This is a genomic window from Carnobacterium divergens DSM 20623 (assembly GCF_000744255.1).
GTDB classification, from domain to species: domain Bacteria; phylum Bacillota; class Bacilli; order Lactobacillales; family Carnobacteriaceae; genus Carnobacterium; species Carnobacterium divergens.
On sequence record NZ_JQLO01000001.1, the window covers coordinates 749491 to 807161 of the forward strand.

Here is a 57671-nt window from a genome sequence, read left to right on the forward strand (position 1 = left end):
ACATTTATGCCTAGCGCAATGCCCTGCATTTGAAGAAGTAGTAGACACACAAATGTATGGATTTTCTAGAGAAATCGCCTATGCTAGTAAAATTGGCATTGTTTCAGAAGATGAAGGTCATCGAATATTAAGTGATTTAGAAAAAACATTGAATGACGTTTACACTGAAATGTATGACGAAAAAAAAGAGCAAATTTAGTTCATAAGGGAGGTTATGGGCTACTAGAGATTTAGCCAACTATATGAAAAAATTAAAATATCTTGATTATTATATTTTTATACCGTATTTAATCCTATCCGTGCTTGGCATTTTAATGGTATATAGCGCCAGTAGTTTTGTAGCAACTATTCCACCAATTAATAGCACACCCGATCATTTTTTTAAGTTACAAAGTATATTTGTCTTAATGGGATTGGTCGTTTCTTTTGTGGTGATGTCCTTTAAATATGAGATGTTAAAAAACAAACGTTTAGTCATGTTTGCTCTATTAGTAATTGCGATTTCCTTACTGTACTTGTTTTTCTTCGGGGAGGCTTTAAATGGAGCAGCAGGTTGGTTAAGTATTTTTGGATTTAATTTACAACCAGCTGAATTTTGTAAAATTGTTATTATTTGGTATTTTGCATTTATTTTTTCTAAAAAACAACGAAGTATTGTACATGATTTTAGAAATACAGTCACCCCACCGCTAACGATTTTCTTGTTTTTCTTGTTATTGATTGCGATGCAGCCAGATATTGGAGGCGCAGGAATTATTTTAGTTATTGGAGTGGTGATGATTTTTGCAAGTGGTGTATCGGTTTATTTAGGGGTCGGTTCTGGTTTGCTGGGTATCGGTGTCATTTTTGGAGTTTTGGAAATGGTACAAAAACTTGGTGAGAATACTCCATTTTTAGATAAGTACCAGTATCAGCGTTTTGTGGCTTTTTGGGATCCTTTTGCCGTTTCTGAAACAGTAGGGAATCAACTTGTGAATTCTTACTATGCGTTAAGTCGCGGTGGTCTTTTTGGTGTTGGAATTGGCCAAAGCGTTCAAAAAACCGGTTATTTACCTGAACCATATACGGATTTTATTATGTCTATTTTAGGGGAAGAATTTGGTCTCTTTGGGATTTTTGTTGTTGTAACCTTATTTGTCTTTTTGATTTTAAGAATTTATTTAATTGGCATTCGTGCAAAAGATGCCTTTGGTTCGTTACTTTGTATTGGAATCGCAACGATGTTATTAGTGCAAGGATTTATTAATTTAGGAGGCGTTGTAGGACTTTTACCAATTACTGGGGTAACATTCCCTTTTATTAGTTATGGTGGTTCTAGTACCCTTGTTTTGACGATTTCAATTGGTTTAGTATTGAATGTAAGTGCAACTGAAAAAATGAAGCGTGAAAAACTACGTTTAGAAAAATTAGCGAGATAGAAATATCACCAATTTGAACAATTTTGATGTTAAGTTGTTCCATGATTGTGTATAATGAAAATATGATTAGAAAAGACTTCTGTTTTTGAAGTCTTTTTTTTAAGGAAACTAATAATGAATGGACAAGGAGTGAGGTCATGAAAAAAGTATTAGTGGCTAACCGTGGAGAAATCGCGATTCGAATTTTTAGAGCATGTACAGAGTTACATTTAGATACAGTAGCAGTTTATGCACAAGAAGATGCAAGTTCTGTTCACCGTTTTAAAGCAGATGAGGCATATTTGGTAGGGAAAGGGAAAAAACCTATTGAAGCATACTTAGATATTGAAGATATGATCCGAATTGCAAAATATGCAGGAGCAGATGCGATTCATCCAGGATATGGTTTTTTATCGGAAAACCTTTCTTTTGCAAAACGTTGTAAAGGAGAAGGAATTACTTTTATCGGACCTGATTTACATCATTTAGATATTTTTGGTGATAAAATAAAAGCAAAAGAAGCAGCTATTGCTGCAAATATTCAATCGATTCCAGGAACAGACGGTCCTGTTTCAAGCCTTGCAGAAGTAGAAGAATTTGCTAATGAACATGGCTATCCAATTATGATTAAAGCTGCTTTAGGTGGCGGTGGTCGAGGAATGCGTGTAGCTCATTCTCAAAGAGAAGTAAAAGATAGTTATGATCGTGCTAAAAGTGAAGCTAAAGCAGCTTTTGGAAGTGACGAAGTTTATGTAGAACGTTACATTTCCAATCCAAAACATATTGAAGTTCAAATTCTTGGAGATCAACATGGAAACATCATTCATTTGTATGAACGTGATTGTTCGGTTCAAAGACGTCATCAAAAGGTAGTAGAAGTAGCTCCTTGTGTGTCTATACCAGATACCTTGAGAGAAGCGATGTGCCAAGCGGCAGTTCAATTAATGGAACATGTTCATTATGTCAATGCGGGAACTGTTGAATTTTTATTAGAAGGTGAAAACTTTTATTTTATTGAAGTAAATCCTCGTGTTCAAGTAGAACACACGATTACAGAGATGATTACTGGTATTGATATCGTTCAATCCCAATTGCAAATAGCGATGGGCAAAGATCTTTTTAAAGAAATGTATTTGCCTCAACAAGCTGACATTAAAATCATAGGTGCAGCAATTCAATGTCGCGTTACAACGGAAGATCCGATGAATCATTTCTTACCAGATACTGGAAAAATTGACACGTATCGCTCACCAGGTGGTTTTGGTATTCGTTTAGATGCAGGAAACGGGTTCCAAGGGAGCGTAGTTTCACCATTTTTTGACTCATTATTAGTTAAAGTATGTGTGCAAGCGATGACGTTTGAGTTGGCAGTTCAAAAAATGGAACGTTCACTAAAAGAATTTAGAATTCGTGGAGTTAAAACGAATATTCCGTTTATGCAAAATGTTATTTCTCATCCGATATTCTTATCTGGAAATGCAAAAACAACGTTTATTGATACAACGCCTGAACTATTTAAATTTTCGAAAATTCGTGACCGTGGAAATAAAACGATGAAATACATTAGCAATATTACCGTAAATGGTTTTCCCGGAATTGAAAAAAATGAGAAGAAATTCTTAGCAGCAGCTCGTAAACCACAAAAATTGATTTTACCAAATGAACCCTATATCAGTGCTAAAAATATTCTAGATAAAGATGGGGCAGATGCTGTTGTTGATTGGGTTAGAGAACAAAATCAAGTGTTATTAACAGATACAACCTTTAGAGATGCCCATCAAAGTCTATTGGCAACTAGAGTGAGAACACAGGATTTTGTAACGATTGCGGAAGAAACCCAAGCTGGTATTCCACAATTATTTTCAGAAGAAATGTGGGGTGGGGCTACATTTGACGTTGCATACCGTTTCTTAACAGAAGATCCTTGGGAGCGATTAAGAAAATTACGTCGTAGAATGCCAGATACGTTATTCCAAATGTTATTTAGAGGTTCAAATGCAGTCGGTTATCAAAATTATCCAGATAATGTTATTGAAGCCTTTATCCAACAAGCTGCTCAAAATGGTGTGGATGTATTCCGTATTTTTGATAGCTTAAACTGGATTCCACAAATGGAAAAAAGCATTCAAGTTGTACGTGACACGGGTAAAATCGCAGAAGCGGCTATTTGTTATACGGGAGATATCAATGACCCAACGAGAGATAAATATACCGTGCAATATTACATTGATATGGCACAAGAATTAGAACGACAAGGAGCGCATATTATTGCGTTGAAAGATATGGCAGGGTTATTGATGCCGCAAGCTGCCTACCGATTAATCAGTGAACTAAAAGCATCGATTGATTTACCCATTCATTTGCATACCCACGATACAAGTGGTAACGGTATTTTCACCTACGCTTCAGCAGTTAAAGCAGGCGTGGATATTGTTGACGTTGCGATGAGTGCTGTGAGTGGTGCGACCAGCCAACCTAGTATGAGTAGTTTGTATTATGCTTTAGTGAATGGCGATCGAACACCAGATATTGCTATTGAAAATGTGCAACAACTAAATCATTATTGGGAAGACGTGCGAACCTACTATAGTGATTTTGAAAATGGGATCAGCGCACCGCAAACAGAAGTTTATCAGCATGAAATGCCAGGTGGTCAGTATTCAAACCTTCAACAGCAAGCTAAAGCAGTAGGTTTAGGAGAGCGTTGGGAAGAAGTTAAAGCAACGTATGCTACCGTTAACTTAATGTTTGGGGATATTGTTAAAGTAACACCTTCCTCAAAAGTTGTTGGAGATATGGCTTTGTTTATGGTTCAAAATGAACTAAATGAAGCAGATGTCTATGAAAAAGGTTCAACAATTGATTTCCCTGATTCTGTAATTGGCTTCTTTATGGGAGACTTAGGTCAACCAACAGGGGGCTTTCCAAAAGAGTTGCAAAAAATTATTGTTAAAGATCGGACACCAATTAATGTACGTCCAGGAACTTTGGCAGCGCCAGTTGATTTTGAAGCTGTGAAAAAAGAATTAGCTGAAAAAATGAGCAGTGAACCTACCCAAGAAGATGTTTTAAGTTATATTATGTACCCTCAAGTTTTCTTAGATTATTGCAAAATGCACGATCAGTTTGGAGATGTGACGTTATTAGATACGCCAACATTCTTCCACGGAATGCGGACAGGAGAATCTGTTGAAGTTCGAATTGAAAAAGGAAAAACACTGATTGTAAAACTGATTCAAATTGGTGAACCAGATTCTGAGGGAATGCGTATTATCTACTTTGAGTTAAATGGTCAAGGCCGAGAAGTCGTTGTTAAAGATATGAGTGTAACCGGTACGGCAATTCTTCGTAAAAAAGCTGAGCCAACTAACAAGGAACACGTGGGAGCAACAATGCCTGGTTCTGTTTTAGATGTATTAGTTAAAAAAGGGGATCGTGTTAAGAGTGGAGAACCTATTTTAATTACTGAAGCGATGAAGATGGAGACAACGATTCAAGCAAATTTTGAAGGCGTAATTGATCAAGTATATGTTCAAAATGGTGATTTGATTGAAACAGGTGATTTACTGATTGAAATGAAAGCCAGATAAGTGGATAATAAAAGAAACGGATTAAAGAAATGAGGGTTAAAAACACATGAAGACACTTTTAAGAGCAATTCCAATAGTTATTGTTGCGATGGTAATTGTCTATGCTTTACCTGTTTTTAACTCGGCTACACAAACAGAATCAAATAAAGATCAAGCGAAAATAAATGAACAAGTTATAAAAAAACCAAAAACAGGAATGGTCCAAAAAACGGTTCCTGTTGATGGTTTAGCAAATTATATTGGAATATCAGTCGACTTATTTACGCAACAATTTGGCGAACCCGTTCGAAAAGACGAGACGGCTTATGATTTTCAGTGGTGGATTTACAATCAAAAAGATAAAGATTACCTACAAGTAGGAGTTAAAGACGGAAAAATTGTGACTATTTTTGCTTTAGGGAATAATTTGGATGTCGCGCCTTTTAAAATAGGAATGGCAATAGACTCTATTTATAGTACGGCAACTCTCTATCCTAATTTTGAAGTTGAGTACAACGAGGACACCTATGAATTGGAATTATCTGAAAATGATATGAACAACCATCCGTTGATTGCTTTTGACAATGGTACTTTTGCTATTTTAATTTTAGATCAATTTGCAAATAAAGTCATGGGTATTCGTTATTTAGATGTTTCAACATTAATGTATATGAATCTTTATGAAGTCGTTTCAAAAACGCCAATCCCTTCAGTTAGTCAAGATAATTTAGATTGGAATGCGGTAAACCAAGGGAACCAGCAAGAAACTTTTGAAATAATCAATGTATTGAGACGGCGTAATAAAGTACCTAGTTTAGAAATGAATCCTAGTTTAAATGCGTTGTCTAGTCAGATTTTTGCAGAGTACAGAAAACCGTTGGAGGAATCAAAAATAAATAATGAGTTATCTAATAAAAAAATTGAGGCTTTTTTATCAACAAAACAAGATAACTTTAAAGAACTTGACTCACTTTATTCCAATCAAACAACAGATGCTACCTGGATTGTAGGCTCATTGTTTAGCTTAGAAAGCCAAAGAGAATTGATAATGAACAAACAATTTAAATCAATAGGAATTAATTATCAAAAGCACGAAGCTTTGCTTTTATTAACTAGCGACTTGTAACGAATTGTATTTCCGATTATACTATAAGTAATAATGTAGAAAGAAGGAGTCTAATGATTGTAACTCAAGAATATTTAGAAGTTGAAACAGAGGCATTGACTTTAGTGAAAAACATTATGGAAAGTAAAATTGGAATCGATTATTGTTTAGCAAAGGTTACTCTGAAAGAAGATGCGGTAGCTCAACAAAAAATACAGGCATTTAATAAAGCAAAATCAGCTTTTGAAGCGATTGAAGCATATGGAAAGTATGCTCCAGATTATAAAGAATTAAATCGTGAAGTAAGACGATTAAAACGAGAGATGGATACAGACGAATCCGTTTATCGCTATCGTTTACTAGAAACAGATTTACAAACAATATTAGATGAAATTAGTCTGACGCTTGCTAAAGCTGTTTCTGATACAATAAAAGTTCCTGCCGGAAATCCATTTTTTACAACTGGCAAAAGTGGTTGTGGTGGAAGTTGCGGTTGCGGATAGGAGGATTAAGAATGGAATTGACTCTAAATGAACGACAAGGAATGATTGTTTGGGTGTATAGCCTCCGCCATCTCAAAACCTTGAAACGCTTCGGTCTAATTCACTACGTGTCAAAAAAAATGAAGTATGTTGTGATTTACATTGATCGTGACGATGTGGAAGTTGCTGAGAAAAAGTTAAATGGGTTGCACTTTGTTCGTAAAGTGGAAGTGTCTTACCGCCCGTTGATTAATATGAATTTCAGTGAACGAATTGGTCACCGAAAAACACGTAAAGAAGTAGAAGAAATTGAAGAAATCAACATGATTGAAGGAAAAAATGAGTTGTTGTTAAAAGACCCATTGGAAGTCGTATTATAATTAAACTAAAAGTAGGGGACATTTCGGTGTCCTCTTTTTAGTTTAGCTGAAAACAATATTGACAAAAACAACTCCAGTCAACTAAACTGAACAAGTAAAGAAAAAAGTTGATAAATGAATGTTTAAATAAGAAGGGAAGTCACAATCAATGCGTGTAATTTCAGGAGAATATGGCGGGAGACGTTTAAAAGCAGTCCCTGGTACTAATACCAGACCGACAACCGATAAAATCAAAGAATCACTATTTAATATTATTGGTCCTTACTTTGAAGGTGGAAGTTGTTTAGATTTATTTGCAGGGAGCGGAGGACTATCTATTGAAGCTGTTTCAAGAGGCATGGATACGGCAGTTTTGATTGACAAAGATCCTTTAGCATTAAAAACAATTAAAGAAAATATTGAGATGACGAAAGAAAGTAAGAAATTCACAGTTTATCGTAACGATGCCAATCGGGCCATTGATTTACTCCGTTCTAAACAACAAACGTTTGATTTGGTTTTTTTAGATCCACCCTATCTAAAACAAGAAATTGTGAATCAAATCGAAAAATTAATTACAGGTAATTTGATTGTAGATAAGGGATTAATTGTCTGTGAAGTAGAAAAAAAAGTCGATTTGCCAGATAACATTCAAACTGCTACGTTAATTCGACAAGAAAGATACGGAATTACAAAGATTATGATTTATGAAATTGAAGCAGGTGAAAAGAATGACGAATAAGGCCTTATTTCCTGGGAGTTTTGATCCATTGACCAATGGACATGTCGACACGATTGAGCGTGCTGCTAAAATTTTTGATACAGTGATTATAGCTGTACTGACCAACACGTCAAAAGTGTCTCTCTTTGATTCAGATGAAAAAATTTCGTTGATTACAGAAGCAACAAAGCATATTCCTAACGTTGAAGTGATTGCTCATGTAGGTGGTTTAACAATTGATTTGGCTACGAAACTAGGGGTTAGCGCAATGGTGAGGGGAATGCGCAATGTGACAGATTTTGAGTATGAATTTAGCATTGCCTCAATGAATAAATTACAAAATAGTCAAATTGAAACAGTTTTTTTACTGGCAGATGAGCGCTACCGTTTTTTGAGTTCAAGTTTAATCAAAGAAGTTGCAAAATTTGGTGGGGACGTTTCAAAGCTTGTCCCAACGGCTATTAATCAAGCTATTAAATTGAAATATATGCCCTAAAAGACTTGATGGAGGAAATGACATGAAACAAAAGAAGCGACTTAATTGGCTTTTACCATTAATTTTAGTAGTTCTTGTTCTTGGTGTAGCAGTGCCGATTCCTTATTATATTGAATCGCCAGGAGATGCGGTCAGTTTATCGAAAATGGTGACGGTTGATCATCAAGAGGATAAAGAAAAAGGTCGTTTTATGTTGACAACCGTTGCTATTAGACGGGCTACGCCACTTTTATACTTTATGCGCTTCTTACCTTTTCATGAAGGCGTGACGAAGGCGGAACTATATGGAGAGGTCGAATCGAACCAAGAATTTAACAATTTGCAACAGTATTATATGACAAGTTCCGTTAATTCCGCGATAGAGTTAGCTTTTAAAACGGCTGGTGAAAACTACCAAACGGAATACAACGGTGTCTATGTGATGTCCATTACTAAAAATTCTAAATTTAAAAATCTATTGCAACCGGGAGATACCATTATTTCATTAAATAATCAAAGATTTAAAAGTTCCAAAGAATTCATTGATTATGTAAAAAAACAGAAAATTGGCGAAACGATTCAAGTTAAATTTAAGCGTCAAGGTGTTGAAAAAACAGTAAAAGCCCCGTTAATTGAAATGGAAGCTGATAAAAAGGCTGGACTTGGAATTAGTTTAGTCGATGACACGACCATTAAAACAGATATTCCAGTCGATGTGAACACGGATAAAATTGGAGGTCCTTCAGCAGGAATGATGTTTACTTTGGAAATTTATAGTCAATTGAAACAACAAGACTTGCGGAGAGGCAGAGAAATTGCAGGAACTGGAACCATTGCTCCCGATGGAACAGTGGGACGTATTGGAGGAATTGATAAAAAAGTTGTAGCAGCTAGTAAAGAGGGGGCGACAATCTTCTTTGCTCCAGACGATGAGATTGATCCAGCAATTAAAAAGAAATACCCGACAATTAAAACAAACTACGAAGAAGCTAAACTAGCAGCTGAAAAAATTAATACAAAAATGAAAATCGTACCAATTAAAACATTCCAAGATGCCATTACGTATTTAGAAAAATAGAAAACCTCGAAAAAATGAGTCTATCATTTTTTCGAGGTTTTTTTGTTAAAGTACTCGTTTTTCTTTTTTTGAAGACTCTTTAGGTCGTTTTTTTAGTGCTTCAATCATATAGCCGATAGTTACAACCGCTAAGAGAATCGTTAAAGCCAATGCAACAATAGCAATAAACCAATTGATTGCTAGGTTATGAATAAAAATCCCGTACAAGGCCCATAAATAAACACCAACGATTGCCCAATTTCGTAAATAATGAAGTGCACCAAAACCAATAACAACAGTTAAAGATAAAAAAATTAACGTCACAATTCCTTGGAAAAATGGATGAATGCCAACAATGGCTACTAACCAATAACTCATATTAGCTAAAGTAGCAACGCTCACCCAACCAAGATAAATTGAAATTGGAAGGAGATAAATCCACGAGCTTCCCGTTTCAAGTTGACTACGGTACAACCATAATAATGAAACTAGCAACAATATGATAACTAAAATTGACACGCCGGGAAAACGATACTGCCAGAATAAAATCCATAAACTATTGGCAAGAGAACTAATTAAAAATCCCCAGTAAAGATTTGTTGTGAGAACTTGTCGTTTTAGCGAAAAACTCAGGAGCCATAAAAACAAGGCTAAATAAATAATACCCCAAATGCTAAATACATACCCTGCTGGTGTGAAGTAAACTGTAAACTGATTTGAAATCTCACCAGTTGTTAATCCATTGATTGGAATAATGGTCGCTAAAGCATTGAGTAGCAACGTAACCCCAAATGCTAAATACATTTTTGTGATTCTTGTTAAACGCATCTTAATTCCTCCTATTTTTTTATAGTCACACAACTTAAATTTTATACTATCACTATACTTTATTTTAAAAAAAATGAATAAAGATAACCCTTGAAAAAAAGAAAAAAGAACTTTTTGACAAATAATAATGATAAGGGGGAAATTAAGAAGGGAGAAATGAGATGAATGACATGAAGAAATGGATTCAAAAAAACCGGCTATTTTTATCAGTTATTGCGCTCAGTTTAGTGCTAGTAGTTATGATTTCTACATTGATTATTTTATTATTTACTCAACAAAGTTCTGAAAATATAGTGGTAGAACCGCTTGAGGAATCAAGGAGTAAAGAAGAGCAACAACTTGAAAAAGAAGAATCATCAAAAAAGAAAGAACCTTCACCAGAAAAATTAGTAGTCGATATAAAAGGAGCCGTTAAAAATCCTGGGGTCTATGGAGTAACGAGTGATATGCGCTTGATTGATGCTATTAATTTAGCAGGAGGTTTTACTGGAGAAGCAGACCAATCACAGATGAATTTAGCCTTACGTTTAACGGATCAACTGATGATTTATGTTCCTAAAAATGGTGAAGAGCTAACGATGGAACAGAGTTTAAAACAACCAGTTAAATCAGGTGAGAAAGTGAACGAGGAAGTAGCTAGCAAAGGGTTAAAAGTTAATTTAAACACGGCAAGTGTTGCAGAATTGCAAACGCTCGCTGGAGTCGGATTGAAAAAAGCAGAAGATATTATTCGTTATCGCGAGGAAAATGGCTCGTTTCAACAAATTGAAGAACTAACAAAAGTTTCAGGAATTGGAGAGAAAACCTACGAGGCATTAAAAGAGCAACTGACAGTGGATGAATAAAAGCGTTGAAAGTTTATATAGGCTTTTGTATACTTAAAGAAATTAGCGTTAGGGGGAAAGAAAATGGTGGAAAGAATTCCATGGGATCAATATTTTATGGCACAAAGTTTATTATTATCTTTAAGAAGCACGTGTACCAGATTGACGGTAGGTGCAACGATTGTACGTGATAAAAGAATTATTGCAGGCGGGTACAATGGTTCGGTGACTGGAGACGCTCATTGTGTCGATGAAGGGTGTTATATTATTGATGGACATTGTGTCAGAACCATTCATGCAGAGATGAATGCTATTTTACAGTGTGCAAAGTTTGGAGTTGCAACTGAAAATGCAGAGATCTATGTGACTCATTTTCCTTGTCTACCGTGCACTAAAATGATTTTACAAGCAGGAATTAAAAAAATCCACTATTTAGAAGATTATCATAATGATCCTTACGCATTAAAATTAATCGAACAAGCTCAGGTTCAATGTCAAAAAGTGACATTAGACAAATCCTATTTTTCTCAACTCCATTTTGGTGAAACGAATTTAGATTCTTCAACAGAACAGCCTCATTAAGTTAGTTCTTGATGAGAGGATATCTGTGTTTTATCGCTATTTTCTCGTTGTTAATTGAAGTTGTCTTAGTGACAAAGTTTAATTGGCTCAGTTTAGTAATCTGTTCTTTTTTCTTAATCCGTCTGTACTGCTTAAAAAAAAATAGGCTTTTTTTAACATCTTGCGTGATAGGTATGTTAACAATCGCTTTTTTTTATTTATATGAAGGAGTAAATCAGACAAATTTTTCAGGAAAAGAACAGCATTTTCAAGTAACCGTGTTGCCCGATTCGATTCGTATCAATGGAGACCAAGTCCAATTCTACGGGAAAGCAACTTGTAATCAAACTAAGCAAACAGAAAAAGTAATCGCTTTTTATCGTTTGAAAAATGAAGCAGAACAACTTTATTGGCAGCGTATTGATTACCCATTAAAGCTAGTGGTTATTGGTGAACTGATTCTTCCTGAAAACAATCGGAATTATGGACAATTTAACTATCGTCAGTATCTATCTCAAGAAAACTGTCATTGGATTTTACAAATAAGCACTCAAAAAGAGACTCAGTTACAACTAAAGAGCTTAGGCTCATTTAGTTATCGAAAGAAGTTATTTCACATAATAGATCAGAAACTTCCTATAAAGGTAGCCAGTTATTTAAAAGCACTTCTATTTTCAGAAAGGAATGATTTGTCCGATGATTTAGTGAAAAATTTGAAGGCGCTAGGTATAGTTCATCTGTTAAGCATTTCAGGTGTTCATTTGCAATTTCTGTTGAATCGTGTGAAGTATTTTTTGTTGCGAATTGGTTTTACCGCAGAGACGACAGGCTATTTTTTGATTTTTATCTTTCCAATTTATGGCTATTTTGCGGGTTGGACGGTAAGTGTTTTTAGAGCTATTTTTATGTTATTAATTTCATTGATTGCTGAAAAATTGATGTTAAGATGGTCTTCATTAGATTCTTGGAGTGTGGTGTTAATTATTGCAATTTGGCTTAATCCTAGTCTAATAGTGACATTAGGCTTTCAATTAAGTTACTTGCTTAGTTTTGTAATGATTCTATTGAGCCAAAATTTGTTTAAAAAGAAACAGGATTCAATAATTGAGTCAGTCTGGATCTCTTTGGTCGCAATGCTTGTTTCTATTCCTATTTTAGTTTGTTATTTTCACGAATTTTCTTGGATAAGTATTGTGGCAAATATAATAGTTGTTCCACTTGTTGTTCATGGATTAATTCCTCTTTTAGTTATTTTGTTGATGGGATTACTCACGATAGGGAATACTTTACTCTATACGAATTTTATTAAAGTTGTCCAATTTATTTTAATGTTATTTGAATGGCTTATTGATGCAATTAGTTTTCGTTCTTTTTATTCAATTGTAACCGGGGTTCCTTTTTTTTATTTACTTTTCGTCCTTTTTATCAGTTTATTAGTCACATTCTTAGCTTGGGAGAGTCAAAAATGGAAGGGAACTACAAGTTTTATTTTATTATGTAGTTTTACTTTGCTAAGCTTTCAACCCATTCTTCAGCCATATGGAAAAGTGGTGGTGATTGATGTCGGGCAAGGAGATGCTTTATTAATTAAGCAACCATTTAATAAAGGAAACTATTTGATTGATACAGGTGGAGCCTTCCATTTTAAACAAGAAAAATGGAAACAAAAAATAGATCCAAATCACAGAATAGCTGAAAAAATTCTGATTCCAACTTTAAAAGCAGAAGGTATTTCAAACTTAGATAAAGTAGTTATTACACACAGCGATACAGACCATATGGGAGCGTTACTTGATTTATCTAAAGAAATTAAAATACAAGAACTGGTTTTTCCAAAAGGAGGAACGGCTAAAAAGTCTTTTAAAGAAATAGTCAATCAATTTGTACAAAAAGAAATTAAAGTGACAGAAGTTTTAAAAGGAGATGTTTTATTTCAAACAAATAATACTTATTTAAAAGTATTGTATCCATTTGAAAAAGGAAAAGGTGAAAATAATGATTCGATAGTGGCATATGGAAAAATTGGAGAATTCCATTGGTTATTTACAGGTGATTTGGAAAAAGAAGGTGAAGAACAATTAATTGCTATGTATCCTACATTAAAAGTGGATGTGTTGAAAGTGGGACATCATGGGAGTAATACGTCGAGTCACGAACCCTTTTTGAAACAGTTAGAACCCAAGTATGGTTTAATTTCTTGCGGAGAAAGAAATCGATTCAAGCATCCTAGACCAGAAGTCTTACAGCGACTAACTAAATATGGAGTCAACATTTATCGTACAGATAAAAGTGGTGCCATTTATTATCAGTTCGACTCTAAAGGTGAAACAGTTGGCACGCATCTATTCGAAACGATGTTAAAATAAATAAAATTTAACTTGCAATTGGCAAAGAGGATTTGTAACATAAGTGTAGGATAAGAAAGTGGTGAATAAGTGTGAACTATGCAAGTGAAATTGCAAAACTAAAACAAGGCAAATTAGCTTCAGTGTATCTGTTTTTAGGAACAGAATCTTATTTAACAGATTCTGCTAAACAAACACTTATTGATGCGGTATTAAAACCAGATGAGATGGATTTGAATTTTGGAAATTATGATATGGAAGAAGTTTTAGTCGGCGTAGCATTAGATGATGCTGAATCAGTGCCATTTTTTGGCGATAAACGATTGGTGATTATTGACAGACCCACTTTTTTAACAGCTGAAAAAACTAAGCAAAAATTAGAACACGATTTGGTCTGGTTGGAAAACTATTTGAAAAATCCACCTGAATTTACAGTTCTTGCTTTTTTTGCTCCATATGAAAAGTTAGATGAACGAAAAAAAATAACAAAACTTGTAAAAAAAGTTGCAACAACAATTGATGTTAAAGCACTTTCCGAAAAAGAAACCCGTTCTTTTTTAAAAGAGACGATTGACAATGAAGGTTTTCAAATTAGCCCAGAAGCCTTTGAATTATTTATTCAACTGACAGATGCGAAACTCTCATTGGCAATGGGCGAACTACCTAAATTATTTTTATATGCAGGAGACAGCCAAACTATTACGAAACAAGCAGTAAATGATTTAGTGCCAAAATCATTGGAACAAAATATTTTCGCATTAGTTGAGTATGTGTTAAAAAAGAGAGTTTCGGATGCGTTAAGTTTGTATCAGGATTTGTTATTGCAAAAAGAAGATCCCATCAAAATTAACGCAATTTTAATGACCCAATTTCGTTTATTAGTTCAAGTTAAAATTTTAGAAAAAAAAGGCTATCAGCAAGGGGATATTGCAAGTGCTTTAAAAGTGCACCCTTATAGAGTAAAATTGGCGATTCAACAGGCCAGGAAATTTGAAGAAAAAGTATTAAAGGATGCATTTCATGGACTGATTGAAACGGAGTATCGTTTAAAAACAGGAAAAGGCGATAAGGAAATGCAATTTGAGTTGTTTGTCTTACAATTTTCAGCATTAAAATAAGTCAGATAGTCTTTATTTTTTTTAAGAACTTAAAGAGGATAAAATTTTATAGCTATCAAGTAAAAAAACTTTACACTTTATATTGCAATGACGCTCTGCATTATGTATAATAGTTCATGTTGGAGATAACTGAAATAGAATCTGTTTTAGTTATAAATAATTGAAAGTGGGGTGAATCAAATGCCAAATATCGAATCTGCAATCAAGCGTGTACGTACAAGCGAAAAATCTGCTGTACAAAATAGTGCTCAAAAAAGCGCTATGCGTACTGCTATTAAAAAATTCGAACAAGCTGTAGAAGCTGGTTCTGAAAACGTAACAACATTATACAACGAAGCAATCAAATCTGTAGACATGGCTGCTACAAAAGGATTGATTCATAAAAATAAAGCTAACCGTGACAAATCTCGTTTAACTGCTAAATTAGCTAAATAATTAGACTTGGAACGCTCATTCTTTATAAGATGGGCGCTTTATTTTTTGAGAACACCATTCATTTATGAGTGGTGTTTTTTTCATTTTAAAAGAATAGGCAGTCTTTATTTACGGAACAAACGTTCTGTGTTAAAATATAAGAATAGATAACCGATAATGAAAGAAGGTACGTTTATGAAAAAAATTGGATTGATTGGTGCTGGTCAAATGGGCGGAGCACTATTAAAAGGATTATTAGCAGCGAACTATATTTTACCTGAAGAAATCATTGTGAGTGGAGGAAAAAGCGGAACTGCAAAAGCGTTACAAGAAGAACTGCATTTTGTGTTGGGACAGACTAATGTAGAGGTTGCTCATTCCGATATGGTTATTTTAGCGGTGACTCCTAAAATAATGCCATCAGTTTTAACTGAAATCAAAGATGCCATTTCTAAAGAAACCTTGATTATTAGCTTAGCGGCCTCAATGGAATTAAAAGAATACCAAGATATTTTGGGTAGTGATAAGAAAATTGTACGAGCAATTCCTAATACACCAGTGTCTATCAAAGCAGGGATGACAGCTATTACATTTGGAGAAAATCTAACAGAGACGGAATGTGAATTAGTAAATGGTTTATTTCAGTCAGTTGGAGAAACGGTCGTGTTAGCAGAAACTAAAATTAATAGTGCTAGTACATTGTCCGGTTGTTCGCCAGCCTTTATTGCTATTTTTATTGAAGCTTTAGCTGATGCGGGTGTGTTGAATGGTCTTTCTAGAGAGGAAGCCTATTTGCTAGCGGAACAATCATTAATTGGAACCGCAAAAATGACGATGCTATCTGGAAAACATCCTGGAGCAATTAAAGACGATGTTTGTTCGCCAGGTGGAACAACGATTCAAGGAGTCGTGACTTTAGAAGAATATGGTTTTAGAAATGCTGTTATTAAAGCAATCAATGCTTCAACAAATCATAAACATTAAACCAAAATAGAACCATTTATTGATAAAAGGAGGTTCATTTTAATGCCAAAAGATACATTTGAATTAGTTTCAAAATACAAACCTAGTGGGGACCAGCCAGAAGCGATTCGATTGTTGACAGAAGGAATAAACGCTGGAAAAAAAGAGCAGACTTTACTAGGGGCAACAGGAACAGGAAAAACATTTACTGTATCCAATGTGATTCAAGAAGTAAACAAGCCTACGTTGGTAATTGCGCATAATAAAACATTAGCGGGTCAATTATATGGAGAATTTAAAGAATTTTTCCCAAATAATGCAGTTGAATATTTTGTCAGTTATTATGATTATTATCAACCAGAAGCGTATGTACCTTCAAGCGACACTTACATTGAAAAAGAATCAAGTGTAAACGATGAAATCGATAAATTACGTCACTCAGCAACGAGCGCTTTATTAGAACGACGAGACGTTATTGTGGTGGCTTCGGTTTCTTGTATTTACGGACTAGTAAACCCTGTTGATTACAAAGAGCATGTTCTTTCACTAAGACAAGGTGCTGAAATGGACCGTAATGAATTGTTACGCCGTTTAGTAGAAATGCAGTTTGAACGAAATGATATAGACTTTCAGCGTGGGAGATTCAGAGTGCGCGGCGATGTTGTCGAAATATTTTTGGCTTCAAGAGACAGTGAAGCCATTCGGGTTGAATTTTTTGGCGATGAAATTGAACGGATTCGCGAAGTAGATGTGTTAACGGGAGAAGTAAAAGCGGATATTGAACACGTTCCTGTTTTTCCAGCAACTCATTTTATTAAAAATGAAGATCAAACACGAGAGGCCGTTGCAAAAATACAATCAGAGTTAGAAGAACGCTTAGCCGAATTAAGGAGTCAAGATTTGCTAGTAGAGGCTCAGCGCTTAGAACAACGAACAAAATATGACATTGAAATGATGTTGGAAATGGGCTATTGTTCAGGAATTGAAAACTACTCTCGACATATGGACGGCCGTGAAAAAGGAGAACCACCCTATACTTTAATCGATTTCTTCCCAGATGACTTTTTAATTGTTATTGATGAATCTCATATCACGATGTCGCAAATTAGAGGAATGTTTAATGGTGACCAAGCGAGAAAACAGCGCTTGATTGATTATGGTTTTCGCTTGCCAAGTGCATTAGATAACCGCCCATTGAGATTAGAAGAGTTTGAAGAACATGTCAATCAAATTATGTATATTTCAGCGACACCAGGGCCTTACGAACTTGAGCACACACCAGAGGTCGTTCAGCAAATTATTCGCCCAACTGGACTCCTTGATCCAGTGATTGAAGTGCGTCCAATTATTGGACAAATTGATGATTTGATTGGTGAAATCAATGAACGCAGTGAACGGAATGAACGTGTATTTATCACGACATTAACTAAAAAAATGTCAGAAGATTTAACAAATTATTTAAAAGAAGTAGGAATCAAAGTAAAATATCTGCATAGTGATATTAAAACACTTGAACGAACTGAAATTATTCGTGATTTGCGCTTAGGTGAATTTGATGTATTGATCGGAATCAACTTATTACGTGAAGGAATCGATGTCCCTGAAGTTTCATTAGTAGCGATATTAGATGCTGATAAAGAAGGTTTTTTACGAAGCGAACGTTCACTTGTGCAAACAATTGGCCGAGCAGCACGGAATTCAAACGGAAAAGTTATTATGTATGCAGACAATATGACGGAATCAATGAAGGGCGCGATTGGTGAAACGGAAAGACGTCGCGCTACTCAGATTGCGTACAATAAAGAGCATGGTATTGAGCCTCAAACGATTATTAAAGAGATTCGCGATTTGATTTCAATTACGAAAGCGGTTGATGATCCAGAAGATTACGATATTGCCGCTTCAATGGTAGATAAATTGACTCAAGCTGAACGTAAAGAGTTGATTACTAAAATGGAGATGGAAATGCGAGCTGCAGCAAAAGAATTGGATTTTGAAAAAGCTGCAAATCTAAGAGATATTGTTCTTGAATTAAAAGCAAAATAATAGCAGAGCGGAATTAGAATTTTACTTCTAGTTCTGCTCTTTTTTATTACTAGACTAGTTTTTTTAAGTTACAACTTATAAATTTCAAACTTGATTTTTATTTTTCTCTATTGTAACGTAGGATAATTTATTACTAAACTAAGGGAGCTGTCTGGTATGAAAGAAAACTATTACTTAACGAAACCAATCGATGAATTAGAATCGAGTTATTGTTTTTTTTAAACGATTGGAAACAATCAAAAGAAAAAAGGGTTCCTTGGGTTATTGAAAGAGATCCGACTCATTTCAAAGAAATGATCAGCCTTTTTGAAGAAGAAGCACGGGGTGAAAATATTCCGGAAAACTGGGTGCCTGCACCAACTTTTTGGTAGCAGTCCTGAAAATGAAGTTATTGGAGTTGTAAATATTCGCCATTGTCTAACTGAGGAGTTGCTTCGAATAGGTGGACATATTGGGTATGGCATTAAACCTAGCATGAGAAGAAAAGGGTATGCGACTCGTTTATTGAATCTGAGCCTAGAAGAATGTCAGAAACTAGGCCTTAAAAAAATTTTAATCACTTGTGATAAAGAAAATGAAGGCTCAAGAAAAACGATTCAGCATAATGGTGGTCAGATGGAGAATGAATTTGTTGAAAATGACGGAAATATAGTGCAAAGATATTGGATTTCAATCCTTTAAAAAGAAGCAAAACGTAACTTGAAATCTCTTGCAATTTCTAGTGAAATCGTGTAAAGTTTAGATTGTGTATAACACATGACCCTTACTTGGTTTCCCGAGTCACCAACGGATTACTCAGTAAGTGGCAAATCTAATAGGAAGAGGTGTTTAGAAATGGCAATTTCTAAAGAAGACAAAAACGTAATCATGAAACAATATGCAACTCACGAAGGAGATACTGGTTCTCCAGAAGTACAAATTGCTGTATTAACTGCAGAAATCAATCACTTAAATGAGCATGCACGTGTTCACAAAAAAGATCATCATTCATACCGTGGATTAATGAAAAAAATTGGTCACCGTCGTAACTTGCTTGCATACCTACGTAACAAAGATGTAGCTCGTTACCGTGAATTAATTCAAAGCCTAGGCTTACGTCGTTAATTTTCGTGTATCTTTTGGAGCGAGGTTCATACGAATCTCGCTTCATTTTGTTTGGAATCAAATCAACTTGTCAAAGAAGAAATCGATTGTCTAAAAAAAAGGTATCCTACTATGCAAATGCGAGTATCTAAACTAAATTAGGTGTTCACATTTGTTTAGTAGCTTGTGTGTATCTGTTTGATAATAAGATTTTCGACTTTGAACAACAAAGGAGAACTGTAAAATATGACAGAAAAACAAATTTTTACAAAAGAGTGGGCAGGCCGCACGTTAAAGGTAGAAGTGGGCCAATTAGCAAAACAAGCAAATGGAGCTGCTTTAATCCGTTATGGAGATACTGCTGTATTAACGGCCGCAGTAGCTAGTAAAAAAGCAAAAGATGTTGACTTTTTCCCATTAACAGTGAATTATGATGAAAAAATGTATGCAGTTGGTAAAATTCCAGGAGGATTTATTAAACGTGAAGCACGTCCAAGTGAAAGAGCAACTTTGACTGCTCGTTTGATTGACCGCCCAATTCGTCCAATGTTTGCAGAAGGCTTCCGTAATGAAGTTCAAATTACGAATACAGTAATGTCAGTAGAACAAGACTGCTCACCAGAATTCGCTGCAATGTTTGGTTCTTCATTAGCACTTTGTATATCAGATATCCCATTTAATGGACCAATTGCAGGTGTTGACGTTGGTCGTATTAATGGCGAGTATGTGATTAACCCAACAGTTGAACAAAATGAATTATCAGATATTCATTTAACCGTTGCAGGAACAAAAGACGCTATCAACATGGTTGAAAGTGGCGCTAAAGAAGTTTCAGAAGAAGACATGTTAGGCGCTTTACTTTTTGGTCATAACGCCATTCAAGAATTAGTTGCTTTCCAAGAAGAAATTGCTCAAGCAGTGGGCAAAGAAAAAATGGAAATTGCATTGTTACAAATTGATGCAGCGCTAGATGCAGAAGTAAATGCAGCCTTTAAACAAAAAATGATTGACGCTATTCAAACAGAAGAAAAATTAGCTCGTGAAGAAAATATTGAAGCTGTAAAAGAAGAAGCGATTGCTCACTTTGAAGAAAAATATGCTGCAGATGAAGAAGCGGCTCGTATTTTTAAAGAAGTGAAGCAAATTGTGGAAGATTTAGAAAAAAATGAAGTACGTCGTTTAATCACAGTTGATAAAGTCCGTCCAGATGGCCGTAAAATTGATGAGATTCGTCACTTAGCTTCTGAAGTAGGCATGTTGCCGCGTACTCATGGTTCTGGATTGTTTACTCGTGGACAAACACAAGCTTTATCCATTGCAACATTAGCACCTCTTGGAGAACATCAAATTATTGATGGCTTAGGAATTGAAGAGAGCAAACGTTTCATCCATCATTATAACTTCCCTCAATATTCAGTAGGGAGTACAGGGCCAAGTCGTGGTCCTGGTCGTCGTGAAATCGGTCACGGTGCTTTAGGAGAACGTGCTTTGTCTCAAGTAATTCCAAGTGAAGAGGACTTCCCTTACACTATTCGTTTGGTTGCTGAAGTATTAGAATCAAATGGTTCTTCTTCTCAAGCAAGTATCTGTGCTGGAACGTTAGCATTAATGGATGCAGGTGTTCCAATTAAGGCACCAGTTGCAGGGATTGCAATGGGACTTGTTAAAGATGGCGAAAACTATACAGTGTTAACGGATATTCAAGGATTGGAAGATCATTTAGGCGACATGGACTTTAAAGTTGCTGGAACGACTGCTGGAATTACAGCTCTTCAAATGGATATTAAGATTGACGGAATTACTCAACAAATTTTAGAAGAAGCTTTAACGCAAGCTAAAAAAGCACGTTTAGAAATTTTAGATGAATTAACTTCTACGATCTCTGCACCACGCATAGAGCTTAGCGAATATGCTCCTAAGATTGAAATGATTAAAATTAAACCAGAAAAAATTAAAGTGGTTATTGGTCGTGGTGGCGATCAAATCAATGCAATCATTGAAGAAACTGGCGTTAAAATCGATATTGATCAAGAAGGAAATGTCAGCATCGCTTCAACGGATGCCGCTATGATTCAAAAAGCGAAAACAATTATTGAAGATTTAACAAGAGAAATTAAAATTGGCGAAATTTTCAATGGTAAAGTAAAACGTATTGAAAAATTCGGTGCTTTTGTAGAAATTATTAAAGGAAAAGATGGCTTAGTTCATATTTCTGAACTTGCAAATGAGCGAGTTGGAAAAGTAGAAGATATTCTTGCATTAAATGATGAAGTAATGGTTAAAGTTACTGAAATTGATAACCAAGGACGAATCAACCTTTCTCGTAAAGCCTTGCTTAAAAAAGACGAAGAAGAAACAACAGATAAAGAAACAAAATAGTTAATAAAAAAGCACTGAATTTTTAATTCAGTGCTTTTTGCTATTTTTAAATATACCCATCTAAGCCTCTAATTGAAATTTCCCCAGCAAAAACAGGAGTTAAGTCAGTTTCCCCAGCTAATTGAACCAACAGCTGTCCCTCATCATCAATTTCAACAGCATGGGCTAATTGCCGCTCGTTTCCTTTTAAAAGATAAATATCTTGCCCGATAACAGCAGAAGCCTTACGACAACTATCTAAAAAAGGCGTTGGATCTTCTGATTCAATAAAATTTAAATATAAGGTTTCAAATTCTTTTAAAAATTGAGAGATCAAATGATTCGGTTCTATTTTTTGATTTTGTAAAATAGCTAAAGATGTAGCTTTGCTTGAAATATCTTCTGGAAAATCTTCGACTAGTAAATTGGTATTGATGCCAATGCCAACAACCACATAATGAATTTTTGTTAATTCAGAGCTCATTTCTGTTAAAATTCCACAGAGCTTTTTGCCATTCACCACAATATCATTTGGCCATTTCACTTTGACTGAATCATTTTCAGGCAATGAATTGATAAAAGCTGCTGCCATTAACTGAGTGAGTAAGCTAGCTTTTGCTGGTTGAAGATCTGGTTTTAAAACGATGGAAAGAGAGATAGTCTTTCCTTTAAGTGAATTCCATGTCCGACCAATGCGTCCTCTGGCAGCCGTTTGTTCTTCTGAAATCAAAACAGCGCCATCCCCAATTAAAGCTTGATCTGCCAATTCTTTAGCTTTAGTATTTGTAGAAGAAATGGTAGGGAAAACTAAAAGCTCTTTTCCAATGAGGGTAGTTGTTAATTGATCTTGAAGTAAAGCTTTACTAATTGGAGGCTCTTTAAATTGATACCCGCTTCTACCAATCGAGTCAATTTCATACCCTTCTTCCTTTAATCGCTGAATTGCTTTCCAGACAGCTGTTCTAGAAATCGCTAATTCTGAACTAATTAATTGACCAGAAATTGGATTTGGATACGCTTTTTGAATAAAACTAAGTACTTTTTCTTTTGTCGTGGACATTTAAACATCCTTTCTTAATAACTGAAAATTGATTACTTTTAAAATAGCATTCTAACTACATAAATGCAATCATTTCAAGAATTAAATAAGTTGATTTTATGGTATGCTAAGAGTAAACAATCAAAAGGTGGATAATTAAAATGATCAAATTAGTAGCTATTGATATTGATGGAACACTTTTAACGAGTGACCATCGCTTGACTCAAAATGTTTGTGAGGCAATCCAATTAGCAAAAAACAGTGGAGTTACAATTGTATTATGTACAGGCAGACCGCTTGTGGGGATTGCTCCGTATTTAGAAAAATTAGATTTACTCGATTCAACAACAATAGCCATTACACAAAACGGTGCTTTAGTACAAGAAACCCAATCAAAAAAAGTGTTAAATCATTTAACCTTAACAGTCGATCAAGTGAAGCGCATTTATCAATTTTCGAACAATCAAAAAGCCCAATTAACTTTTTTTGATGAGTTGGAAATGTACCACACAGTTCTTACTCCATCTCAGCTTGTAGTAGATGATGCTAAATTGCTACATACGCATTTAACGTATCTTGATGTGGATAAATTAACGCCAGATACCTTAGTGACAAAAGGAATGTTTTTAGGAGATCCAACAGAAATTGATACATTGATTCAAGAACTTCCAGCTTCGTTTAAGGATGACTTTTATATGGTTAGAAGCGTACCTTATAACTTTGAATTTTTAAATAAACAAGCCAGTAAGGGAAAGGCACTACAAAGCCTTGCGGAATCGTTGCAATTGCAAGTAGATGAAGTGATGGCGATTGGAGATGCGGAAAATGATCGGAGTATGCTAGAGTATGCCGGACATGCAGTCGTAATGGAAAATGGCACAGAAGAAATGAAAGCACTAGCGACCTTTATTACGAAATCAAATGATGAAGATGGAGTTGCTTATGCTATCCATGAGTTGATTCTAAAAAAAACAGGTGACTGAGTCACCTGTTTTTCGGATTACTTAGTAATTGTATCTAGCCAGTCAAGTAGTAAATCTGAGATCATCGTTTGCTGTTCATTGTTGGAGATCAAAGCTGAAGTATCTCCTTTTTGTGGTCCATAGCTGCCAAAGCCAGCGTGATTTCCTCCTGTGATTGTCTGATATGTCGTTGTGGGAGGTAAGTCTTTTTTTGCCTCTTTATAACGATCCCAATTCAAGACACCGTCATGATCTGCGGTAATTGAAAGAACGGGTAAAGTTGTTTTTGCTAGCGACCCTTTTTCATCAGGATAACTGGCTAAAAAGAAAACACCTTTTAGGTTGGTTGAAGGGTGGCTTTCTGCAAAACGGCTCGCCATAACGCCTCCTAGTGAATGACCGCCAATAACGTACTCTTTAATACTATTTTCTTGAATAATGTCAGTAGCAATTTCACTTTTTAAAACGGCTAAATGAAACGGTTGGTGAATGAGATAAACAGTATAACCTCCTTCAACAGCAAGTTTTTTAGCCCAAATGCTATAACTGTCTTCTTTTACTAAAGCACCTTGATAAAATAAAACACTGATTTTTTGTTTGTGTTTAGTGGGTGTAAAAACAGTCGCATTAGAAGTTGTTTTCACATTCACAGTAGCATCACTTTTTAAAGCAGATTCTGCTTGTGGGCTAGGGGAGTATGTTAGTAGATTTAGTGTTAAAAGACCTCCTAACGTTAGAGTAATCAAGACAAGTATGCTAACTAGTCCAATTTTTGTTGTACGCTTCATGATAAATTCCCATCCTTTTTAAAATTAATTCTTAAAATTAAATTAAGCTGTTTGTATTTTAACACAAAAAGGTAAGTTAGGTATGATTTAAGGCGCATTTATGGTAAAATATGAGGTGGTTACATTTGTCTGATTCAAGTTTTAATTACTTGAATGAGAAACGACAAAAGTAAGAACGTTTTAAAAGTCATGTATAAACTATAAACAAAAAAATAGGGAGTTGTCTGTATGAGTGGATATCATATTGCGATTGTAGGTGCAACTGGAGCCGTTGGTTCAAAAATGATGGAAATGTTAGAAGAAGCAACTTTTCCAATTGAAAGTGTAACATTACTAGCATCAAAAAGATCTGCTGGAAAAGTAAAGAACTTTAAAGGAATGGAATTAGTAATCGAAGAAACAACACCGGACTCTTTTGAAGGCATTGATATTGCTTTATTTAGTGCAGGTGGAGGCATCTCAAAACAATTTGCCCCAGAAGCAGTGAAGCGTGGAGCAGTAGTGATTGATAATACAAGTGCTTATCGAATGGATTTAAATGTGCCTCTAGTTGTGCCAGAAGTGAATGAAGAAGCGTTAAGAACCCATCAAGGAATTATAGCAAATCCAAATTGTTCAACGATTCAAATGATGGTAGCGTTAGAACCTATTCGCAAAAAATACGGTTTAAAAAGAATTATTGTCTCTACTTATCAAGCTGTCAGTGGAGCAGGAATTTCAGCTATCAAAGAAATGGAAGACCAAGCGCAACACATGTTAAACAAAGAAGGTTATGAAGCCAATATTTTACCTTGTAGTGGCGATCAAAAACATTTTCCAATCGCGTTTAATGCATTGCCTCAAATTGATGTGTTTAGTGATGCGGGTTATACCTATGAAGAGTGGAAAATGATGAATGAAACGAAAAAAATTATGGCAGACGAAACGATTAAAGTTGCTGCCACTTGTGTTCGTATTCCTGTTGTTTCAGGACATTCTGAATCGATTTATTTTGAAGTAGAGGATGAATTAGCGACAGTCTTTGGGATTCAACAGGAATTAATGATTGCTCCTGGTGTGGTTTTACAAGATGATCCAGACACGCAAACTTATCCAACGCCATTAACAGCTGTTGGTAAAAAAGAGACATTTGTAGGCAGAATTCGTAAAGATTTAGATGAAGACAAAGGCTTCCATATGTGGGTTGTATCAGATAACTTACTAAAAGGTGCTGCTTGGAATTCAATTCAAATCGCTGAAAGTTTACACAAACTTGATTTAGTTAAAATTTAAATTAAGGATGTAAGAAAAGGGAACTCGTTAACGGAAAGAAAGGATGATTGATTTTGGAAATCAAAACGGCGAACATAATGACAGCAATGGTAACTCCATTTGACGATAGAGGAGACATTGACTATGAAAAGACAAAAGCTTTGATAGACTATCTTTTAGCTAATGGTACCCAAGGTTTAGTCGTTGGTGGCACTACAGGAGAATCTCCTACGTTAACTCATGATGAAAAATTGACACTTTATCAAAAAACAGTTGAATTTGTGGCAGGACGCGTGCCAATCATTGCTGGAACGGGCTCGAATAATACAGCAGAAACCGTTGCATTTACCAAAGAAGTGTCAAAAATAAAAGGCATTGCTGCTGCTTTAGTAGTGGTTCCATTTTATAACAAACCAAGTCAAGCAGGGTTATATGAACATTTCAAAGCCGTTGCGAATGCAAGTGACTTGCCAATTATGATGTACAACGTTCCGGGTCGAACTGGAATTTCAATGGATGCAAAAACAACGATTCGATTAGCTCAATTTGATTCAATTATTGGGACAAAGGAATGTGCCGGACTTGATGCTATGAGTGAAATTATTGAAGGGGCGCCAGTTGATTTCTTAGTTTATTCTGGAGAAGACAATCTAACGTTTCCTGCTAAATGTATCGGAGCAACAGGCATTATTTCGGTTGCAAGTCATGTCTTAGGAAATGAAATGGCTGAGATGTATCGTTTATTAGAAGAAGGTATAGTAGCAGATGCAGCAAGAATTCATCGTAACCTTGTTCCTAAAATGAACAGCCTATTTACCGTTTCGTCCCCAGCGCCCGTTAAAGCGAGTTTAAATCATTTAGGTATTTCTGTAGGTTCCCTAAGATTGCCGTTAATTCCTTGTACTATGGAAGAAGAGCAAGCTATTTTTAATGCATTAGAAATTTAAAAAGAACAATTAAAAGAAAGTAATAGAGGTGAAAAAATGAGCGACATTAAAATAATCGCACTTGGCGGTGTTCGTGAAAATGGTAAAAATTTATACATCGTTGAAGTGGAAGAAGAAATATACATCTTAGACTGTGGGCTCATCTACCCTGAAAATGAATTGCTAGGAATTGACGTTGTGATTCCTGATTTTAGTTATTTGGAAGAAAATAGTGACCGTATTGTAGGTGTCTTTTTAACACATGGACATGCCGATGCAATCGGAGCACTTCCTTATTTCTTACAAAAATTCAGTGTTCCTGTTTTTGGAACAGAATTAACGATTGCCTTAGCAAAACTCTTTGTTGAAAAAGATCATATTTCAAAAGGCTTTGACGATTATCATATTATTGACGAAAATACAGAGATTGAGTTTGGGAATTCAGTTGTGAGTTTCTTTAAAACAACCCATACGATTCCAGACTCTGTCGGTATTGCTGTTAAAACAGATGAAGGCAGTATCGTTTATACAGGAGACTTTAAATTTGATCAAAGCGCAATTCCAATGTATCAAACCAACTTTGCAAAAATCAGTTCAATTGGCGAGAACAATGTTTTAGCCTTGCTAAGTGATTCCGAAGGTGCTGAAAGTACCGTCGAAAACGCAAGTGACTTGAAAATTGCAGGAGAAGTTTTAGATACCTTTAGAAATACAGAAGGTCGTATTATTGCAGCCTGTGTTGCAAGTAATATCCTAAGAGTTCAGCAAGTTTTAAATGCTGCTGAAAAATCAAAACGTAAAGTCTTTATTACCGGTAAAGACTTGGAAGAAATTGTTAAAACAGCAATGAAATTAAATAAAATTGAATTGCCAAGTGATGAGTTAATCGTTCCTGTCAAAGACATCGATAATTATCCAGATAATGAAATTGTCGTACTTGAAACAGGGAACTTAGGCGAACCAATTCAATCCTTACAAAAAATGGCACTTGGCAGACATCGTCAAGTGAACATTAAAGAAGGCGATTTAATTTATATCACAACGACTACGTCAACAGCGATGGAAACGACTGTTGCTAAAACAGAAGACATGATTTACCGCGCGGGTGGTACTGTAAAACAAATTTCAGATAATTTAAAAGCTTCAGGTCACGGATCACAAAAAGATTTACAATTGATGATTAACTTGATGAAGCCAACTTATTTCATTCCAGTTAAAGGACAGTTCCGTTTATTATCAGCTCATGCTGAATTAGCAAATGAAGTTGGGATTCCTCATAAAAACATTTTTATTCCAGGTAAAGGCGATGTTATGGAATATAAAGATGGACGTATGAGAATGGCTGGACAAGTTGAAGCGGGCAATACAATGATTGACGGAATTGGAATTGGCGACATTGGCAATATCGTATTACGCGATCGTAAATTGTTATCCGAAGATGGTATTTTTGTTGCAGTTGTAACGATTAGCCGTAAACAAGGCAAGATTATTTCAGGCCCAGATGTAACAACAAAAGGTTTTGTATATGTAAGAGCCAATGAAGACTTAATTAAAGAAAGCAATGAAATTGTTCGAACAGTTGTTGAAGAAAACTTAAGTCGTAAAGAATTTGAGTGGAGCCGTCTAAAACAAGAGATTAGAGAAGCTCTAAGTAAACATCTATTTGAAAAAACTCGTCGTAGACCAGTTATTTTACCAATTATTATGGAATCAAGTTACCGTAATAAAAAAAGAAAATAAGTCAAAAAAACACTAATTTAATTGAATTAGTGTTTTTTTTGTCTTTTTTGAGCATTAAATTATTATTAAATAACAAAAAGAGGTATTATATAACAAAGAGAATATGGTCTGTTTAAATAAAAAAATAATGGGAATGGAAGGTGTTGGATATGCCTTATCAAACTGCTTTACTCTTACTTACAAGTTGTTCAATTTCAGTTGGAGGTCTAGGTTTAATTGTAAATAAAGAATTAACCAATCCTGAAATACTTTCAAATGCTATCCAAGCCACTTACCATCAAAAATTAAACTTAAACAAAATAAAAATTGAACATTCACAGAAAAATCTAAAATTGAGTGTTGTAAAAGGAACCGTTAATACGAATAAAATAGGCGATTACAAAGTAACTGTTGCTTTGAAAGAATCCGGAAAAACGATTGATGAAGAGGTAGTTACTATTCTTGTAAAAGATGAAACACCACCAGTAATTAGTGCTAAAGATTCTTATGAAGTAGAAGTTCATCAGCCTTTTCAACTAGGAAAAAAAATTACTATTACAGATAACTTGGATGGAGACATTACGAATGTATCGACAATATCTGATTATCAAATAGATAAAATAGGTGTCAATCATGTAACGATTTCAGCAAATGATGAAAGCGGAAATAAAATTAATAAAATAACAGAAATAAAAGTAGTTGATAAAATCCCTCCAGTCTTGAGTGCAGAAGATAAAATAACGAATATAGGTGAATCAATAGACGTAATGACATTAGTGAGTGCAAAAGATAATTACGATGGCGATTTAACTAGTAAGGTCACTGAGACAGGAAAAGTTGATTGGAATAAAGCAGGCAAATATCCTGTGAATTATGAAGTGAAAGATCAATCAGGCAATCAAACAATTCTTACTAAAACAGTAACAGTAAAAGATAAAGCTCCTCAAATTAAAGAACCTCAAGCAACGATTACTCAAACAAAAGAAAATCAAGCTATTAGCCGTCCTTCAAATCAAGCAAATCTAGTCAACCAAAAGGAGAACATCGAAGCAGCACCATCACCGGTTCCTCAAGAAGTACAGTATCAACCAAAAACAGTGAATTTAATGGGGGAATCGATTCATTATGAGAATGCCGGACAAAGTGGTGGGCAAAATTATATCGATGAAAATCCTGGAAATGCATCAACTTGGGGTGGTGCTGCCGTGCAGTCAGGAACAGATGGATTAAATACCCACATTATCGGTCATAATCCGGGAGCTTTTTCAGGAATTTGGAATTTAGGAATTGGAAGTACAATTGTGGTCACCGATGCTGCAAATCATCCGACAGTCTACCATATTCAACGTATCTATCAAGTCACACAAAACGCAGTTGGGATAGCCGATGGTGTCAATTATTGGGATCGAATGATTGGAACTGGTGGGGGAGAGCGAGTTACCCTTCAAACATGTGAAAATAGTAGTGGAAGTGTAGATTGGGTAATTGAGGCTTCAGCGTAAAAAATGAACTCAAACTCAAACAGAAACAATTTAAAAATGAAGGGCTTTGGAATGGATAGACTCTTATCTACTCTAAAGCCCTTGCTCTTTGTAACTTGACCTATATAGTCTAATTAGACTATAATAGATGGAACGGTCTAATTAGACTATCTATATATAATGATTGAAAGAAGGAATTAACTAATGATACACTCATTTTTAATGTTGGGACAATCCAATATGGCTGGACGAGGATTTATCAAAGAGGTACAACCTATTTATAATGAAAGAATCCAAATGCTTCGTAATGGACGTTGGCAAATGATGACTGAGCCAATTAACTATGATCGTCCTGTTGCTGGAGTTGGACTAGCAGCTTCATTCGCTGAAGCTTGGTGTGAGAAGAATAAAGAAGATCAAATAGGTTTAATTCCTTGTGCTGAAGGCGGCAGTATAATAGATGAATGGCATCCAGATGGAATTCTATTTCGTCATGCCATTAGCCAAGCAAAATTTGCGATGGAAAATAGTCAACTAACAGGAATCCTTTGGCACCAAGGAGAAAGCGATAGCACTCCAGAGCGTTTTCTAGATTACTATGAAAAGTTATTACATGTTATCAAAGCATTTAGAACAGAGCTTAATGCTCCTAATCTACCATTAATGATAGGCGGTATGCCTGATTTTTTAGGGAAAAGTGGTTTTGGAATTAGTTGTACAAAACATCATGCAGTTGATCAAGCCTTGCAAAAAGTTGCTTTTGAACAGGAATATTGTTACTTTGTGACTGCAGCAGAACTGACAGCAAATCCTGATGGAATTCATATCAACGCTCTTTCACAACGTCGCTTTGGTTTACGTTACTTCGAGGCCTTTGATAACAGCCGACATGTAATGGAACCGCTAGAAGGTGAAGAAAAAAGATTGGGGAATTTAAGCAAAAGAGCCTACACCCAAGGGGAAAAAATTTATTTGGCAAGTGTGGAGATGGCATTAGGAACTATTAGTTATCCTGAATTTGAAGCGAAGTTGGGAAATCTTTTTCGAAAATAAAAGGAGGGTCTGTTTTTTGATTCCATTAATTATCTTAGGTCTATTAAAGCAAAATCCAGGCTCGTATGGCTACGAACTCTTAGCCCTTATGGACTTACGCTACTATAAATATATCGTAAATTATACTAAAGGCTCTTTTTATTATCATTTGCAACAAATGGAAGAAAAGGGACTTATTAATAAGATAGAACCGATAGCCGTAAAAAATACCCATGAGGCTCACCACTATGTGATGACTGAATTAGGCGAGAAAGAGTTTGAGAAGTTGATGCATAAGTACGGAACAAAAACCGATTATGTTAAACTATCATTTTTTGGTGCGATGCTATTTGTTGAGGAATATCCTAGCGAAAAGTTTGAAGAAATTGTAAAAGAGCAACTAACTGAAACAAAGAACAGAATTAATTTATTAGAACAGTCACTTAAAACCGAGCAGGAGTTGCCAACCTATTTTAGAAAGATGCTAGAAAATTCTAGGTCTCATCATATAGTGAATTTAGAATGGTTTGAAGAGATGTTAACTAATGAGGAAATAAATGAAAGTTGACTAAATTATACGCAAAAAAGCTTGCTGAATTTCAAACTAATTGAAATTCAGCAAGCTTTTTATTATTTTTTTAAATCTTCAATCGAATTGATATTTTCCATATAAGTTGGAACAACTAACCCAAGTTGCGCCCCTTCAAGATTGGGTCCTAAGTCATCGACTTTATCTTTATAATCTTTGTAAAAGGCTCCAGAAGTACGTGGCAACCATGCAGCGACCATACCATCTGCAGCATCCGTTGCAACAGATGCCCACATTGGTTGAATTTCCATTGCCTGAATCGTTGTGTCATAGCCTAATTGGTTTAAGACTAGAGCGACCACATTTGTAGAAGCAATTTCAGAATCCCAAGCAACATAGGTTAATTTTAACTTATGGTTGTCAACTTTTGAAACACCTTTTGTCCATTCAGCTACTGCATCAGGATTTGCTTTAATCCATTTTTCAGCAGCTTTTTCAGGATCCATCCCATTGTTGACATCTAACATCACGTCAGACATCTCTTCTGGCGTCCAGTGGAAGCGATCTAGCACCGTGTAAGCAGAAGGTTCATCTTTTTTTAAACCTTGGCGCACGATCGTATGGATGCTTTCAGCAGTACCGAAAGATTCTTTAGGATCTTTTAAGAATTTTAAATCATATTTAGTAAACATCCAGTGAGGCGTCCAACCTGTTACAACAATTGGTCGCTTATCTTTGATTGCTTTTTCAAGTGTACTTGTCATGGCAGCAGAAGAGCTTGGTTGTAATTGCCAATTTGTTAATTTGTAATCTTCAATCGCTTTATCCGTTGCAGACATAATACCGCCACCTGCATCGATTCCTGTAATCGTGTAATTGATTTGTTCACCAAGTGGTTTTTTTGCATTATAAGGTTCAAGACCAGTAGCACAACTACTTAATAGAATCAAAAAGGAGGCAGCTAATAACAGCGTCATTAATTTTTTCATCATTGATTCCTCCTTAGCGAGTTCGTTTATCTTTTGTAAATGCTTGAGTCAAACGGTCTAAAATGATAGCTAAAATAACGATTGCTAAACCAGCAGTAAATCCGTTACCAGCGTCATTACGACCAACAGCAAAGTAAACTTTTGTTCCAAGTCCCATTGTTCCAATCATTGAAGCAATAACAACCATTGAAAGAGCAAGCATGATACTTTGGTTAATCCCAGCCATAATGGTTGATTTTGCGATTGGCAACTCGACTTTAAAAAGTTTTTGCCAACCAGTTGATCCAAATGAATCTGCAGCTTCATCTAATTCAGTTGGGACACTACGAATACCTAGGTTTGTCATACGAACAGTTGGAGGCATTGCAAAAATAACAGAAGCAACAACCCCAGGCACCATTCCAATACCAAAGAAGGCAACAGCAGGAATCAAGTAAACGAAAGCTGGCATTGTTTGCATAAAGTCAAGAATCGGACGGATGATTTTTTCAGCAATTCTGCTTTTTGACATCCAAATACCAAGAGGTACGCCGATTACTAAGGCAACAAAACTACTTGTTAAGACTAACGTTAAGGTCTGAGTCATATCACGCCAGAACCCTAAGTTCCAAATAAACAATAAGCCAAAGAATGAAAAGGCAATTAGTCCCCATTTTTTTCCGTTGCGGTTAACGTAGTAAACGCATGCTACAACAAGGACGATAAACAGCCAAATTGGTAAAATATCAAAGACCCATTGGAAAACGCTAGCGATGCTTGCGATAATCACGGAAATTACATTAAAGAATCCTTCAAATTTTGTTAAGTTTTCAACGAGTGAATCAATCCAATCAGCGATTGGAATCATTGGTATATTAGACATGTTGTGGTACCTCATTTCCTGCTAACGCAGCCAGAACAGAACCGCGCACAATTATTCCTTTAAGTTTGTTATTTTCAATAACGGCCATTGGAACCGCCATAGTTGAAACAGTGTCCATCAAATCAGCGATAGGTGTATCTGGTTCAGTTGTTACGATGTCACGGTGAATGATTTCTTCAAGCGACGATTTCTTTTCATTGATTAAATCTAAGACTTCTTTAGCATGAACCATTCCAATTAACTCACGATGACGATTGACAACAAAAATACTTGAGATGCTTTCTTCACGCATGCGTTTTAAGGCAACACGAGGTCCATCTTTTTCGATTGAAATAGTAGACGGGCGAATCATCACATTGCTTGCTGTAAAGACTTTAGAGCGATCCACATCTTCGATAAATTTCTCAACATAGTCGTTTTCAGGACTCGTTAAGATATCTTCAGGAGTACCGGTTTGAACAACAGCACCATCGCGCATAATCATAATACGATCGCCGATTCTTAAGGCTTCATTTAAGTCATGAGTGATAAAAATAATTGTTTTTTGAACAGTACTTTGTAATTCTAACAATTGATTTTGCATTTCTTTTCGGTTTAATGGATCTAAGGCAGAGAAGGCTTCATCCATCAATAAAATATCTGGGTTATTCGCTAATGCTCTTGCAAGACCAACACGTTGTTGCATCCCACCTGATAATTGGTCTGGGTATTGTTCCCCATAGCCATTTAAGCCAACTAAATCCAACGCTTCATTGGCACGTTGTGTGCGTTCGCTTTTATCAATATCTTGAATTTCTAAGCCATATTCTGTATTTTTTAAAATAGTACGATTTGGAAACAAGCCGAAGTTCTGGAAAACCATACTCATACTTTTACGACGAGTTTCGCGTAAGGTCTTTTTATCCATATTGACTAAGTCAACATCATCTAAATAAATATCGCCAGATGTTGGTTCAATCAGACGATTTAGCAGACGAATCAAGGTTGATTTCCCACTACCTGACAATCCCATAATTACAAAAATCTCGCCTTCTTCAACGTTGAAACTTACGTTATCAACCCCGATAGTAGCGCCTGTTTCTTTTAAGATGTCTTTCTTAGACTGACCATCTTTTAACATCGAAAGTGCTTTAGCGCTTTTTTTTCCAAATACTTTGGTAAGATGTTCAACTTTAATTTTTGACAAAACAATTTCCTCCTTTTTTAATCAAACACTGTAGTTTAATTAAAACACGATACGAACAAAATGAAATGACAATGACCTAGAAGACAAGGAAGTATTTCCCTGCAGTAAATCAAAATGATTAAGCTCTTTTTGTTATTTCGGTTTCAATTAATCTGTTTTGTACATTGAAAATGCCCTGATTTAAAAAGCATGTCTATTATTCTAACATTAAATAAAAGAAAATGAAAACTGATTTGTTTTCAAAAAAAGCTTGAAAAGTCGGGTTATCCGCATTGTAGTAGTCGTTAGAAAGAATTTAAAAAAAATTTTATTTTCACGAAGAAACCGCTTACCTTAATAAAGAAAAAGTTGTTTTTCTACTATTAAAATTGTATTCTAAAAAAGAATGACGGGTTTAATAAAAGGGTGGAGGTGAAAGAAAACGTGACGAATAAAATAAAAAAACAAATTTTAGAGGATACAAAAGAGTTTGTCTTTCAAACGCTAAATAACGAAAAAAGCGGACATGATTGGTTTCATATTCAACGAGTGGTAAATTTGACTAAACAAATTGCACAGCAAGAAGCAAGACAGGTAGATGCTTTTGTTTGTGAAATGGCCGCATTACTTCATGATATACCTGATGAAAAACTTAACGTAACGCCAGAAATCGGGAAACAACGAGTGGAACATTGGTTGAAGCGTCAAAAGCTAGCGTTAGTAGATCAAACAGCTATTTTAACGATAGTTTTAAACCTTTCTTATAAAGGTGGAACGAACAAAGTACAGTTAGAAACCATTGAAGGGAAAATTGTTCAAGACGCAGATCGATTGGATGCAATGGGAGCCATAGGGATTGCTAGAACAATGATTTATTCAGGGCATCATGGTCGACCTATGCACGACCCGGCAAAGCAACCAAGAACGAACATGACGTTAGCAGAATATCGCTCTAACGAAGATACGGCGATTATGCATTTTTATGAAAAGTTATTAAAGTTAAAAGATACCATGAATACAACTACTGGAAAAAAATTAGCCAATGAAAGACATTTGTATATGGAAAACTATTTAAAAGAGTTTTTTGCAGAATGGAATGGCGAAAAGTAGCAAATTCTAGAATTAACTTGTTTCTATATTATGATAGAAGCAAGTTTTTATTTTATGAGTGTAGTGAATAAATAGAATGATTATACATATCAACTATTTTTGATTAAGCAACTGTTGGAAAAGCTTTACACATCAATGGTTCACTTAAATAAGTCTGTTGAAACAGTAAAAGAATAGAAAGTAAAGGCTTACAATAAGATGGGTTTTTAGTTAGAAAACGAGGTTAATAAACTAGTTTTTTTGTGGGTTGTGATACAATAAACATGAGTAGAACATGCATACTCATTCAATCAATTCCGAACCACAAAAGGAGGAAGGCAAGTGAATAAGAAAAAATTTACGATGCCCACATCGTATACCGTTTTATTTTTAATTATTGTGGCAATTGCTATTTTAACTTGGTTGATCCCATCGGGTGCTTATGAGACCACTAAAGCAGGCAATATTATTGCAGGAACTTATCATCAAACTGCTTCTCATCCACAAGGATTATGGGATATTTTTATGGCACCAATTAGAGGGATGCTAGGAACTGAAACAACGCCAGGCGCAATGGAAATTTCATTTTTTATTATTGTAATTGGTGGCTTTTTAGGGGTTATTACAAAAACAGGAGCATTGGACGCGGGAATTAGTTCAGTGGTAAAAAATAATAAGGGACGTGAAAAACGTCTTATTCCCATTTTAATGATTTTATTTGCATTAGGCGGTACCTCATTTGGAATGGCAGAAGAGACAATGGCCTTTTATCCGTTGTTGATTCCAGTCATGATTGCAGTAGGCTTTGACTCCATTGTAGCGGTTGGAATTGTGTTAATTGGTTCACAAATTGGATGTTTGGCCTCAACAACAAACCCCTTTGCAACAGGTGTGGCTTCACAAGCATTAGGAATTAGTCCAGGAGATGGCATTATTTGGCGGATTCTTTTATTGGTAGTGACCTTGTCTGCTGGAATTATTTATGTGTATCGTTACGCATCAAAAATCGAAAAAAATCCAGAAGCTTCTCTAATGTATCATCAACGAGAAGCTGATTTAGAACATTTTAAAATCAATGAAAATATGGAAAGTATTACACCAAAACAAAAAAAAGTATTAACTCTTTTTATTTTAACTTTTGTTATTATGATTTTTGGTCTGATTCCGTGGTCATCGATTAATCCAAAATGGACCATTTTTGAAACTTTTAATACATGGTTAACGAACCTTCCATTATTGGGGGCATTAATTGGAAAAGATATCGCTCCTTTTGGAACGTGGTATTTTACTGAAATTACAATGCTGATGTTTTTAATGGCAGTTATTATTGGAATTGTTTATCGTATGAAAGAGGAAGATTTTGTTTCAACTTTTATTAGTGGTGCAGGGGAATTACTGGGGGTCGCTTTAATTTGTGCGATTGCAAGAGGGATTCAAGTGGTAATGAACGACGGAATGATAACAGCGACTGTTTTACATTGGGGCGAACAAGGACTAAGTGGCTTATCTTCAGTTGTCTTTATTGTGCTAACCTTTATTTTCTATATTCCAATGTCTTTCTTAATTCCTTCTACTTCTGGCTTAGCAGCAGCTACAATGGGGATTATTGGACCAATGGGGAATTTTGCTGGTGTGCCAGAGCATTTGGTTGTAACGGCTTATCAAGCAGGTTCAGGTATTGTGAACTTAATTACACCAACGTCAGGGGTTGTCATGGGTGGTTTGGCTTTAGCAAGGGTTGACTTGACGATTTGGTTGAAATTTATGGTAAAATTAATTGTCATCTTGTTTATTTTGACTTGTATCGTACTAAGCATTGCAGCAGTGATGTAAGTACGAATCTTAAAAAATAATGGAAAGAAGGGCTAAATTGTGAAATCATTTGTTACAAAAGAACACCAAGCAGCTTGTATTGAAACCATTCAAACATTAATTAGTTACCCATCTTATTTAAGAGAAACGAATACTGAAGGCACCTTATTTGGTAAGGACATTCAAAAGGTATTAGAAAAAACATTGGACATTTGTCAAGATCTAGGGTTTAAAACCTATCTAGATCCAGAAGGCTATTATGGATATGCAGATTATGGAGATGGAAAAGAAATTTTAGCCGTTCTTTGTCATTTAGATGTTGTGCCACCAGGCAATGAAGAGTTATGGGAAACACCAGCATTTGAAGGTGTGATTCGTGATGACTTTTTATTTGGACGTGGTTCACAAGACGATAAAGGGCCAGCGATGGCAGCTCTTTATGGAATGAAAGCCTTGATTGATGCAGAAGTTGAATTTGATAAACGAATTCGCTTTATCTTTGGAACGGATGAAGAAAACTTATGGCGATGTATGGATAAATACAATGAAAAAGAAGAAAAAGCAGTAATGGGTTTTGCACCAGACGCTGAATTTCCTTTAACGTTTGCTGAAAAAGGTTTGTTACAAGTAAAACTAAAAGGCAAAGGATCAAAGGGTATTGCAGTGGCATGTGGAGATGCATTAAACGTTGTTCCAGCAGAAGCACGATACAAAGGTCCACTTAAAGAAGCATTGAAATCCGAACTTGAAAAATTAGGATTTAACTATAAGATGGAAAATGAAACTGTGGTGGTTTTAGGGAAATCCATTCATTCAAAAGATGCAAATCAAGGAATCAATGCCGTTACTCGTTTAGCAATGGCTCTTCAAATGATTACAAAATCAGAAGCCATTGATTTTATTGCAAATGAAGTCAAGGAAGATGCACGTGGAATCAAGCTATTTGGCGAAGTAGAAGATAACGCTTCTGGTATTTTGACCTTCAACGTTGCTTCTTTAAATGTAGATGAAAACGAGTCCGTAATTGGTATTGATATTCGCATTCCAGTAACTGTTAACAAAGACGAGATCGTTGCAACACTTACGGAAGTAGCGAAAAAGTATCATCTCAAATATGAAGAATTTGATTATCTAGCGTCACTTTATGTACCGTTAGAATCAACGTTAGTTGAAACATTATTAGGCGTATATCGTGATAAAACAGGGGATTTCTCAGATCCAATGACGTCAGGCGGAGCAACTTTTGCTAGAACAATGGATAATTGTGTGGCATTTGGTGCGGTTTTCCCAGATTCTCCGATTACTTTTCATGAAGCAAATGAAAAAATGTCCTTGCGAGATATCTATGGAGCTATGGACATTTACGCGGAGGCAATTTATCGTTTGGCAGGCAAGTAAACTTTTGAGACTAGAAGATTTTTCTTCTAGTCTTTTTTCATAAAAATTTTCTAATTTAAGGCAACATGATATACTAAAATAAAAGAAATTTGTATGGAGAGAGGTGTAAGGCATGAAAAAGGAAGTTGGAGTTTGGTTAAGGGAAGCACGGGTGAGTGATGGAGAGTTGCTAGCAAGTTATTTCTTAGAAGATAGTCATTTTACTTCGTTGCCAATGGACGCAATGACTCAGACATTGTATGAAGTTGAAAAGCATCCTATTATGATTTTAAAAGAGGAGGCATTCGTTGGTTTTTTTATTTTGCAGGTTGGTATTGGAGTGGAGCCTTACACTGATAATCCCAATGCCATTTTATTGCGAGCGTATTCCATTGATGATCGCTATCAAGGAAAAGGGTATGGAAAAGAGTCCATGTCTACTCTAAAACCCTTTATTAATGAACACTTTCCACAAGTAAATGAAGTTGTACTTGCTGTTAATCACATGAATATAGGGGCACAGATGCTTTATTTAAAATCAGGGTTTTATGATACTAAAAGAAGAATTAACGGTGAACTGGGCGTTCAATTGATCTATTCAATGGATTTATAATAACAAAGGAAACTTGCTGATGATTAGTAGCAAGTTTCTTTTTAAGTTGGATGAATTGACTTTTAATCAAAGGCGCAGTATTGTAAAGATAAACCAAAACGATTACATGTGTAGTCGTAGATAGAGGAGGGATTATTATGGATTCGATGAAGAATCATTCAATGGACCCACACGATATGAAAGGAATGGATCACGAAGAAATGAGTGGGATGGAACATATGGCACACATGGGGAATTTAAAACAAAAGTTTTTAGTTTCGCTATTACTCGCCATTCCGATTATTCTATTATCTCCAATGATGGGGCTGGAATTGCCTTTTCAAATTACGTTTAAAGGATCAGATTGGCTTGTTTTGTTATTAGGAACGATCCTATTTTTCTACGGAGGAAAGCCTTTTTTAAGTGGAGCTAAAATGGAGCTAAAGGCTCATAGTCCGGCAATGATGACGCTAATTGCTTTAGGAATTTCGGTTTCTTACTTTTATAGTGTCTATGCTTTTATCAGCAATCACTTCTTACCAAATCAGCCACATGTTATGGATTTCTTCTGGGAATTGGCAACGTTAATCGTCATTATGTTACTGGGACACTGGATAGAAATGCGAGCTATTAGTAATGCTGGAGATGCCTTAAAAAAAATGGCGGAATTGTTGCCAAATGAAGCGACGATCATTGACTCAACTTCTTTAAAGACAAAACAAATTCCCTTATCAGAAGTTGCAATCGGAGATTTGTTGCAAGTGAAGGCAGGCGAAAAAATACCAGCAGATGGAATTGTCGAAGCAGGAACGACTAGTATTAATGAAGCGATGGTTACTGGGGAAGCGAAGTCTGTTAAAAAGCAAGTGAAAGATAAAGTGATTGGCGGTTCGGTTAACGGTGAAGGGACGATCACTATTAGTGTTACTGGAACGGGTGAGTCTGGTTATCTAGCTCAAGTAATGGCTTTAGTTGGCAGTGCAAAAGAAGAAAAATCAGCCGTAGAGTCGCTTTCTGATCGAGTAGCAAAATGGTTGTTTTATGTAGCGCTGAGCGTAGGGATTTTAGCATTTGTAAGTTGGTTGTTTATTACGAAAGAAATCAACACGCCCTTAGAACGAATGGTGACGGTATTGGTGATTGCCTGTCCCCATGCGCTAGGACTAGCAGTTCCTTTAGTTACCGCACGTTCCACTTCACTTGGTGCTAAAAATGGTTTATTGATCCGGAATAAAAATGCACTTGAATCTGCGAAAAAAGTGGATGTCATCTTAATGGATAAAACCGGAACTTTAACAGAAGGGGATTTTAGCGTGACTGCAATTGAAAGCTTCAAATCAGACTATTCAAGACTAGATATTTTAAAAATAGCAGGAGCTTTAGAACAAAAATCGAGTCATCCTTTAGCAACGGGTATTTTAAAAAGAGTAGAGGAAGAAAAAGTGAAACTTCCAACAGCTAGTGAAGTTCAAGCGATACCAGGTGTTGGATTATCAGGAACAATCAATCACCAAAACATAAAAATAGTGACCGCATCCTATTTGATGAAACAAAAAGGTGCATTTGATCAAGAACAGTTCAATCAATTAGCTGGGGAGGGAAATTCTGTTAGTTATTTAATGATTGAAGAAACAGTCATAGGGTTAATTGCTCAAGGAGATAAAATCAAAGAAAATGCCTCTCAATTTATTAAGGAACTATTGGATAGAGGGATTCAACCAGTAATGTTGACTGGCGATAACCAAGCAGCAGCAAAAATAGTTGCAGACAAAGTTGGAATTCAAACATTCTACGCGAACCTTCTGCCAGAGGAAAAAGAAAAAATGGTGGCAAGGTATCAACAAAAAGAGAAAACGGTGATGATGTTAGGGGATGGAGTAAATGACGCCCCTAGCTTAGCAAAGGCAGATGTTGGCATCGCAATTGGCGCAGGGACGGATATTGCGATTGATTCAGCAGATGTGATTTTAGTGAAAAGCGATCCGCTTGATACCCTACATTTTCTATCCTTAGCCAAAAATACTACTAGAAAAATGATTGAAAACTTATGGTGGGGTGCCGGATACAATATTATTGCGATTCCTTTAGCTGCGGGGATTCTAGCTCCGATTGGAGTTGTATTAAGTCCTGCCGTTGGATCAGTCTTAATGTCATTGAGTACGGTTGTAGTAGCATTTAACGCGTTATTATTAAAAATCGATCACTAAAGAATCAACTTTCTAACAGGTATGTTCTGTTGGAAAGTTGATTTTTTTAATGAAGTAGAAGCGAGCTGCAAAGAAATAGAGTATAATAGTTTTGAACCCAAATGGGAATCCAAATGAAATAGGTGTATAACAAAATGATTGATTTTTCTTATGCCAAAATGCGTCAAATAATTGTCCATTTTGTAGGCAATAAAGCACAAGAGCAAGGGTATGAAATTGCAGATAATATTATTGAAGAACTGGATGAAGAAATGACCGCCGTGTTAAATGAAATTTTCTTATCTCCCTTTAAAAGTGAAACAACAAACCATTTTTCACACTCAACAAGCTTAGATTATAACGAAGCGTACAATTACATTCGTAAAATTTTTAATGAAGAAACTTCTTTTTTTGAAGGGTCGGTTGATTTATTAAAGCAACTGTATGAAGCGTCTAGCCATCCCAATGTCAAATCAGGGGATTTGTGGTTGATTTATTTAAACGAATGCATCATTGAAGGGGAATTAACCGATGCGATTGGAATTTTTAAAGTTGAAAACAAAGAAGTTTTCTTAAAAAATGAATTTAATCAGCAATCGGTTACGATTGGGTATGAAAAAGGAATCACTAAAAAAGACATTGATAAAGCTTGTATTGTTTTTAACCTGCAGGAAAAAGATGGCTACCGCGTTGTTGCGTTAGACAATTTAACGAGGGGAGAAAGCGTGTATTGGAAACAACATTTTTTAGGCATTGAAAAAGTCCTAGACGACACGCTATTAGCAGAAAGTTTTGTGAATATCTGTGCGGAATTTGTCAAAAAAGACGATGAAAGCTTAGTTGGAAAATCAACTTTTATTAAAGAAGCACAAGAATATTTAGAAGTTCAGCCAGAAATCAATTTGGAAGACTTTGCAGATACGTTGGTAGAAGAATCAAAGCAAGAAGAATTTAAGACAGTCGTTGCAAACTATGAAAAAACCCATGCAGTGACGTTTCCTGATAATTTTAAAGTAAATGAGAAAAATAAAGAAGCTTTTTCTAAAAAAGTCAAAAATAAAATCAAAATCAATAATAACATTTCAATTGTTGTAAAAGATGTCAATCAGCTAACTGAAAAGGATATGGTGGAAGGCTTCGATGAAGTGGAAAAACGAAAATACCTTAAAATTTATTATTAGCAGGAAGCAAAAGGAGTGGTTAGTGGATGAAGATGAATTTTAAAGGGCTTGCCCTTGTCCTTATAACGTTACTTGCAACAAGCTATTTTGGAATTCGGTTTTATCAACAACAGCAACTTCCTAAAGTTCCCACTGAAGAACAAACTGCAAAAAATCCTGTTTTTTTGATACCAGGAACGAATGCAACGAATAAACGTTTTAATAGCTTTACGGAATCGTTGATGGAGGAACAGGTGACTAGCAACGCAGCCCTAAAAATTCAAGTTAAAAAAGATGGCAAGATTCACTATTTAAATCAATTGAAAAAAAGTAGTGAGCGTCCTTTTATCGTTGTCGGTTTTGAAGACAATACCGAAAAAGCAGTAGATATTGAAGCTAAATGGTTTCAAAACGTAGTGCTAGACGTCAAAAAAAAATACCCGTTTTCGACTTTTGATGCTGTGGGTCATTCAAATGGAGGATTAGTCTTAGCGACTTATTTAGAGAACTATCAAACAACCTCAAATCCCCAAATGAATCGCTTGATAACCATTGCAACGCCATTTAATGATACAAAAGCCGAATATAACGACAATAATCTAGCCTTTACAGAAGTGAAAAAAGCGAGCCATCTATTAACTAATTTTACTGAAAAACAAACGCAATTGCCTTCGTCGTTAAAGGTTTTGGCAATAGCTGGAGATCAAGAAAAAAATGAGACGCATAGTGATGGCGTAGTTCCTGTACAAAGCGCATTAGCTAGTCGGCTATTTATCAAAAAGCAAGTGGCAAGCTATCAAGAAAGCATCATTACTGGCAAACAAACAGGTCATAGTGACTTGTTAGATAATTCAAAGGTACAAAAACAAGTGAAGGCATTTATTTATCAAGATGAGAATTAGCATTGTAGCGAATAAAGCTATTAACAAACGCGTTGTAGTTTACTTTCTGTTTCCTTATACTGAATAAAAGGAGTGATGTGAATTGTTGAGAAAAGATCGTAAAAATCTGAGGTATCAATATGGCTACTATTCATTTTTAGTGTTTATTGGGTTATTTCTTATGAATCAATTTCTGACTGGAACTGGCTTTCAGTGGGCGGAAACCAATCGTTTAGAAACATGGATTTTATTGTTGTTTAGTTCCTTTTATTTTGGTGTAATGACGAGTTGGAAAGGTGCGCTGGGTCATGAAGCGAGTATTAAAAAAAGAATGATTTTATTTTATTTTGTTATGAGTATCACAGCCTTCGCTGTAACGGTTACCAACTATAAAATAGAAGCAATCATGGTAAATGGCAAATTGCAATTTGTTGCGAGTATTTATTTAATAAGTATTTATTGGTTTTTAATAGCCTTGTTAAGCTTGTATCAACGTAAAAAACAATTGGGAAAAATCATTTAATAGGAGAGGATAGAATGAAAGCGTATGGTTATGAAAATCCAAAATATTCAGTGTTTTTATCCGTTGCCAAACAACTAAATGAATGTGGAATTGTTCCGGTTTTAATGGGTTCACTAGGTCTTGAGATTGTAACAACTAAAAATTGGGATGTTGGAGATATTGATATACATATTCCAGGAGATAGCAGGGGATGGTCAGCTCCGGTTGAAGAAATCATTTACCAATGGGAAGAAGTAAAAAAACAACTTGAAGGATTAGGTTTCTCATTGGTTGATTTACACGAGCATGCTTTTGAAAAAGGAACCTTGCGAGTTGAATTTTCAGTTATTGATACACTGCCTGAATTTGCAGGAATTGCCTTAGATGACATTAAGCAAATAGAAGATCAAGAGATACGTTATCGACTTTTAAATGCCACTCAATATTATCAACTTTATCAAGCTTCTTCTAAAGATAGTTACCGAAATCAGAAAAATAATCAAAAGGATTTTGCAAAAATAGCTTATTTAGCTGAACACTTAAAATAACTTCAAAAGTTGACGAATGAAAAAAGGCTTGGTATGATAAAGAACGTAAAATAAATTAATAGAACAACCATCACAAAGGGGTGCTGCAAATGCGGCTGAGATTGAATCAAGTGGATTCTAACCCTTCGAACCTGTTCGTTAGTACGAGCGTAGGAATTGTGACGGGGCGACGATGATAAAAAGAATCATTCAGCTCCTCCTTTGTTGTGTGGCACTGTTCGACACATTCAAAGGAGGAGTTTTTTTTATGTCAAAAACAAAGTTAACCATCTGGATTGAAGGAACGATTTGTGCGGCACTTGCAATCGTTTTGTCATTTTTACCAACAAATATCGGAGCAAATTTCACCATTTCATTAGGAATGATTCCGCTTATTCTTTTTAGTTTTAGAAGAGGAGTAGCAGCAGGAATTGTTGCTGGATTTTTATGGGGCGTTCTGCATTTTTTAGTTGGAAATGTGGCTATTTTAAATTTACTACAAGGCTTTATAGAATATTTTATCGCGTTTATGTTTACGGGATTTGCAGGCGTAGTAGCCAGCCAAGTACGAGAATCAATCGTGACTAGGCAACGTAGGAAAATGGTGAGCTATATTATAGTGGGAACTTTTATTGGAACATTCGCCCGCTTCTTTTGGCATTTCGTAGCAGGATTTTATTTTTGGGGAAGTTATGCTCCAAAGGGAATGAGTGCGGTTTGGTTTTCCTTTATTATGAATGGGGGAAGCGCATTGGCAACAGGAATTGTCACCAGTGTTGTTTTAGTGATTGTGGCTGCTACAGCACCCGACTTATTTCTTTCGAAAGAAACAAGTTGGCTAAAAAAATAAGAATTTTAAAAAGGGACTTTGACAGGGTCCTTTTTTTATTAGAAAAAGAATTATTTTTATAAATGAGATAAGATTTTAGTAGCTAAAAGAAAAACTTCATAGTAAGATAATAAAGAATTAAGTTCGTTTAAAGGAGGCTTTTATGAATACTATTTTACTTGTTATCGCTCTTGTGACATTGATTAATATTTTTTTAGCTATCATCACAGTTTTTCGTGAAAAGCGAGATATAGCAGCCACGTGGGCATGGTTGCTCGTCCTTGTTTTATTACCGGGAATTGGGTTTATTGCGTATCTTTTTGTTGGTAAAAAAATCTCTCGAGAGAAAATTTTTGATATTAAGACGCAGGAAAGCATTGGAATGAGTGAACTTGTTTTGGCTCAAAAAGAAATGCTTGCGGAAGATGAATTGCTGTCAAGCAAACAAAGTAATGAAAATACAAAAGAAATGGCAAGTTTATTTTTGGAAAGCGATGAATCGATTTTAACCAAAGGAAATGAATTGAAGATTTTTACCGATGGAAAAGAAAAATTTGATCATTTGATTCATGATATCCAACAAGCCAAACACCATGTTCATTTATTGTATTATACGTTTCATCAAGATGAGCTAGGAAATCGAGTTTTAGCAGCATTGGAAGAACGAGCTGCAGCAGGTGTTGAAGTGTTAGTTATCTATGATGCGATGGGATCTCGCTCAACCAAGCATCGCTTTTTTAAGAACTTAGAGAAATTAGGTGGCAAAGCAGAACCGTTCTTTGGTTCTCATTGGACGATTATAAATTTGCGTTTGAATTATCGAAATCATCGTAAAATTGTGATTATTGATGGGAAAGTCGGATATATTGGAGGATTCAATATAGGAGATGAATATTTAGGGAAAGTGAAAAAATTTGGTTATTGGCGTGATACGCATCTTCGAATTGAGGGGAATGCCGTTTTGGCTCTACAAAGTCGATTTTTAATGGATTGGAATGCAGCTGTTGTAAAACAAAAATTTGATTACAAAGAAGAGTACTTTCCATTAAGCAAAAATCACGGAAAAACCAATATGCAAATTGTCTCTAGCGGACCAGATTCAGAATTGCAACAAATTAAAAAAGGCTATTTAAAGATGATTAGTATGGCAAAAGAATCGATTTATATCCAATCGCCCTATTTTATTCCAGATGACAGTGTGTTAGATGCTATTACAATAGCTGCGATGTCTGGAATTGATGTACGGATTATGATTCCAAATAAGCCAGATCATCCATTCGTTTACAGAGCAACCACTTATTTTGCAGGCGAGATGGTAAATGCGGGTGCGAAGGTGTATATTTATGATAACGGCTTTTTACATGCGAAGACAATGGTAATTGATGGCGAAATTGCTTCAGTTGGTACAGCAAACCTTGATTTTAGAAGCTTTAAATTAAACTTTGAAGTCAATGCCTTCATTTATGATCCTGTAATCGCACAAGATTTAAAACAAATATACGAAAAAGACATTGAAAAATGTCATTTATTAACAAAAGAGTTACTAGATCAGCAAAGTCGCTGGATGAAGTTTAAACAAGAATTCTCCAGATTATTGTCACCCATCTTATAAAAAATTGCATAATTTTCTACCGAAAACGTATAAATCTTACTTCACAAAAGAGTTGATTTATGCGTTTTTTTTGATAAAATTTAATGATTTCAGTGTGTCTGATTTGAAAGATAGGACTTTTTCATGGATAATAGAAGAGAAGACGTATTTCTTTTTGTTTATTTATGCAAAAATAATAAAAAACTAATGGGGTGAATCGATTGTTAGAATTCAAGAATGTTTCAAAAATTTATAAAGGTGGAAAAAAAGCAGTTGATGACGTCAATTTAAATTTTGAAAAAGGCGAATTTATTGCGTTTATCGGTACCAGCGGTAGTGGGAAAACAACTACGATGAGAATGATCAACCGTATGATTGAACCAACATCGGGACAAATTTTAATCAATGGGGAAGATATTGCTAAGACAGATCCAGTGGAATTGCGCCGCAAGATTGGGTACGTCATTCAACAAATCGGATTAATGCCACATATGACAATTCGTGAAAATATTGTTCTTGTTCCTAAATTATTAAAATGGCCAGAAGATAAACGTAAAGAGATTGCAGATCGTTTAATCAAGCTGGTTGATTTACCAAATGACTTTCTTGAACGCTACCCATCTGAATTATCTGGTGGACAGCAACAACGGATTGGAGTTGTTCGTGCATTAGCAGCTGACCAAGATATTATTTTAATGGATGAACCTTTTGGTGCGCTAGATCCTATTACCCGTGAAGCCTTGCAGGATTTAGTCAAGCAGTTGCAACAAGAAATGGGAAGAACCATTATATTTGTAACCCATGATATGGATGAAGCCCTTAAGCTCGCAGACAGAATTGTGATTATGCGAGAAGGTCGAGTGGTTCAATTTGACACGCCAGATAATATTTTACGCGAACCAGCTGATAAATTTGTTGAAGAATTTATTGGGCATGATCGTTTGATTCAAGCACGTCCGAATATTCAAACGGTTGAACAAGTGATGTTGAAAACGCCAATCTCCATTACACCAGGCAAATCATTAACAGAAGCCATTCGCTTGATGCGCGATAAACGAGTGGATACTTTGTTGGTAACTGACGATGCGGGGATCTTAAAAGGGTATATTGATATTGAAAGTATCGATTACAACCATCGTACTGCTACAAGTGTAGGGGATATTATGAGTAAGAACGTCTTCTTTGTTCGCAAAGATTCCTTATTACGTGATACGGTTCAACGTATTTTAAAACGTGGACTTAAATATGTACCAGTTGTAGATGATGCAGGAAAATTAGTAGGAATCGTTACAAGAGCAAGTCTAGTAGATGTCGTTTACGATACTATTTGGGGAGACGATGATTCGGAAGAAACGGTACCAGCTAATGAAAAGAATGTCGAAGTTAAGGAAAGCAATGAGTAGAAAGGGGAACTAAAAAATGATTGAATTTTTAAATACCTATGGCTCAGAGCTGTTGCTTAAAACGTGGGAACATCTTTATATTTCTGCAGTGGCTCTCGGGCTAGGCATTATCGTAGCAGTGCCATTAGGCGTCTTGTTAACTAGAACAAAGAAAACAGCTTCCGTTGTTATTGGAATTGCAAGTGTATTACAAACGGTACCATCGCTAGCGTTGTTAGCCTTAATGATTCCAATTTTTGGGATTGGGAAGTTTCCCGCTATTGTAGCACTTTTTATCTATTCCTTGCTTCCTATTTTAAGAAATACTTATTTAGGAGTAAAAAATGTTGATCCCAATTTAAAAGATGCTGCTAAAGGAATGGGCATGACAAATTTTCAGTCCATTCGAATGGTTGAATTGCCATTAGCAGCACCTGTGATTATGGCAGGTATCCGTTTAGGTGCCGTATATGTCATTGCTTGGGCAACGTTAGCTTCATACATTGGAGCAGGTGGTTTAGGAGACTTTATCTTCAATGGATTAAATCTTTATAAACCAGCACTGATTATCGGTGGGACAATTCCGGTAACAATTTTAGCCTTATTAGCTGACTTCTTACTTGGAAAACTCGAACACTGGATTACACCCATTTCACTTCGTACAAATGACTAGGAGGAAAACCAAAAATGAACACAATGAGAAAATCTAAGAACATTGTGGCACTTTTCTTGGTTGCACTTGTTCTGAGTAGTTGCAGTTTGCCAGGATTAGGTGGCGATGCGGGAAAAGATGCCATTACAGTGACGGGTGGCGTAACGACGGAAACACAAATTTTAGCAGGTATTGTCAAAGGGATGATTGAACACTATACCGATCAACCAGTTCAAGTCATCAATAATTTAGGATCAACAACGATTAACCATCAAGCAATGATAAATGGAGATGCGAATATTTCAGCTGCTCGTTATACGGGAACGGATTTAACGTCAACGTTGCAAATGACAGCCGAGAAAGATCCTAAAAAAGCAATGGACATTGTTGTAAAAGAATTTGAAGAACGCTACAAACAAAAATATTACCCTTCTTATGGATTTGCGAATACCTATGCTTTTATGGTCACGAAAGAAACTGCTGAAAAATATCAGTTGAAAAAAATTAGCGATTTCAAAAAAGTTGCCGATCAATTAAATGCAGGTGTAGACAGCTCTTGGTTAGAAAAAGAGGGTGACGGTTATCGTGCATTTAAAGAGGACTATGGTTTTGATTTTAAACGTGTCTATCCAATGCAAATTGGGTTAGTTTACGATGCGCTAGCTGCTGGAAAAATGGATGCGGTACTAGGCTATTCAACGGATGGTCGGATTGCAAGTTATGATTTAGTTGTCTTAGAAGATGACTTAAAATTTTTCCCACCCTATGATGCCAGTCCTGTTGCAACAGATGCTATTTTAAAAGCCTATCCTAAGTTAAACGGGATTTTAGAAAAGCTTGAAGGTAAAATTGATACAAAAACCATGCAACAATTAAATTACAAAGCAGATAATGACTTGATTGAACCAGAAGTTGTTGCGCAAGACTTCTTAAAAGAACACGATTATTTTAGCAAAGGAGACAACTAAAATTATGGAAAATATGAATTTATTTGAGCAATTGATTTATTATTTTAATCAAAATGGCTCCTATGTTTTCAGCCAATTTATGCGCCACTTTTTAATCTCCATTTATGGTGTATTATTTGCAGCCGTGATTGGGATACCAATTGGGATATGGATTGCCCGTCATACGAAATTAGCTAGTTGGGTCATTGGTATGGCAAATGTGATTCAAACGATTCCTTCATTAGCAATGTTGTCTATTTTGATGTTAGGCTTAGGATTGGGCGTAAACACTGTTATTGTGACTGTCTTTTTATATTCATTATTGCCAATTATCAAGAATGCTTATACAGGTTTGAGAAGCGTTGATCGTAATATTTTAGATTCAGGAAAAGGAATGGGAATGACGAAATTCCAAATTCTTTATATGGTAGAATTGCCACTGTCGCTATCCGTAATTATGGCAGGGATTCGAAATGCACTCGTAGTCGCAATCGGAATTACCGCAATTGGTTCATTTATTGGAGCAGGTGGTTTAGGGGATATCATTACGAGAGGAACCAATGCTACTGATGGAACGGCCATTATTTTAGCAGGAGCATTGCCAACTGCCTTTATGGCTATCATTAGTGACTTAGTATTAGGATTTTTCGAACGGAAATTAGATCCCGTACAAGCAACTAGTAAAATATAGTGATAAAAAACGAACCAGATTCATTCTGATCTGAATTCGTTTTTTATTTTGAAATTAAAAGAGTGAAAACTTAGGAGGTGAAACAATGAAAAAGAATCAAAAAATAAGTATATTATTACTATTAATGTTGCTAATAGGTGGTTGTGGCTTGCCAGGTTTATCTAGTAATGGAAAAAATGGAGAGGCTATCAAAGTAACGGGTGGTGTCACGTCGGAATCTCAGATTTTAGCGAGTATAGTTGGGGGCATGATTGAACATGAATTAAAGGAACCGGTTATTTTAATCAATAATCTTGGTTCTGCAAATATTAACCATCAAGCCTTATTAAATGGAGATGCAGACATTGCAGCTGCTCGATACTCAGGAACAGATTTAACGACGTTGTTGCAACTCCCTGCTGAAAAAGATCCAAAAAAAGCCTACCAAATTGTTAAAAAAGAATTTGCTAAACGATATGATCATGTTTACTTTCCTTCTTATGGATTTGCGAATAGTTTTTCTTTTATGGTCACGAAAGAGACCGCTGAAAAATACCATTTAAAAACAATTAGTGATTTAAAAGCAGTGGCGAACCAACTAGAAGCAGGTGTTGATACCACTTGGCTAAAACGTGAAGGAGATGGCTATCCTGCCTTTACAAAAGAATACGGTTTTGACTTTAAGCGAGTGTATCCGATGCAAATCGGGTTAGTTTATGACGCATTAGCTGCTGGTAAAATGGATGTTGTCCTCGGCTATTCAACAGATGGCCGAATTGGCAGTTACAATCTACAGATTTTAGAAGATGATCGGCACTTTTTCCCACCATATGATGCCAGTTTAGTTGCAACAAAACAAATTTTAGAAAAATATCCTAAACTTGCGCCAGTTTTAGAAAGATTGGATGGCAAAATTTCCACTGAAACGATGCAGAAATTGAATTATCAAGTAGACAATGATTTAATGGAACCAAGTGTAGTCGCAGAAAAATTTTTAAAAGAACATCATTATTTTAAATAAAAAAACCTGAGAAAGATGTGGATACGAAAAGCTAGTTTATAGTACTAGTTTTTAGTATGACCCACTTCAATCTCAGGTTTTTAATTTGCTATACGTATATGACGGATGTCTTTAAAATCAATCATATAGGTTGTGTTTTGGTTTGAGCTCTCTAAGATAGCACGATGTTGCTCCGTTGGAGAGTAACGAAGAATACCTGTATGTTCATTAATTGCAAGAATGTGTTTGGTTTTATTAACTTGGATGACGATCGGTTTTCTTTTTTGATAGGCTTGGTTTAAGAAAAAAAGAATTTGTGCTTGTGGCATTTGTGAGTGAACTTGAAGAGTTTCCTTATGACCGACAGTGACTTTCTTTTGTAAAAAACTAAAAGGGCGAAGCTGACTTGTTGCAAAATAGTTTTCCATGATTAAAACCTCCGAACGTTTGTTTGTTAAATCTATTATACGAACAAACGTTCACTTTTGCAAGCTTTTTCTTTTTTATTTTTTGAAGAGTATAATTTTAGGCAAAAACATGCAATAATAGAGGTAAATTTTGTAAGTGTTTAGAGGAGTGAGAGAAATGAGTTTTCAATTAATAACCGATTCATGTTCAGACTTGCCAGTATCATTTGTTGAAGAACACCAAATAGCCATTATTAGTATGACCATTCAATTAGAAGGGGAAGAATTAGTGGATGATTTAGGCAAAACGTTTGATAAAGATGCTTTTTTTCAAGATTTAAAAAACGGGAAAATAGCGACAACATCTCAAATCAATATTGGAACCTACTATGAAATGTTTAAACCATTTGTTGAAAAACAACAAGACGTTCTATATTTAGCTTTTTCTTCAGCTTTAAGTGGGTCCTATAATAACGCATTAGCAGCTGTCGAAATGCTGAAAGAAGAGTTTCAAACAGTCAATATCACTGTAATTGATACAAAAGCAGCTTGTCTAGGAGAAGGATTATTAGTCTACCAAGCAGCGTTATTAAAAGAACAAGGAAAAAGCTTGGCAGAGGTTGCTAGTTGGGTAGAAGAAAATAAAATGAATCTCCATTCATGGGTGACTGTGGACGACTTGAAGCATTTAGAACGAGGGGGTCGAATTTCATCGGTGGCAGCAACAATGGGCTCGTTATTAAATGTAAAGCCGATTATTATCGTCAATAAAGCAGGCGGTCTGGTTCCGATTAGTAAAGTTCGTGGACGTAAACGTTCGTTGAATTATTTGATTGATAAAACCGTTGAAGGGATTCAAAACCCAACTGAGCAAACGATTCTAGTAGGTCATGTAGGTGTACCAGAAGAAGCTGAACAAGTAAAATTAGAATTAGTAAACCGTCTGAACGTCAAAGAAGTTCTTGTCTATTCTTTTGGTCCAACGATTGCAAGTCATACGGGATTTGGTTCGGTTGCTATTTTTTCATTCGGTTCAAAAAGAGTCGAATAATTAAGTTCATCATTTTAATCAAGGAGCAATTAAATGTTAAGAAAAAATAAATTAAAACACTCTTATTGGCAATTATCTCCTGTTCAATTTTTATCATTAGGTTTTTTAAGTACAATTTTGATTGGTGGCTTTTTATTGTCGTTGCCTTTTGCAGCCAGTAATCATCAACCCACCAATTTAATTGATGCCTTATTTACCGCGACATCAGCTGTTTGTGTAACGGGTTTAGTTACACTAAACACCGCACTTCATTGGAGTTTGGCTGGTAAATTAATTATCATGTTGTTAATTGAGATTGGCGGTCTAGGGTTTATGTCCTTCACCGTTTTTATTCTTTTTTTATCAAAAAGAAAAGTCAATTTAAAGATGCGCATTATTATGAAAGAAGCGTTAAACATCGATGAATTATCAGGTGGTATTAATCTAGTTATCTATATTTTAAAATTCTCTATTGGTGTTCAGTTATTAGGAGCACTACTTTTAATGATAGATTTTATTCCTAAGTATGGTATTGGAAAAGGTATTTTTTATAGCATTTTTCATGCTATTTCGGCATTTTGTAATGCGGGATTTGATTTATTTGGCAACAGTTTGGAATCCTTTCAAAAAAATCCCTATGTATTACTGGTCTTAAGTTTATTAATTGTGGCAGGCGGACTAGGTTTTATTGTCTGGCGTGACTTGTTGACCTACAAAAAAAATAAGCGCTTTTCATTTCACACTAAATTAACACTAATCGTAACATCGTTGTTGCTTATTAGTGGCTTTGTTTTATTTTTATTAATAGAAGGCAATTTAGGTCAAATGAGCTCATTAAATTGGTTCGACCGTATGATGAATACGTTATTTCTAGCCATTACACCTAGAACAGCTGGTTTTAACAGTATTTCTTATAATGATCTAAGTTACGCGAGTATTTTATTAACTTGCTTTTTTATGTATATCGGTGGCTCATCTGGTTCAACCGCAGGCGGACTTAAAACATCCACTTTTGGTGTGTTGGTTATTCATGCCCTCTCGATTTTTAAAGGAAAAGAAGAAACGCAATTTTTAGGACGTACGATTAATATTAAAACCGTCAATCGATCGTTTGTTCTGCTTTTTACAACAATGTCAATCATCACAACGGCCATTGTATTGTTGAGTATTACAGAAACCTTGCCAGAAAATGTGGGGTTGAATACATTATTTTCGAAGTTTTCTCTGCTTTTGGAACGGTGGGGGTAACGCTAGGATTAACATCAGAATTGACTGCTATTGGGAAATTTTTGGTTATGGGATTGATGTTTATTGGTCGAGTGGGTATTTTCACAATCTTATTATCGCTTATCAAAAAAGATACAACCTACACTGGGAAAATTAGATACCCGGAAGAAACCACGATTATAGGGTGAAAGTAGTTAAGAAAGGAGAGGAACTAATGAAAATGCAAAGCCAAGAGAATCGAAAAACAGCACTGGTTTTAGGTGGCGGTGGTGCGAGAGGATCTTATCAAATTGGTGTTTGGCAAGGCTTGTTGGAATTAGGGATCGATTTTCAGGTGGTGACAGGTACTTCAGTTGGAGCTTTAAACGGCGGACTGATTGTTCAAGGAGATTACGAAGCGGCTCGTGAAATGTGGGAAGCTATTGAAACCAATCATGTACTAGACATTGATTTTTCAGGAAATATTGTTGATTTTAAAGGGTACCGTAAAGTGGTTAGTCAATTTTTATTAGATGCCTTTAGAAACAAAGGCATTAGTGCCAATCCCTTGAAAACCAATATTATTGATCCTTTATTAGATGAAGAGCGGATGCGTCATCGAGGCATTGAATTCGGTATTGCAATGACGGAGTTTCCAACGATGCGTTCAGCTTCATTCTTTTTGGATGAAATTCCTAAAGGGTTCGTCAATCTTTATTTATTAGGAAGCGCCTCATTTTTTCCAATGATGCAACCTACTAAAATTGGAACTAAAAGCTATGTTGATGGCGGGTATCATGACAATATTCCAATTGATTTAGCGATTAAAAAAGGTGCGACAGATTTTATTGTAGTCGATGTCAAAGGACCAGGGATAACTAGAAGGGTGAAAGTTCCAACTGGTGCAACAGTATGCGAATTGTCTAGTAAATGGTCATTAGGAACAATCTTGCTTTTTGATGGCGCTCGTTCTGAGCTGAATATTGGATTAGGATATCTAGAAACGTTGAAAGCCTATGGCAAACTACAAGGTAGTTGGTACTCATTTGAGAATGACTCTTTCAAGGCCCACCAGAAAATTTTTTACGAAACAACGCGTAAACTAATACACAGCGACAAAGAATCTTTTTTAACATCGTATCTTACTGATAAAGATACCCAACGCTTCTTATTAAAAAAATTACGGTTAAGTTTTAAAGGGCGAGTAGGTAAACGTGAGCTAAGCTTTGCCATTCACGAATTAACAGGTAAAATGCTACGCATTAATCCCGTCAAGATTTATTCTTTTGACGAGTTTAACCAAGCCGTAATCACTAAATTTGAAAAAATTGCGAGTCAAATCGATTCCACAACACTCTTTGAGCTAGACGAAAGCAATCGTATTTATAGTGGAGACGAATGGCTAGCAGCTTATTCTGAAATGTTGCCCTTTATTTCGAATGTCAAAATGACCGTTTACTTTTTGGAACAATTAGAACAACATCAAGCCAGCTTGCTACAGTCAAAACGCAAACAATTTTTAATTGAGCGCAAACCAATTGCGTTCTTAATGGCAGTCTACCTTTATCAACTAAAAAAGAACTGTTACCAGCATTGATTTTATGGTACACTATTTGGTGAGTTTCAAATTCAAGGAAACTGTAATAAAGCTTGATTTTAATTGAGGTGATAAGGATGGCAAAAGAATTTTCATATGAAATCATGGAAGAAATCGCTGTACTTTCTGAAAATGCAAAAGGGTGGCGAAAAGAATTTAATTTGGTCAGTTGGAATGGCAATCCTCCTAAGTTTGATATTCGTGACTGGGCACCAGATCATGAAAAAATGGGAAAAGGCTTGACCTTAACCAACGAAGAAATCACTGTTTTAAAAGAACACTTAAAAGATATGTAAGAGAAAGAAGGTTCTTTATGAAAAGTATGACAGGATTTGGCAGGCATTCAATCCACTCAGCTGCTTACCAAATTGATATTGAAATTAAATCCATCAATCATCGATTTTTAGAAGTCATTAGTCGTTTTCCAAAAGAATTAAATGCGTTTGAAAGTGAGATTCGTAAACAAATTACAGCTACTTTGAAACGAGGGCGTGTTGAAGTTTACATCAATCTAAAACAAACCGCAGAAAATCAAAAACAACTCCAAGTTAATTGGTCCTTGATTGAAGAAGCTGTTGGATTTGTTTCAGAAGCGAATAAAAAATACCAAGAACAAGGAATTGATTTTACACCTAGCTTAACTCAATTAATTGCCACAGGTGATTTTTTAGCGATTGAAGAGAAAAAAATAGCCAACGATGATTTGATGAACTTGATTCAAGAAGCCATGGACCAAGCGTTAATTGAATTGGTCACTAGTCGTAAAGCTGAAGGCGAGCGATTAAAACAACACTTAACGAATCACTTGTTTGAATTTGAAAAAGGAGTTCAAGAAGTTGCCACCCATACGGAGAGCTTTGAAGCCTATTATCAAAAACGTTTGAGTACCAAGTTAATGGAAGTTGCTGGAGGATTAGTTGATGAACCAAGACTGTTAACTGAATTAGCCTTATTATTAGAAAAAGCCGACATTCATGAAGAATTAGAGCGACTTGATAGCCATCTTGCTCAATTGCGTGTATTATTAGAAAAAGATACTCCTATTGGACGTGAGCTTGATTTTCTGATTCAAGAGATGAACCGTGAAGTAAATACAATTGGCTCAAAAGCAACTCAAATTCAATTGACGGATGCGGTCATTCAAATGAAGACACAACTTGAAAAAATTAGAGAACAAGTACAAAACATTGAATAATATAAACGAATTAAATGAGACAATGGAGTGGGAGACATTATGACAGAACGCGGTTTGTTAATTGTTTTATCAGGACCATCAGGTGTTGGTAAAGGAACAGTAAGACAAGCAATTTTTGAAAATGAAGACAACAATTTTGAATATTCAATTTCCATGACAACGCGAAATAAACGTGCTGGCGAAGTTGATGCAACTGATTATTTCTTTCGAACAAGAGCAGAATTTGAAACTTTGATTGAAAATGGTGGCTTATTAGAGTATGCTGAGTATGTCGGCAATTATTATGGGACTCCACTTTCATATGTTGAAGAAACATTAGCGAGTGGAAAAGATGTCTTTTTAGAGATTGAAGTTCAAGGAGCGTTGCAAGTTCGAGAAAAAATGCCAGAAGGTGTTTTTATCTTTTTAACGCCACCAGACTTAGTCGAATTAAAGTCTAGAATCGTAGGACGAGGAACAGATGAGATGTCTGTGATCGAAGAACGTATGAAAAAAGCGGTAGAAGAAATTGAAATGATGCGTTTATACGATTATGCCGTTGTAAATGACGAAGTGGAAAATGCCGTACGCAATATCAAACAAATTATTGAA

General features: G+C 35.6%; 54 protein-coding genes, 1 pseudogene and 1 riboswitch (2 of these 56 only partly in view). Of the genes and pseudogenes, 48 read left to right on the forward strand and 7 right to left on the reverse strand.

Annotated elements, in window-relative coordinates:
• The 9 genes from BR52_RS03710 to BR52_RS03750 form a co-directional block, all read left to right on the forward strand.
• On the forward strand, window positions 1–199 hold the 3' portion of the coding sequence (locus tag BR52_RS03710) for an Fpa/YlaN family protein (RefSeq protein ID WP_034569300.1). Its footprint begins 89 nt before the window's first position; 199 of the gene's 288 nt are visible here — the last part of the coding sequence; its start codon lies off the left edge, out of view; the stop codon is at window positions 197–199.
• Window positions 200–242: 43 nt separating this feature from the next.
• Window positions 243–1418: an FtsW/RodA/SpoVE family cell cycle protein gene (locus BR52_RS03715; RefSeq protein ID WP_034569302.1), complete on the forward strand. Its 1176-nt coding sequence runs from the start codon at window positions 243–245 to the stop codon at window positions 1416–1418.
• A 137-nt stretch (window positions 1419–1555) separates the two neighbouring features.
• On the forward strand, window positions 1556–4987 hold the full coding sequence (locus BR52_RS03720) for a pyruvate carboxylase (protein ID WP_034569305.1): 3432 nt from the start codon (window positions 1556–1558) through the stop codon (window positions 4985–4987).
• A 46-nt stretch (window positions 4988–5033) separates the two neighbouring features.
• On the forward strand, window positions 5034–6092 hold the full coding sequence (locus BR52_RS03725; RefSeq protein ID WP_034569307.1) for a CAP-associated domain-containing protein: 1059 nt from the start codon (window positions 5034–5036) through the stop codon (window positions 6090–6092).
• A gap of 53 nt (window positions 6093–6145) precedes the next feature.
• Window positions 6146–6574 (forward strand): YlbF/YmcA family competence regulator, encoded by a 429-nt coding sequence (locus BR52_RS03730; protein ID WP_034569309.1) that lies wholly within the window; start codon window positions 6146–6148, stop codon window positions 6572–6574.
• Window positions 6575–6585: 11 nt separating this feature from the next.
• On the forward strand, window positions 6586–6933 hold the full coding sequence (locus BR52_RS03735; protein ID WP_034569312.1) for a YlbG family protein: 348 nt from the start codon (window positions 6586–6588) through the stop codon (window positions 6931–6933).
• 148 nt (window positions 6934–7081) lie between these two features.
• A complete protein-coding gene (rsmD, locus tag BR52_RS03740; RefSeq protein ID WP_034569314.1) occupies window positions 7082–7654 on the forward strand; it encodes a 16S rRNA (guanine(966)-N(2))-methyltransferase RsmD in 573 nt (190 codons plus the stop codon).
• Window positions 7644–8129 (forward strand): pantetheine-phosphate adenylyltransferase, encoded by a 486-nt coding sequence (coaD, locus tag BR52_RS03745; protein ID WP_034569317.1) that lies wholly within the window; start codon window positions 7644–7646, stop codon window positions 8127–8129. Before rsmD ends, coaD begins: the two co-directional genes overlap by 11 nt.
• A gap of 22 nt (window positions 8130–8151) precedes the next feature.
• Window positions 8152–9186, forward strand: a complete 1035-nt coding sequence (locus BR52_RS03750; RefSeq protein ID WP_034569320.1) for a SepM family pheromone-processing serine protease — start codon at window positions 8152–8154, stop codon at window positions 9184–9186.
• A 45-nt stretch (window positions 9187–9231) separates the two neighbouring features.
• Here BR52_RS03750 and BR52_RS03755 read toward each other — a convergent pair whose 3' ends face one another.
• Window positions 9232–9993, reverse strand: a complete 762-nt coding sequence (locus tag BR52_RS03755; protein ID WP_034569322.1) for a TspO-related membrane protein — start codon at window positions 9991–9993, stop codon at window positions 9232–9234.
• 161 nt (window positions 9994–10154) lie between these two features.
• Here BR52_RS03755 and BR52_RS03760 point away from each other — a divergent pair, with 161 nt between their 5' ends.
• The 10 genes from BR52_RS03760 to pnp all read left to right on the forward strand — a co-directional run bounded on the left by BR52_RS03760 (window position 10155) and on the right by pnp (window position 21726).
• Window positions 10155–10838: a helix-hairpin-helix domain-containing protein gene (locus BR52_RS03760; protein ID WP_051915621.1), complete on the forward strand. Its 684-nt coding sequence runs from the start codon at window positions 10155–10157 to the stop codon at window positions 10836–10838.
• 66 nt (window positions 10839–10904) lie between these two features.
• Window positions 10905–11399 carry a ComE operon protein 2 gene (locus tag BR52_RS03765; RefSeq protein ID WP_034573472.1) on the forward strand — a complete coding sequence of 165 codons (495 nt, stop codon included), beginning with the start codon at window positions 10905–10907 and terminating at the stop codon, window positions 11397–11399.
• A gap of 11 nt (window positions 11400–11410) precedes the next feature.
• On the forward strand, window positions 11411–13744 hold the full coding sequence (locus BR52_RS03770) for a DNA internalization-related competence protein ComEC/Rec2 (protein ID WP_081890694.1): 2334 nt from the start codon (window positions 11411–11413) through the stop codon (window positions 13742–13744).
• 71 nt (window positions 13745–13815) lie between these two features.
• Window positions 13816–14841, forward strand: a complete 1026-nt coding sequence (holA, locus tag BR52_RS03775) for a DNA polymerase III subunit delta (RefSeq protein WP_034569324.1) — start codon at window positions 13816–13818, stop codon at window positions 14839–14841.
• A 180-nt stretch (window positions 14842–15021) separates the two neighbouring features.
• Window positions 15022–15276: a 30S ribosomal protein S20 gene (gene rpsT / locus BR52_RS03780; protein ID WP_034569326.1), complete on the forward strand. Its 255-nt coding sequence runs from the start codon at window positions 15022–15024 to the stop codon at window positions 15274–15276.
• 174 nt (window positions 15277–15450) lie between these two features.
• Window positions 15451–16239, forward strand: a complete 789-nt coding sequence (gene proC / locus BR52_RS03785) for a pyrroline-5-carboxylate reductase (protein WP_034569328.1) — start codon at window positions 15451–15453, stop codon at window positions 16237–16239.
• Window positions 16240–16281: 42 nt separating this feature from the next.
• Window positions 16282–18264: an excinuclease ABC subunit UvrB gene (gene uvrB, locus BR52_RS03790; RefSeq protein WP_034569330.1), complete on the forward strand. Its 1983-nt coding sequence runs from the start codon at window positions 16282–16284 to the stop codon at window positions 18262–18264.
• A gap of 324 nt (window positions 18265–18588) precedes the next feature.
• On the forward strand, window positions 18589–18945 hold the full coding sequence (locus BR52_RS03795; protein ID WP_236707203.1) for a GNAT family N-acetyltransferase: 357 nt from the start codon (window positions 18589–18591) through the stop codon (window positions 18943–18945).
• Window positions 18946–19098: 153 nt separating this feature from the next.
• Entirely contained in the window at window positions 19099–19368 is a 270-nt protein-coding gene (gene rpsO / locus BR52_RS03800) for a 30S ribosomal protein S15 (protein WP_010054155.1), read from the forward strand.
• A 225-nt stretch (window positions 19369–19593) separates the two neighbouring features.
• Complete coding sequence (gene pnp / locus BR52_RS03805; protein WP_034569332.1) at window positions 19594–21726, forward strand: polyribonucleotide nucleotidyltransferase; 2133 nt, start codon at window positions 19594–19596, stop codon at window positions 21724–21726.
• A gap of 46 nt (window positions 21727–21772) precedes the next feature.
• Here the strand turns inward: pnp and BR52_RS03810 are convergent, their stop codons facing one another.
• A complete protein-coding gene (locus tag BR52_RS03810) occupies window positions 21773–22765 on the reverse strand; it encodes a biotin--[acetyl-CoA-carboxylase] ligase (protein WP_034569335.1) in 993 nt (330 codons plus the stop codon).
• A gap of 140 nt (window positions 22766–22905) precedes the next feature.
• Between BR52_RS03810 and BR52_RS03815 the strand changes: the two genes are divergently transcribed.
• Entirely contained in the window at window positions 22906–23727 is an 822-nt protein-coding gene (locus BR52_RS03815) for a Cof-type HAD-IIB family hydrolase (RefSeq protein WP_034569337.1), read from the forward strand.
• Window positions 23728–23744: 17 nt separating this feature from the next.
• Here BR52_RS03815 and BR52_RS03820 read toward each other — a convergent pair whose 3' ends face one another.
• The gene (locus tag BR52_RS03820; protein WP_034569339.1) at window positions 23745–24494 is read right to left on the reverse strand and encodes an alpha/beta hydrolase; all 750 of its coding nucleotides are present in this window, start codon (window positions 24492–24494) and stop codon (window positions 23745–23747) included.
• Window positions 24495–24722: 228 nt separating this feature from the next.
• Here BR52_RS03820 and BR52_RS03825 point away from each other — a divergent pair, with 228 nt between their 5' ends.
• From BR52_RS03825 to BR52_RS03850, 6 genes are all read left to right on the forward strand, one after another.
• Window positions 24723–25766 (forward strand): aspartate-semialdehyde dehydrogenase, encoded by a 1044-nt coding sequence (locus BR52_RS03825; protein WP_034569341.1) that lies wholly within the window; start codon window positions 24723–24725, stop codon window positions 25764–25766.
• A 53-nt stretch (window positions 25767–25819) separates the two neighbouring features.
• Complete coding sequence (dapA, locus tag BR52_RS03830; RefSeq protein WP_034569344.1) at window positions 25820–26692, forward strand: 4-hydroxy-tetrahydrodipicolinate synthase; 873 nt, start codon at window positions 25820–25822, stop codon at window positions 26690–26692.
• Between the two features lie 36 nt (window positions 26693–26728).
• The gene (locus BR52_RS03835; RefSeq protein WP_034569347.1) at window positions 26729–28411 is read left to right on the forward strand and encodes a ribonuclease J; all 1683 of its coding nucleotides are present in this window, start codon (window positions 26729–26731) and stop codon (window positions 28409–28411) included.
• A gap of 149 nt (window positions 28412–28560) precedes the next feature.
• The gene (locus tag BR52_RS12520; protein ID WP_051915624.1) at window positions 28561–29892 is read left to right on the forward strand and encodes an immunoglobulin-like domain-containing protein; all 1332 of its coding nucleotides are present in this window, start codon (window positions 28561–28563) and stop codon (window positions 29890–29892) included.
• Between the two features lie 183 nt (window positions 29893–30075).
• Window positions 30076–30924 (forward strand): sialate O-acetylesterase, encoded by an 849-nt coding sequence (locus BR52_RS03845; RefSeq protein ID WP_034569349.1) that lies wholly within the window; start codon window positions 30076–30078, stop codon window positions 30922–30924.
• A gap of 16 nt (window positions 30925–30940) precedes the next feature.
• Window positions 30941–31471 carry a PadR family transcriptional regulator gene (locus BR52_RS03850; RefSeq protein WP_034569351.1) on the forward strand — a complete coding sequence of 177 codons (531 nt, stop codon included), beginning with the start codon at window positions 30941–30943 and terminating at the stop codon, window positions 31469–31471.
• A gap of 62 nt (window positions 31472–31533) precedes the next feature.
• Here BR52_RS03850 and BR52_RS03855 read toward each other — a convergent pair whose 3' ends face one another.
• The 3 genes from BR52_RS03855 to BR52_RS03865 are packed head-to-tail and all read right to left on the reverse strand — an operon-like array spanning window position 31534 to window position 34469.
• The gene (locus BR52_RS03855) at window positions 31534–32421 is read right to left on the reverse strand and encodes a glycine betaine ABC transporter substrate-binding protein (protein WP_115588672.1); all 888 of its coding nucleotides are present in this window, start codon (window positions 32419–32421) and stop codon (window positions 31534–31536) included.
• A gap of 13 nt (window positions 32422–32434) precedes the next feature.
• On the reverse strand, window positions 32435–33283 hold the full coding sequence (locus BR52_RS03860) for an ABC transporter permease (RefSeq protein WP_034569355.1): 849 nt from the start codon (window positions 33281–33283) through the stop codon (window positions 32435–32437).
• Complete coding sequence (locus tag BR52_RS03865) at window positions 33276–34469, reverse strand: quaternary amine ABC transporter ATP-binding protein (protein ID WP_034569357.1); 1194 nt, start codon at window positions 34467–34469, stop codon at window positions 33276–33278. Before BR52_RS03865 ends, BR52_RS03860 begins: the two co-directional genes overlap by 8 nt.
• Window positions 34470–34892: 423 nt before the next feature.
• On the opposite strand from BR52_RS03865, the gene BR52_RS03870 reads away from it, so the two are divergent.
• The 16 genes from BR52_RS03870 (at window position 34893) to BR52_RS03945 (ending at window position 51666) form a co-directional block, all read left to right on the forward strand.
• A complete protein-coding gene (locus tag BR52_RS03870; protein ID WP_034569358.1) occupies window positions 34893–35558 on the forward strand; it encodes an HD domain-containing protein in 666 nt (221 codons plus the stop codon).
• A 342-nt stretch (window positions 35559–35900) separates the two neighbouring features.
• Complete coding sequence (locus BR52_RS03875) at window positions 35901–37370, forward strand: YfcC family protein (RefSeq protein ID WP_034573478.1); 1470 nt, start codon at window positions 35901–35903, stop codon at window positions 37368–37370.
• Between the two features lie 39 nt (window positions 37371–37409).
• Window positions 37410–38747 (forward strand): M20 family metallopeptidase, encoded by a 1338-nt coding sequence (locus BR52_RS03880; protein WP_034569359.1) that lies wholly within the window; start codon window positions 37410–37412, stop codon window positions 38745–38747.
• A 112-nt stretch (window positions 38748–38859) separates the two neighbouring features.
• Window positions 38860–39339 (forward strand): GNAT family N-acetyltransferase, encoded by a 480-nt coding sequence (locus BR52_RS03885; protein ID WP_034569361.1) that lies wholly within the window; start codon window positions 38860–38862, stop codon window positions 39337–39339.
• A 137-nt stretch (window positions 39340–39476) separates the two neighbouring features.
• Complete coding sequence (locus tag BR52_RS03890) at window positions 39477–41525, forward strand: heavy metal translocating P-type ATPase (protein ID WP_081890695.1); 2049 nt, start codon at window positions 39477–39479, stop codon at window positions 41523–41525.
• A 134-nt stretch (window positions 41526–41659) separates the two neighbouring features.
• Window positions 41660–42685, forward strand: a complete 1026-nt coding sequence (locus tag BR52_RS03895; protein ID WP_034569364.1) for a nucleoid-associated protein — start codon at window positions 41660–41662, stop codon at window positions 42683–42685.
• Between the two features lie 26 nt (window positions 42686–42711).
• Window positions 42712–43566 carry an alpha/beta hydrolase gene (locus BR52_RS03900; RefSeq protein WP_051915625.1) on the forward strand — a complete coding sequence of 285 codons (855 nt, stop codon included), beginning with the start codon at window positions 42712–42714 and terminating at the stop codon, window positions 43564–43566.
• An 82-nt stretch (window positions 43567–43648) separates the two neighbouring features.
• The gene (locus tag BR52_RS03905) at window positions 43649–44068 is read left to right on the forward strand and encodes a hypothetical protein (protein ID WP_034569366.1); all 420 of its coding nucleotides are present in this window, start codon (window positions 43649–43651) and stop codon (window positions 44066–44068) included.
• 14 nt (window positions 44069–44082) lie between these two features.
• On the forward strand, window positions 44083–44595 hold the full coding sequence (locus BR52_RS03910; RefSeq protein ID WP_034569367.1) for a hypothetical protein: 513 nt from the start codon (window positions 44083–44085) through the stop codon (window positions 44593–44595).
• A gap of 66 nt (window positions 44596–44661) precedes the next feature.
• Window positions 44662–44768, forward strand: a riboswitch (TPP riboswitch).
• A 74-nt stretch (window positions 44769–44842) separates the two neighbouring features.
• Window positions 44843–45424: an energy-coupled thiamine transporter ThiT gene (gene thiT / locus BR52_RS03915; RefSeq protein WP_034569369.1), complete on the forward strand. Its 582-nt coding sequence runs from the start codon at window positions 44843–44845 to the stop codon at window positions 45422–45424.
• A 142-nt stretch (window positions 45425–45566) separates the two neighbouring features.
• Window positions 45567–47015: a cardiolipin synthase gene (cls, locus tag BR52_RS03920; protein WP_034569370.1), complete on the forward strand. Its 1449-nt coding sequence runs from the start codon at window positions 45567–45569 to the stop codon at window positions 47013–47015.
• Between the two features lie 191 nt (window positions 47016–47206).
• The gene (locus BR52_RS03925; protein ID WP_174222331.1) at window positions 47207–48397 is read left to right on the forward strand and encodes a betaine/proline/choline family ABC transporter ATP-binding protein; all 1191 of its coding nucleotides are present in this window, start codon (window positions 47207–47209) and stop codon (window positions 48395–48397) included.
• A gap of 16 nt (window positions 48398–48413) precedes the next feature.
• Window positions 48414–49049 carry an ABC transporter permease gene (locus BR52_RS03930; protein ID WP_034569376.1) on the forward strand — a complete coding sequence of 212 codons (636 nt, stop codon included), beginning with the start codon at window positions 48414–48416 and terminating at the stop codon, window positions 49047–49049.
• Window positions 49050–49072: 23 nt separating this feature from the next.
• On the forward strand, window positions 49073–49996 hold the full coding sequence (locus tag BR52_RS03935) for an osmoprotectant ABC transporter substrate-binding protein (RefSeq protein WP_034573484.1): 924 nt from the start codon (window positions 49073–49075) through the stop codon (window positions 49994–49996).
• A 4-nt stretch (window positions 49997–50000) separates the two neighbouring features.
• Window positions 50001–50666 (forward strand): ABC transporter permease, encoded by a 666-nt coding sequence (locus BR52_RS03940; RefSeq protein ID WP_034569378.1) that lies wholly within the window; start codon window positions 50001–50003, stop codon window positions 50664–50666.
• An 85-nt stretch (window positions 50667–50751) separates the two neighbouring features.
• Window positions 50752–51666, forward strand: coding sequence for an osmoprotectant ABC transporter substrate-binding protein (locus BR52_RS03945; RefSeq protein WP_034569380.1), 915 nt, complete (start codon window positions 50752–50754; stop codon window positions 51664–51666).
• Between the two features lie 80 nt (window positions 51667–51746).
• Here BR52_RS03945 and BR52_RS03950 read toward each other — a convergent pair whose 3' ends face one another.
• Window positions 51747–52073: a hypothetical protein gene (locus tag BR52_RS03950; protein WP_034569382.1), complete on the reverse strand. Its 327-nt coding sequence runs from the start codon at window positions 52071–52073 to the stop codon at window positions 51747–51749.
• A 157-nt stretch (window positions 52074–52230) separates the two neighbouring features.
• Between BR52_RS03950 and BR52_RS03955 the strand changes: the two genes are divergently transcribed.
• The 6 genes and pseudogenes from BR52_RS03955 to gmk form a co-directional block, all read left to right on the forward strand.
• Window positions 52231–53103, forward strand: a complete 873-nt coding sequence (locus BR52_RS03955; protein ID WP_034569386.1) for a DegV family protein — start codon at window positions 52231–52233, stop codon at window positions 53101–53103.
• Window positions 53104–53136: 33 nt separating this feature from the next.
• A pseudogene (locus BR52_RS03960) lies at window positions 53137–54497 on the forward strand (TrkH family potassium uptake protein).
• Window positions 54498–54523: 26 nt separating this feature from the next.
• A complete protein-coding gene (locus BR52_RS03965; RefSeq protein WP_034569388.1) occupies window positions 54524–55885 on the forward strand; it encodes a patatin-like phospholipase family protein in 1362 nt (453 codons plus the stop codon).
• 77 nt (window positions 55886–55962) lie between these two features.
• Entirely contained in the window at window positions 55963–56181 is a 219-nt protein-coding gene (locus BR52_RS03970; RefSeq protein ID WP_034569391.1) for a YdbC family protein, read from the forward strand.
• A gap of 17 nt (window positions 56182–56198) precedes the next feature.
• Window positions 56199–57080: a YicC/YloC family endoribonuclease gene (locus tag BR52_RS03975; RefSeq protein ID WP_034569393.1), complete on the forward strand. Its 882-nt coding sequence runs from the start codon at window positions 56199–56201 to the stop codon at window positions 57078–57080.
• Window positions 57081–57119: 39 nt separating this feature from the next.
• On the forward strand, window positions 57120–57671 hold the 5' portion of the coding sequence (gmk, locus tag BR52_RS03980) for a guanylate kinase (RefSeq protein WP_034569395.1). The gene runs 63 nt beyond the window's last position; 552 of the gene's 615 nt are visible here — the first part of the coding sequence; it begins with the start codon at window positions 57120–57122; the stop codon falls past the right edge of the window.

Coding starts and splice junctions, on each gene's coding strand:
- BR52_RS03715 (WP_034569302.1), top strand. CDS start 243: ATGAAAAAATTAAAATATCTTGATTATTATATTTTTATACCGTATTTA.
- BR52_RS03720 (WP_034569305.1), top strand. CDS start 1,556: ATGAAAAAAGTATTAGTGGCTAACCGTGGAGAAATCGCGATTCGAATT.
- BR52_RS03725 (WP_034569307.1), top strand. CDS start 5,034: ATGAAGACACTTTTAAGAGCAATTCCAATAGTTATTGTTGCGATGGTA.
- BR52_RS03730 (WP_034569309.1), top strand. CDS start 6,146: ATGATTGTAACTCAAGAATATTTAGAAGTTGAAACAGAGGCATTGACT.
- BR52_RS03735 (WP_034569312.1), top strand. CDS start 6,586: ATGGAATTGACTCTAAATGAACGACAAGGAATGATTGTTTGGGTGTAT.
- rsmD (WP_034569314.1), top strand. CDS start 7,082: ATGCGTGTAATTTCAGGAGAATATGGCGGGAGACGTTTAAAAGCAGTC.
- coaD (WP_034569317.1), top strand. CDS start 7,644: ATGACGAATAAGGCCTTATTTCCTGGGAGTTTTGATCCATTGACCAAT.
- BR52_RS03750 (WP_034569320.1), top strand. CDS start 8,152: ATGAAACAAAAGAAGCGACTTAATTGGCTTTTACCATTAATTTTAGTA.
- BR52_RS03755 (WP_034569322.1), bottom strand. CDS start 9,993: ATGCGTTTAACAAGAATCACAAAAATGTATTTAGCATTTGGGGTTACG.
- BR52_RS03760 (WP_051915621.1), top strand. CDS start 10,155: ATGAATGACATGAAGAAATGGATTCAAAAAAACCGGCTATTTTTATCA.
- BR52_RS03770 (WP_081890694.1), top strand. CDS start 11,411: ATGAGAGGATATCTGTGTTTTATCGCTATTTTCTCGTTGTTAATTGAA.
- rpsT (WP_034569326.1), top strand. CDS start 15,022: ATGCCAAATATCGAATCTGCAATCAAGCGTGTACGTACAAGCGAAAAA.
- proC (WP_034569328.1), top strand. CDS start 15,451: ATGAAAAAAATTGGATTGATTGGTGCTGGTCAAATGGGCGGAGCACTA.
- uvrB (WP_034569330.1), top strand. CDS start 16,282: ATGCCAAAAGATACATTTGAATTAGTTTCAAAATACAAACCTAGTGGG.
- rpsO (WP_010054155.1), top strand. CDS start 19,099: ATGGCAATTTCTAAAGAAGACAAAAACGTAATCATGAAACAATATGCA.
- pnp (WP_034569332.1), top strand. CDS start 19,594: ATGACAGAAAAACAAATTTTTACAAAAGAGTGGGCAGGCCGCACGTTA.
- BR52_RS03810 (WP_034569335.1), bottom strand. CDS start 22,765: ATGTCCACGACAAAAGAAAAAGTACTTAGTTTTATTCAAAAAGCGTAT.
- BR52_RS03815 (WP_034569337.1), top strand. CDS start 22,906: ATGATCAAATTAGTAGCTATTGATATTGATGGAACACTTTTAACGAGT.
- BR52_RS03820 (WP_034569339.1), bottom strand. CDS start 24,494: ATGAAGCGTACAACAAAAATTGGACTAGTTAGCATACTTGTCTTGATT.
- BR52_RS03825 (WP_034569341.1), top strand. CDS start 24,723: ATGAGTGGATATCATATTGCGATTGTAGGTGCAACTGGAGCCGTTGGT.
- BR52_RS03835 (WP_034569347.1), top strand. CDS start 26,729: ATGAGCGACATTAAAATAATCGCACTTGGCGGTGTTCGTGAAAATGGT.
- BR52_RS12520 (WP_051915624.1), top strand. CDS start 28,561: ATGCCTTATCAAACTGCTTTACTCTTACTTACAAGTTGTTCAATTTCA.
- BR52_RS03845 (WP_034569349.1), top strand. CDS start 30,076: ATGATACACTCATTTTTAATGTTGGGACAATCCAATATGGCTGGACGA.
- BR52_RS03855 (WP_115588672.1), bottom strand. CDS start 32,421: ATGAAAAAATTAATGACGCTGTTATTAGCTGCCTCCTTTTTGATTCTA.
- BR52_RS03860 (WP_034569355.1), bottom strand. CDS start 33,283: ATGTCTAATATACCAATGATTCCAATCGCTGATTGGATTGATTCACTC.
- BR52_RS03875 (WP_034573478.1), top strand. CDS start 35,901: ATGCCCACATCGTATACCGTTTTATTTTTAATTATTGTGGCAATTGCT.
- BR52_RS03885 (WP_034569361.1), top strand. CDS start 38,860: ATGAAAAAGGAAGTTGGAGTTTGGTTAAGGGAAGCACGGGTGAGTGAT.
- BR52_RS03890 (WP_081890695.1), top strand. CDS start 39,477: ATGGATTCGATGAAGAATCATTCAATGGACCCACACGATATGAAAGGA.
- BR52_RS03895 (WP_034569364.1), top strand. CDS start 41,660: ATGATTGATTTTTCTTATGCCAAAATGCGTCAAATAATTGTCCATTTT.
- BR52_RS03900 (WP_051915625.1), top strand. CDS start 42,712: ATGAAGATGAATTTTAAAGGGCTTGCCCTTGTCCTTATAACGTTACTT.
- BR52_RS03910 (WP_034569367.1), top strand. CDS start 44,083: ATGAAAGCGTATGGTTATGAAAATCCAAAATATTCAGTGTTTTTATCC.
- thiT (WP_034569369.1), top strand. CDS start 44,843: ATGTCAAAAACAAAGTTAACCATCTGGATTGAAGGAACGATTTGTGCG.
- cls (WP_034569370.1), top strand. CDS start 45,567: ATGAATACTATTTTACTTGTTATCGCTCTTGTGACATTGATTAATATT.
- BR52_RS03930 (WP_034569376.1), top strand. CDS start 48,414: ATGATTGAATTTTTAAATACCTATGGCTCAGAGCTGTTGCTTAAAACG.
- BR52_RS03935 (WP_034573484.1), top strand. CDS start 49,073: ATGAGAAAATCTAAGAACATTGTGGCACTTTTCTTGGTTGCACTTGTT.
- BR52_RS03940 (WP_034569378.1), top strand. CDS start 50,001: ATGGAAAATATGAATTTATTTGAGCAATTGATTTATTATTTTAATCAA.
- BR52_RS03945 (WP_034569380.1), top strand. CDS start 50,752: ATGAAAAAGAATCAAAAAATAAGTATATTATTACTATTAATGTTGCTA.
- BR52_RS03950 (WP_034569382.1), bottom strand. CDS start 52,073: ATGGAAAACTATTTTGCAACAAGTCAGCTTCGCCCTTTTAGTTTTTTA.
- BR52_RS03955 (WP_034569386.1), top strand. CDS start 52,231: ATGAGTTTTCAATTAATAACCGATTCATGTTCAGACTTGCCAGTATCA.
- BR52_RS03965 (WP_034569388.1), top strand. CDS start 54,524: ATGAAAATGCAAAGCCAAGAGAATCGAAAAACAGCACTGGTTTTAGGT.
- BR52_RS03970 (WP_034569391.1), top strand. CDS start 55,963: ATGGCAAAAGAATTTTCATATGAAATCATGGAAGAAATCGCTGTACTT.
- BR52_RS03975 (WP_034569393.1), top strand. CDS start 56,199: ATGAAAAGTATGACAGGATTTGGCAGGCATTCAATCCACTCAGCTGCT.